Origin of the sequence: Vibrio sp. 10N.261.51.F12, from assembly GCF_041471725.1 — a bacterium.
Classification (GTDB): Bacteria; Pseudomonadota; Gammaproteobacteria; order Enterobacterales; family Vibrionaceae; genus Vibrio.
This window is the reverse complement of the sequence record NZ_JBFROV010000008.1, coordinates 1-57,306: the sequence shown is the minus strand read 5'-3', so window position 1 is coordinate 57,306 and position 57,306 is coordinate 1. Positions and strand designations below refer to the sequence as shown.

The window sequence follows — 57,306 nt, the reverse complement described above, 5'->3', positions numbered from 1 at the left end:
GAATACGTAACCGCCAGTTTTTCCGGCCTCTTTGGGTTATTAGATACCGGCCGCATCGATACCATTTCAAACCAAATAACCATTACCGATGAGCGAAAAGCCAAATTCCTATTTGCAGACCCGTATGTCGTTGATGGTGCTCAGATTACGGTTCGTAAAGGTAATGATAGCATTCAAGGTATTGACGATTTAGCAGGCAAAACGGTTGCCGTTAACCTAGGCTCAAACTTTGAACAATTGCTTCGTAGCTACGATAAAGATGAAAAAATCAACATCAAAACCTACGACACTGGAATCGAACATGATGTTGCTCTCGGTCGCGCTGACGCATTTGTCATGGACCGCCTATCTGCACTCGAGTTAATTAAAAAAACAGGTCTCCCTCTACAATTAGCAGGCGAACCGTTTGAAACCATCGAAAACGCTTGGCCTTTCGTCAATAACGAAAAAGGATTAGCGCTTCAACAAGATGTGAACACAGCATTGGCGGCAATGCGCGCTGATGGCACATTAGCTTCAATCTCTGAAAAGTGGTTTGGTGCCGATATCACTAAAAAGTAAGTGATCACTATTAATGCGCCCACTACTCTTATCAGTAGTGGGCGTTTATTTTTTTAAGTTTTGGATACGTTATGGGATTTGATTTTCAATACATGCTAGACCTATTGCCGATACTATTTAAGTACCTCGGTACCACGATGGAAATGGCAATATGGGGCTTGTTTTTTTCACTGATTCTGTCAGTCATACTGGCCAATATCCGTGTATTTAAAATCCCGGTGCTCGATCAACTTAGTCAGTTATACATCAGCTTTTTTCGCGGCACACCACTCTTAGTACAACTATTCCTGCTTTACTATGGGCTCCCTCAGGTGTTCCCATGGATGGTGGGCCTCAATGCGTTTAGCGCCGCCGTTATTGGCCTCACATTACATTTTGCCGCTTATATGGCCGAGAGTATTCGCGCTGCCATTATTGGTATTGATCGCAGTCAGATGGAAGCAAGCTTGTCGGTCGGTATGACGAAAAGCCAAGCGATGCGTCGTATCATCTTGCCACAAGCGACTCGAGTCGCGCTGCCGTCGTTGATGAACTACTTCATCGATATGATCAAATCCACATCGCTCGCGTTCACGTTAGGGGTAGCGGAGATCATGGCAAAAGCACAAATGGAGGCCTCATCAAGTTTTCGATTTTTCGAAGCCTTCTTAGCGGTCGCACTCATCTATTGGGGCGTAGTGTTAGTACTCACTCGTGTTCAAGTATGGGCGGAGAAAAGACTCAATAAGGCATATCAACGATGATTAAACTTAACAATATACATAAAAGCTTTGGTGACACAGAGGTGTTGAAAGGCATCGATATCGACATCAAACAAGGTGAGATTATTGTGGTCATTGGTTCCAGTGGCACAGGCAAGTCAACGCTATTACGCTGCGTTAACTTTCTTGAAGAAGCTGACCAAGGCATTATTACCATCGATGACGTAACGGTTAATTGTCAGAATCATACCAAAGCCGAAGTGCTCGCACTTAGACGCAAAACAGGCTTTGTTTTCCAAAACTACGCTTTGTTTGCACACATGACAGCGAAACAAAATATTGCTGAAGGTCTAATTACAGTCAAAGGCTGGAAAAAAGACAAGGCACTGCAACGCGCCCAACAAATCTTGGATGATATTGGTCTTGGTGATAAGGGCGAGCAATACCCCGCCTCCCTCTCTGGTGGTCAACAACAGCGAGTCGGTATTGGTCGAGCGATGGCACTGCAGCCAGAATTATTGCTGTTCGATGAGCCTACCTCGGCATTGGATCCAGAATGGGTTAACGAAGTATTAAGTTTAATGAAAAAACTCGCCACTCAACATCAAACCATGTTAGTGGTCACTCACGAGATGCAATTTGCCCGCGAAGTCGCTGATAAAGTGATCTTTATGGCCGATGGTCACATCATAGAACAAGGCTCACCAGAGCAAATTTTTAACGATCCACAGGATATACAGTTAAAAAAATTCTTAAATCAGGTCGGGATCGAATAAGGATCCTTGCGCTCTGGCTCACAAAACGTATAATCCGCCGACCGGAATTGAAATTGAACTGATTATTGACTCTTTGAGTCACAGTGATTACAATTCCGCCTCTTTGTTGAGAGGCGTCGGATTTCCTCTTTATTTATAGAGAAGGGTATTTCTCCCACGCCGGGTTCAACGAGAACCTAAAACTACTGATCAGTAAAGGTAATAACCATGTCTAAACGCACTTTTCAACCTTCAGTTCTAAAGCGCAAGCGTACCCACGGTTTCCGTGCACGCATGGCGACTAAGAACGGTCGTAAAACAATTAATGCACGTCGTGCAAAAGGCCGTGCGCGTCTATCAAAATAATTGACTATTTTGACTAAGAAGCACGCCTTTATTCGGGAGTTACGTTTGTTAACTCCCGAGCATTATCAAAACGTATTTAAGCAAGCTCATCGAGCCGGCTCCCCTCATTTCACCATCATTGCTCGTAAAAACTCTCTTTCACACCCTCGTCTCGGTCTTGCGGTTCCTAAAAAGCAGATAAAAACAGCTGTCGCTAGAAACCACTTTAAACGACTTGCTCGTGAAAGCTTTCGTAACAAACAACATGAGCTTCCAAATAAAGATTTTGTTGTAATTGCTAAGAAGAGTGCTCAAACTCTAAGCAATGATGAAATGTTCCAACTTCTCGATAAACTATGGCATCGCCTGTCTCGCCCTTCACGTGGTTAGCTATCGGACTTGTCTATCTTTATAGATGGACCATTAGTCCCCTAATCGGACCTCGCTGTCGGTTTACTCCAACGTGTTCCCGTTACGCCATAGAAGCTCTACAAGCTCACGGTTTTGTAAAAGGGTGTTGGTTATCTGGCAAACGTCTATTAAGATGTCATCCTTTGAATGAAGGGGGATACGACCCCATTCCACCAGCCCAAAAACAAGACAGAGATAAATAACGATGGATTCTCAACGTAATATTCTGTTAATCGGCTTGGCGTTAGTTTCTTTTTTGCTATTTAACCAATGGCAATCATACAAGAACCCAGCACCAGTTCCGACACAGCAGACTCAAGGTACTAACCTACCTGCACCGTCTTTCGCTGACGAGCATGATCCAGCACCTGGTCATACTGCAGCTGCAGAGAAAATCATCACAGTGAAAACTGATGTGCTAACACTTGGCATCAATACGATCGGTGGCGATGTAGTAACCGCAAATCTTAATGAATATGCGATTGAGCAAGATTCTGCCGATTCGTTTGAACTACTAAAAGATGACCAAGGTCATCAATTTATCGCACAAAGCGGTCTTGTTGGGCCTCAAGGTATCGATTTAAGTAGTACCGATCGTCCGGCGTATAATGTTTCAACAGAAAATCTTACGCTACAAGATGGCCAAGACGAACTTCGTATCCCTATGACGTTTACTGCCAATGGTATTAACTATGTTAAGACCTTCGTCCTTAAGCGCGGTAGCTACGCTGTTGATGTTGAATACGACGTTGATAACCAATCTGGTCAAAACGCCACATTTGGTATGTACGCTCACCTGAGACAAAATGTTCAGGACAAGGGCGGCAGCATCACAATGCCAACTTATAATGGCGGCGCGTACTCCACTCAGGATACTCGCTACAAAAAATACAGCTTTGATGACATGCAAGATCGTAACTTGTCTCTAAACCTGACCGACGGTCAAGGTTGGGCAGCAATGATCCAGCATTACTTCGCAGCAGCGTGGATCCCACGTGAAGCACCGGGCACTAACCTCTATACTCGTGTGATTGGCAACCTAGGCGATATTGGTGTTCGTATGCCAAATCAAACTATCGGAAATGGCCAAACTGCAACGCTTAAAGCAACGCTTTGGGCGGGTCCAAAACTACAAGACCAAATGGCAGCAACCGCGCCAAACCTTGACCTTGTAGTGGATTACGGTTGGTTATGGTTTATCGCAAAACCGCTTCATACATTACTTTCGTTTATTCAAGGTATTGTCGTGAACTGGGGTCTAGCGATCATCTGCTTAACCTTCATTGTTCGTGGTGCAATGTATCCACTAACGAAAGCACAATACACATCAATGGCAAAAATGCGCATGCTACAGCCTAAGCTGCAAGCAATGCGTGAGCGTATTGGCGACGACCGTCAACGTATGAGCCAAGAAATGATGGAGCTCTATAAGAAAGAGAAAGTTAACCCACTTGGTGGTTGTCTTCCGATTATCTTACAGATGCCGATCTTCATTTCATTGTATTGGGCACTAATGGAATCTGTTGAGCTACGTCACTCGCCATTTTTTGGCTGGATTACTGACCTTTCAGCTCAAGACCCGTACTACATCCTTCCTCTACTGATGGGTGCAAGTATGTTCATGATTCAAAAAATGAGCCCAACAACGGTTACTGACCCAATGCAGCAGAAGATCATGACCTTTATGCCGGTTATGTTTACCTTCTTCTTCCTTTGGTTCCCATCCGGTCTTGTTCTTTACTGGTTGGTATCAAACGTTGTTACGCTTATCCAGCAAACACTGATTTATCGTGCTCTGGAAAAGAAAGGATTACACACTAAGTAATCTGAACGAAGCAATTCAAATAAAAGGCGACCTTAAGGGTCGCCTTTTTTCGTCTCCATGATTACAATTTGGCTAACGTATTGCGATTAAGGCAAAACCAATGACAACAGACACTATCGTGGCACAAGCCACTGCACCCGGCCGTGGTGGCGTCGGTATAATCCGCGTATCAGGCCCCAATGCCTCTCAAGTCGCTCTTGAGGTTACGGGCCGAGCATTAAAGCCACGTTACGCTGAATACCTGGCATTCAAGTCTGACGATGGCACCGAGCTCGATCAAGGTATCGCGCTTTACTTCCCCAATCCGCACTCGTTTACTGGCGAAGACGTACTTGAGCTACAAGGCCACGGTGGCCCAGTCGTCATGGATATGTTGATTAAGCGAATCTTGTTAATACCCGGCGTTCGACCAGCAAGACCCGGTGAGTTTTCTGAACGCGCCTTTATGAACGACAAGATGGATCTGACACAAGCAGAGGCCATTGCTGATCTCATTGATGCCAGCTCTGAAGAAGCCGCGAAATCAGCCTTGCAATCGCTTCAGGGCGAGTTTTCTAAACGTATTAATGTGCTGGTGGATTCACTCATCCACCTCCGTATTTATGTTGAGGCTGCGATTGATTTTCCAGAAGAAGAAATCGACTTTCTCGCCGATGGTAAAGTATCGAAAGCGCTACAAGCTATTATCGATAACCTAGAAGCGGTACGCAAAGAAGCAAACCAAGGTGCCATCATGCGAGAAGGCATGAAAGTGGTGATCGCCGGTCGTCCAAATGCCGGCAAATCAAGCCTGCTCAATGCCTTGTCAGGTAAGCAATCTGCGATTGTCACCGACATCGCCGGCACAACAAGAGATGTGCTTAGAGAGCATATTCATATCGATGGAATGCCCCTGCATATCATTGATACTGCAGGCTTACGCGAAGCCTCAGATGAGGTAGAAAAGATTGGTATTGAACGAGCATGGGAAGAAATAACCCAGGCCGATCGCGTGCTCTTTATGGTTGATGGCACGACGACGGATGCCACCGACCCAAAAGAAATTTGGCCTGACTTTATCGACCGACTCCCTGCGTCTATTGGTATTACCGTCATTCGCAATAAAGTCGATGAAACCAATGAAGCGCTCGGCATTTGCCACGTCAATGCCCCTACCCTTATTCGTCTTTCTGCACGAACGGGTGAAGGGGTTAACGCTTTACGAGACCACTTAAAGTCTATCATGGGCTTTTCTGGCGCAAACGAGGGTGGCTTTATGGCTCGCCGTCGCCATCTTGATGCATTGGAACGCGCCGCAGAACATTTGGATATTGGTCAACAACAACTTGAAGGCTATATGGCTGGCGAAATTTTAGCGGAAGAGCTCAGAATCACCCAACAACACCTTAATGAGATTACTGGTGAGTTCAATTCAGATGACCTGCTCGGTCGTATTTTCTCATCATTTTGTATTGGTAAATAAGGACATCAAATGATCCACATCATCACAGGCAGTACACTTGGCGGCGCAGAGTATGTCGGCGATCACCTAAGCGACCTACTCCAAGAAAAAGGGCTACAAACCACGATCCATAATCAGCCACAAATAGCAGAAATAGAAGCCAATGATATTTGGCTCATCATCACTTCGACGCATGGAGCAGGAGATTACCCGGATAATATTCAGCCCTTTATTGCCGGATTACAAAATACGCCACCACGCATGTCATCAGTAAAATACGCGGTCATTGCTATTGGAGACTCCAGTTACGATACTTTCTGCGCCGCTGGTAAACATGCGTTTGAGCTACTCGAAGACATTGGCGCAACACCGATCACCGATTGCTTAGAAATCGATATCCTAAGCGATCAAGTTCCTGAAGACACTGCCGAAGCCTGGCTCAACCAAAACCTCAATAAATTCCAATAAAAAGAAGCGGCCTTGGCCGCTTTTTCTCTAATTGTGTATAACTTCCCTTCTTTATTTATCCATTTTCTCAGCAAATAACAAAAAATTTCTGTGGATAAAACATGATCTTTCCAGTGTAAAACCTATATTTATCCAAATAGTAACTTTATCGCCAGGATCGACCTGTGCATAAGTAGCCATTTTGATCCCAGCTAATACAGAACCAGATCAACGAAAGATCACAAGAATCGATCTTAAAAAGATCCATGGTTTTGTTGATCATTTTCCACTTATCCACAGAAATGGTCGATCCTAATAATAGATCTAATAAAAGATCATATATATAGATCCTTATTTAATAGTACTTATTCCTTTGATCCGAAAATTGTGAAAAGCGATGTTCTCGCCACAAGAAAAGCGGTAGAATACGTCTCCTTTTGGAAAGTCTACTTTGTCGATTGAATACTGAGGTCGGTTCATGCTTTATCACGAAACATTTGATGTCATCATTGTCGGTGGCGGACATGCAGGAACGGAAGCCGCACTCGCATCTGCCCGCACAGGGCAAAAAACTCTTTTACTGACTCACAATATCGATACCTTGGGGCAGATGTCATGTAACCCCGCAATTGGCGGTATTGGTAAGGGACACTTAGTCAAAGAGGTCGATGCTATGGGTGGTTTGATGGCAAATGCTATCGATCATTCAGGTATTCAATTTCGAACCTTAAACGCTTCAAAGGGCCCAGCGGTTAGAGCTACAAGGGCTCAAGCGGATCGCGCTCTTTACAAAGCTTATGTTCGTAGCGCTCTCGAAAACACACCGAATTTGACGTTGTTTCAACAGTCGGTGGATGACTTAATTGTCGAAAATGATCAAATACGTGGCGTTGTGACTGAAATGGGTTTGAAGTTTCATTCTCAAGCGGTCGTATTAACCGTTGGTACATTCCTCGGCGGTAAGATCCACATTGGAATGGAAAGCTCATCTGGTGGCCGTATGGGGGATCAACCTTCCATCGCGCTCGCGGATCGATTGCGTGATTTGCCGTTCAGAGTCGATCGCCTTAAAACCGGCACTCCTCCTCGAATTGATGCTCGTAGCGTTGACTTATCTGCGCTAGAAACTCAACACGGTGATAACCCAACACCTGTATTTTCATTTGTTGGTAAGCGTGAACAGCATCCGACTCAAATACCATGTTTTATTACGCATACCAATGAAAAAACACATGATGTTATTCGAGCTAACCTTGACCGCAGCCCTATGTATGCTGGTGTGATTGAAGGTATTGGACCGCGTTACTGTCCTTCGATTGAAGATAAAGTCATGCGTTTTGCTGATAAAAATAGTCATCAAATCTTCATCGAGCCTGAAGGACTGACGACGCATGAATTATACCCAAATGGCATTTCTACAAGTTTGCCGTTTGATGTACAAATCCAGATTGTGCGTTCAATGAAAGGTTTTGAAAATGCTCATATTGTGCGCCCTGGCTATGCCATTGAGTATGATTTCTTTGATCCTAGAGATTTAAAGCAAACCTACGAAACCAAATTTATCCAAGGTTTGTTCTTTGCAGGACAAATTAATGGCACAACCGGTTATGAAGAAGCGGCCGCACAAGGTTTAATGGCCGGCCTCAATGCCAGTTTATTTAGCCAAGGCAAAGAAGGTTGGAGCCCTCGTCGTGACCAAGCCTATATGGGCGTATTGATTGATGATTTATCAACAATGGGCACGAAAGAACCCTACCGTATGTTTACGTCTCGTGCGGAATATCGTTTGTTGTTGCGTGAAGACAATGCCGATATGCGCCTCACGGAGCAAGCAAGAAATCTAGGCCTTGTCGACGACAATCGTTGGCAGCGTTTTAATGAAAAAATGGAAAACCTCACCACAGAACGTCAGCGCTTGAAAGAAACTTGGGTTAACCCAAAATCTGAAGGTATTGATGCGTTAAATAACTTGTTGAAGTCGCCAATATCTCGAGAAGCAAGCGGTGAAGATCTGTTGAGAAGACCTGAGATCACCTATTCGTTGCTGACATCGCTTGACGCGTTCTCACCAGCCATTGAAGATCAACAAGCCGCAGAGCAAGTTGAGATCCAAGTGAAGTACGAGGGGTATATTCAAAGGCAGCAAGATGAGATCACCAAAGCTATGCGCCATGAAAATACCGTGATTCCAGATAACATTGATTACAGCGATGTGAGTGGTTTATCTAACGAAGTGGTGGCGAAACTGACAGAAGCTAAACCTGAAACGGTTGGCATTGCTTCACGCATTTCAGGTATTACTCCGGCGGCAATCTCAATTATTCTTGTTTACCTCAAGAAGCAAGGCTTACTTAAAAAAGGCGAAGCGGCGTGAGCGCATTACTAACTAAATTAGAACAATTAATATCAGAAACATCTTTGCAAGTTTCTGATATTCAAAAAAAACAACTTGTCGCTTATGTTGAACTACTGCATAAATGGAATAAGGCATATAACCTAACCTCGGTTCGTCAACCTGAAGATATGTTAGTGAAACATATCTTAGATAGTATCGTGGTTGGTGAGCATATTGTAGGTGAGCGCTTTATTGATGTCGGTACGGGACCTGGACTGCCAGGTGTCCCTCTTGCCATCATGCACCCTAACAAAACGTTTGTTTTACTTGATAGTTTGGGGAAACGGATTCGTTTCATCAAACAGGTCGTTCATGAGTTAGGTATCAAAAACGTCACCGCTGTACAGTCTCGCGTAGAAGAGTTTGACCCTGAAGGTGGGTTCGACGGCGTGTTAAGTCGAGCGTTTGCTTCTATGACCGATATGGTTAATTGGTGTGAACATTTGCCCAAAGAGACGTCAGGACGCTTCTATGCGCTTAAAGGTCAGGTACATGAACAAGAAGTTTCTGACCTACCTGAGTGGTGTTCTGTGACCGATATCAAACCTTTGCAAGTTCCTGAGTTAGAAGGTGACCGTCATCTTGTAATCTTGTCCAAACAGGGATGATGGAGAAGTTGTCGTGGGAAAAATTGTCGCTATCGCTAACCAAAAAGGTGGCGTAGGAAAAACAACTACATGTATTAATCTGGCGGCATCAATGGCTGCCACTAAGCGCAAAGTGTTGGTGATCGACTTAGATCCTCAAGGCAATGCTACAATGGCGAGTGGCGTAGACAAGTACCAAATCGAAACAACTGCTTACGATTTGTTAGTTGATGAGCTTCCTTTTGAACAAGTAGTCTGTAAGCACACATCCGGCCAGTACGACTTGATTGCGGCTAATGGTGACGTTACCGCGGCTGAAATCAAATTGATGGAAGTATTTGCTAGAGAAGTGCGTCTAAAACATGCACTTGCACCAATCCGCGATAACTATGATTTCATCTTTATCGATTGTCCTCCCTCTCTCAACCTACTTACAATTAACGCGATGGCAGCGGCAGATTCAGTTCTGGTACCGATGCAATGTGAGTATTTTGCGTTAGAGGGCCTAACCGCACTAATGGATACCATTAGTAAGTTAGCAGCCGTGGTGAATGAAAACCTCAAAATTGAAGGTTTACTGAGAACCATGTATGACCCACGCAATCGATTATCGAATGAGGTGTCCGATCAATTAAAAAAACACTTCGGTGATAAAGTGTACCGGACTGTCATCCCTAGGAATGTTCGACTCGCAGAAGCCCCTAGTCATGGTAAGCCAGCAATGTATTACGATAAGTATTCGGCTGGAGCTAAGGCTTACCTCGCCCTGGCGGGCGAGATGCTGAGACGTGAAGAAACACTGGTATAACACTCTTAAGGGAATTTGATTGAATGTCTAAACGTGGTTTAGGAAAAGGACTCGATGCGCTGCTGTCAACGAGCTCTATGGCAAGAGAAAAACAGCAAGTCGCCAGTCAAAGCCAATCACTTTCTTCTGATGGTGATCTAACGGATTTACCCATTAATAGTCTGAAGCCAGGTGTTTATCAGCCTCGCAAAGACATGGCGCCTGAAGCACTCGAAGAGCTTGCAGCATCGATTCAATCTCAAGGTATTATTCAGCCTATCGTGGTGCGTCAGGTCGATCACGAACAGTATGAGATTATTGCCGGTGAACGGCGCTGGCGGGCAGCCAGACAAGCAGGACTAAAGCGCGTGCCTTGCATTATTAAAAATGTGCAAGACAAAGCCGCGATAGCCATGGCGTTGATTGAGAATATTCAACGTGAAGACTTAAATGCCATTGAAGAAGCTCAAGCACTAGAGCGCCTTCAAGATGAGTTTGAACTGACGCATCAACAAGTCGCAGAGGTTATCGGTAAATCTCGTACTGCCGTAACGAATTTATTGCGACTTAATCAACTCGAACAGCCGGTTAAAGCGCTAGTAGAGAATAAACACATTGATATGGGACACGCGAGGGCGCTATTGGCTCTTGAAGGTGAAGTGCAATGTGAAGCTGCGGATACGGTCGCAAAGAAGAATCTGACAGTGCGTCAGACAGAAGCTTTAGTTAAAAAATGCTTAAAACCGAACGTTTCAGATGATAAACAGTCAGAAGATAGTGCAGCACAAGAAATATCGCTGCGTTTGAGTGAAAAGCTTGGAGCAAAGGTACTTTTGACTAGAAATGCAAGTGGAAAAGCGAAAGTAACGATAAGTCTTGATGAGCCTCACAAATTAGAGCAACTTATTGCCAAGCTTGAAAGCTAAATGAGATAATTGATATACATCAAATATCTTACCGTTATTTTTTATGAAAGAAATTTGATATCGATCAATTGTATGACAATTGATTTTATGCGAAAGTTATTTGTATTACAATTGGTTTTTTGTGCGAAAGTTATGCTTTTGTGAATAAAGTGCGTTTTTTTGATGCGCTTTGATTGCAAATACTTTGTTGGAACGTATAATTTTTGCGAATCTCGCGGCGCAATATCTATTGCGTGTTGCGAATATAATAAAGGTAAAGAATACATGGTAGCAGTGCTAGCTAAACCAGGACGAGAGCTCGCAAAGCGATTGTTGCTGATTCAAGTGTGCGCGGTTACGTTTGTAGCTGTTGGAATGACAGTTGCCGTAAATGCTGAGTGGGGAATTTCAGCGCTGATTGGAGGTGGCATTTTTGTTATCGCCAATGCAACATTTGCGTTTTGTGCATTTCTGTTTAGTGGGGCTCGTGCTGCTCAAAAGGTAGCCGCGTCGTTCTATGCAGGAGCTGCATTGAAAATCCTCATTACGGCGGCTCTATTTTCAATCGCTTACATGTATATTCAGGTGGAAGTACTTCCCTTGAATTTCACATTTTTACTGGCTCTCTTAATTAACCTTATGGCACCAGTAATTGTCGTTAACAACAAAAAATAGGATGAGTTATGGCTGCGCCAGGTGAAGCGCTAACATCGGCCGGATACATATCTCACCACTTAACTAACCTTTCGTTAGGAAGTTTAGGCTTAGTGGAGGAGACGAGTTTCTGGAACGTACATATCGATAGCCTGTTTTTTTCTGTGTTGACTGGACTGATATTCTTAGGAGTATTTCGCTCAGTTGCTAAGAAAGCAACAGCTGGTGTGCCGGGCAAGCTGCAGTGTTTTGTTGAAATGGTCGTTGAATTCGTTGACGAAAACGTCAAAGAAACGTTTCATGGACGCAATGCGCTTATAGCACCTTTAGCACTAACTATCTTCTGTTGGGTATTTTTAATGAACGTCATGGATTTAGTTCCAATTGACTTCTTACCATACACAGCAGAGCAGATGGGCATCCCTTATATGAAAGTGGTTCCTTCTGCAGATGTCAATATCACCATGGCTATGGCGTTAGGTGTTTTTGCTCTGATGATTTATTACAGCATCAAAGTAAAAGGACCAGTAACGTTCATCAAGGAATTGACGCTACACCCATTTAACAATCCAATCATGATTCCATTTAACATGCTTATCGAGGTTGTGTCTTTGCTTTCGAAGCCACTATCACTAGGTATGCGTTTGTTTGGTAACATGTTTGCGGGTGAGGTTGTCTTCATTCTTTGTGCTGCAATGCTACCGTGGTATTTACAATGGATGGGCTCATTACCATGGGCAATATTCCATATTCTAGTTATTCTGATCCAAGCTTTCGTGTTCATGATGTTAACAATTGTTTATCTATCAATGGCTCACGAAGACAGTGATCACTAATTATTTAATTAACGCTTTTTATTTGGCCAACTTTAAGCCAACAACTATAAATTGGAGATAGTAATGGAAACTTTACTGAGCTTTTCTGCAATCGCCGTAGGTATCATGATCGGTATGGCAGCATTTGGTACGGCGATCGGCTTCGGTCTTTTGGGTGGTAAATTCCTTGAGGGCGCAGCTCGTCAACCTGAAATGGCTCCGATGCTTCAAGTTAAGATGTTTATCATCGCTGGTCTACTTGATGCGGTTCCTATGATCGGTGTGGTTATCGCACTGCTATTCACATTCGCGAACCCATTCGTTGGTCAGCTAGGTTAATCAGCCTTTCTCAGACAGGTTTTGGACTTGTCACCTGATTAATTTTAGCTCGTCAATGAAACTTTAGAGGGGTAGCTGTTGTGAATATGAACGCAACTCTGCTAGGTCAAGCAATCTCATTCGCCATGTTTGTTTGGTTCTGCATGAAATATGTATGGCCACCAATTATGAATGCGATTGAAGAGCGTCAGAAAAAAATTGCTGACGGTCTTATGGCAGCTGAAAGAGCTGCAAAGGACTTGGATCTAGCTCAAGCCAACGCTTCTGACCAAATGAAAGAAGCGAAGCGCACTGCAACTGAGATCATTGAGCAGGCAAATAAGCGTAAAGCACAAATTGTTGATGAAGCTCGTGAAGAAGCTCTGACTGAACGTCAGAACATCTTGACGCAAGCGGATGCAGAAATTGAAGCTGAACGTAACCGTGCCCGCGATGAGCTGCGCAAACAAGTTGCAACTCTGGCTGTAGCTGGTGCTGAGAAAATCCTTGAGCGCAGTATCGATAAAGATGCGCAAAAAGATATTCTTGATAACATTACTGCAAAACTTTAGAGCGAGGGGCGAACATGTCTGAACTGACAACAATTGCACGCCCCTATGCTAAAGCAGCCTTTGACTTTGCGGTGGAAAAGAATGCACTAGACCAATGGGTCGATATGCTAACTTTCGCCGCTGAAATCGCGAGTAATGAAAATATTGCAGACCTGCTGTCAGGTTCTGTGACTGCGAATAAAATTGCAGATATTTTTATCACTGTTGGCGGTGAACAGTTTGATGAATTTGGCCAAAACTTAGTAAAAGTGATGGCTGAAAATGGTCGATTAGCAGTATTGCCTGCTGTGTTAGTTGAGTTTGTTGTGCTGAAAAAACAGCACGAAAAACTCATCGATGTAGATGTTGTGTCTGCAAGCGAGCTAACCAACGAGCAAACCGCAGAGATCAGCAGCAAACTTGAAACACGCTTTGAGCGTAAAGTTAAGCTGAATTGCAGTGTAGATGAGACCCTACTTGGTGGGGTTATTATTCGAGCCGGAGATCTTGTAATTGATAACTCAGCACGCGGTCGTTTGAACCGCCTGAGTGATGCAATGCAGTCTTGATGGGGATGGAGCATGCAACTTAATTCCACAGAAATTAGCGACCTAATCAAGCAACGTATCGAATCGTTCGACGTTGTAAGTGAAGCTCGTAATGAAGGTACTATCGTTTCGGTAAGCGATGGTATCATTCGCATCCACGGCCTAGCGGACGTGATGCAAGGCGAAATGATTGAACTACCGGGTGGCTGTTACGCACTTGCACTTAACCTCGAGCGTGACTCGGTTGGTGCGGTAGTAATGGGACCATATGCCAACCTTAGAGAAGGCATGAAAGTAACCGGAACTGGTCGTATTCTTGAAGTACCAGTTGGTCCTGAAATGCTTGGTCGTGTTGTTAACACACTAGGTGAGCCGATTGACGGTAAAGGTCCAATTGAAGCGAAGCTTACTTCACCAGTAGAAGTGATTGCACCTGGCGTAATTGACCGTAAATCGGTCGATCAACCAGTACAAACCGGCTATAAGTCTGTTGACTCAATGATCCCAATCGGTCGTGGTCAACGTGAACTTATCATCGGTGACCGTCAGATTGGTAAAACAGCCTTGGCGATCGACTCAATCATTAACCAGAAAGATTCTGGTATCTTCTCTATCTATGTAGCGATTGGCCAAAAGGCATCAACAATTGCAAACGTAGTACGCAAACTGGAAGAGCATGGCGCGCTAGCAAACACAGTTGTGGTTGTTGCGTCGGCATCTGAATCTGCTGCACTTCAATACCTGGCTCCATACTCAGGTTGTGCAATGGGTGAGTACTTCCGTGACCGTGGTGAAGATGCACTGATTGTTTATGATGACTTATCTAAGCAAGCCGTCGCTTACCGTCAGATCTCTCTACTATTGAAACGTCCACCTGGCCGTGAGGCTTTCCCTGGTGATGTATTCTACCTTCACTCTCGTCTTCTAGAGCGTGCAGCTCGTGTAAGCGAAGAGTACGTAGAGCGTTTCACAAACGGTGAAGTAAAAGGTAAGACTGGTTCTTTGACCGCTCTTCCTATTATCGAAACCCAAGCTGGTGATGTATCTGCATTCGTACCGACAAACGTAATCTCGATTACTGATGGTCAGATCTTCCTACAAACTGAAGCATTCAACTCGGGCGTACGCCCTGCCGTTGACCCTGGTATTTCAGTTTCTCGTGTAGGTGGTGCAGCTCAGACTAAGATTATCAAGAAGCTATCGGGTGGTATTCGTACTGCACTAGCGGCTTATCGTGAGCTAGCGGCGTTTGCTCAGTTCTCATCTGATCTAGATGAAGCAACTAAGCGTCAGCTAAACCACGGTCAAAAAGTTACTGAGCTAATGAAGCAGAAGCAATACGCTCCTATGTCAGTATTTGACCAAGCGCTAGTGATCTTTGCGGCGGAACGTGGTTACTTGGAAGATGTAGAAATCAATAAGATTCTAGACTTCGAAGCTGCGTTACTATCGTACGCTCAAATCCAGTATGCTGATCTTATTACAGAGATCAACACAACGGGTGCTTACAATAAAGAAATCGAAGCGCAGCTGAAAACGCTGACGGACGATTTCAAAGCAACCCAGACTTGGTAATTAGTGGGTGACCTTTTGGTCACCGCTTATGGAGAGTAACGATGGCCGGCGCAAAAGAGATACGTAATAAAATCGGTAGTGTGAAGAGCACTCAGAAAATTACGAAAGCGATGGAAATGGTAGCAGCTTCAAAAATGCGTCGTTCGCAAGAACTGCGCGAAGCTTCTCGTCCATACGCTGAAACTATGCGTAAAGTGATCGGTCATTTGGCAAACGCAAATCTAGAGTACCAACATCCGTACCTAGAAGAGCGTGAAGCCAAGCGTGTTGGTTACGTCATTATTTCTACCGACCGTGGTTTGTGTGGCGGTTTGAACATTAACTTGTTCAAAAAAACCGTCCTTGAACTTAAGGATTGGAAAGAGAAAGGTGCTGAGATTGAGCTGGCAGTAATAGGCTCAAAAGCAACAGCATTTTTCAATAACAGCGGCGCAAAAGTAGCGGCACAGGTCTCTGGTCTGGGCGATAGCCCAAGCTTAGAAGAGCTAATCGGTACGGTTGGCGTTATGCTGAAGAAATATGACGACGGCGAATTAGATCGCCTGTATGTAGTGTATAACCACTTTGTTAACACTATGGTACAGGAACCAACGATCGATCAATTGCTACCTTTGCCTAAATCAGACAGCGAAGAAATGCAGCGTGAACATTCTTGGGGCTACATTTATGAGCCAGAGCCTAAACCATTACTAGATGCACTATTGCTTCGTTATATCGAATCTCAAGTGTATCAAGGTGTGGTAGAGAACCTTGCCAGTGAGCAAGCGGCTCGAATGATTGCAATGAAAGCTGCAACAGACAATGCGAGCAACCTGATTGATGACTTAGAGCTTGTGTACAACAAGGCGCGTCAAGCGGCGATTACACAAGAGCTGTCAGAAATCGTTTCAGGTGCATCTGCGGTTTAGCTTAGGTAAAACGAAATAGATAGAGGATTAACGATGGCTACAGGTAAGATCGTACAGATCATCGGTGCGGTAGTCGACGTAGAGTTCCCACAGAGCGATGTTCCTAATATATATGACGCTCTGAACGTAAATGAATCAAAAGAACGTCTTGTTCTTGAAGTTCAGCAACAGCTAGGCGGTGGCGTAGTTCGTTGTATCGTAATGGGTAGCTCTGATGGTTTACGTCGTGGTTTGACAGTTGAGAATTCTGGCGCTCCAATCTCAGTTCCAGTCGGTACTAAGACCCTAGGTCGTATCATGAACGTCCTTGGTGACGCGATTGATGAGTGTGGCGAGATCGGTGCAGAAGAAAGTTATGCAATTCACCGTAGTGCACCAAGCTATGAAGAGCAATCTAGCGAAACTTCGCTTCTCGAAACGGGTGTAAAAGTCATCGACTTGATCTGCCCATTCGCGAAGGGTGGTAAAGTTGGTTTGTTTGGTGGTGCTGGTGTAGGTAAGACCGTCAACATGATGGAACTTATCAACAACATCGCACTACAACACTCAGGCTTATCAGTATTTGCTGGTGTAGGTGAGCGTACTCGTGAAGGTAACGATTTCTACTTTGAGATGCAGGAAGCAGGCGTTGTAAACGTTAAAAACCCTGAAGAATCTAAAGTAGCAATGGTTTACGGCCAAATGAACGAGCCACCAGGAAACCGTTTACGTGTTGCCCTGACTGGTTTGACAATGGCTGAGCGATTCCGTGATGAAGGTCGTGATGTACTACTGTTTATCGATAACATTTATCGTTATACCCTTGCGGGAACAGAAGTATCGGCACTTCTAGGTCGTATGCCATCAGCGGTAGGTTATCAGCCAACTCTTGCAGAAGAGATGGGTGTATTACAAGAGCGTATTGCATCAACGAAATCAGGCTCGATCACTTCGATTCAAGCGGTATACGTACCAGCGGATGACTTGACGGATCCATCACCAGCAACAACGTTTGCTCACTTGGATGCGACAGTTACGCTAAACCGTAGTATTGCTGCAATGGGTTTGTACCCTGCAATCGACCCACTTGATTCTTCATCTCGTCAACTTGACCCACTTGTTGTTGGTCAAGAGCACTATGATGTGGCTCGTGGTGTTCAGCAAACGCTTCAGCGTTATAAAGAGCTGAAAGATATCATTGCGATTCTTGGTATGGACGAGCTTTCTGAAGAAGATAAGCAACTTGTATCTCGTGCTCGTAAGATTGAACGTTTCCTAACTCAGCCTTATCACGTAGCTGAAGTATTTACTGGCGACCCTGGCATCTATGTACCTCTTACAGAGACGTTGCGTGGATTCAAGGGCTTACTAGCTGGTGACTACGATGACATTCCAGAGCAAGCGTTTATGTACTGCGGTACTATCGACGATGCTATCGAGAATGCTAAGAAGCTATAAGGCTAAATAGGAGGCGATATGGCAGCAATAACCTTTCACCTAGATGTAGTCAGCGCTGAGAAAAAGCTTTTCTCAGGTCGTGTTGAGACATTTCAGGTGTCCGGTAGCGAAGGTGAGCTTGGTATTTTCCATGGTCATACGCCGCTGCTGACCGCTATTCAGCCTGGTATGGTGCGTATCGTTAAACAGCACGGCCACGAAGAGTTCATTTATGTCTCGGGTGGTATTGTTGAAGTTCAGCCTGGTACAGCGACTGTACTGGCTGATACTGCAATTCGTGCTGAAGAGCTAGACGCAGCAAAGGCAGAAGAAGCCAAACGCAAAGCTGAAGAGAGTATTTCTAATCAGCATGGCGACATGGACTTCGCACAAGCGGCCAGTGAATTGGCTAAGGCCATTGCTCAGCTTCGAGTGATCGAACTGACAAAAAGACGTCGCTAATTTCGATTAGCCACGATGAGAAAGGCGACCGATTGGTCGCCTTTTTGCTTTATATGCAACGGCCTTGTATGCAGCCGCTATATATGCACTTTCTAATATACGTTGTTGTTTTGCGTATTCAACTACGTTATATGACTAGTTTTAATACTTAAAGCAAAAATGTATCGCAACAAAATTAACATTCAGCTCAATCATCGTTAGAATGGAATCAGCTTAAATTAACGTCAGATGGTCAATAATAATGAAATTTAGTGCAGTTGTGCTCGCGGCGGGTAAAGGTACCCGCATGTATTCAAACAAACCCAAAGTATTACATACCCTTGCAGGAAAACCGATGGTGAAACATGTCATCGATACCTGTCAGAATCTGGGATCACAAAATGTCCATTTAGTTTACGGGCATGGCGGCGAACTTATGCAAAGTACGCTTCGTGAAGAGTCGGTAAACTGGGTACTACAAGCCGATCAACTTGGTACAGGTCACGCGGTTGATCAAGCCTCTCCGCACTTTGAAGACGATGAAAAAGTCCTTGTCTTGTATGGTGATGTGCCGTTGATCTCAGATCAAACCGTTGAGAACCTGCTTGATGCACAGCCAACAGGCGGCATTGCCTTGCTCACGGTCGTACTTGATAACCCGATGGGCTACGGACGTATTGTGCGTAAAAATGGCCCTGTCGTCGCCATTGTTGAGCAAAAAGACGCAACAGAAGAACAGAAACTGATTAAAGAGATCAACACCGGTGTCATGGTCGCAACGGGTGGGGATTTGAAGCGCTGGTTATCGGGCTTAAGCAATGAAAACGCTCAGGGTGAGTATTACCTAACTGACGTCATTGCCGCTGCGCACGAAGAAGGGCGTGCCGTTGAAGCGGTACACCCTGCTAACCCGATTGAAGTCGAAGGCGTGAATGACAGGGCACAACTGGCTCGACTAGAGCGTGCATTCCAATCCATGCAAGCGCAAACTTTACTGGAACAAGGCGTGATGCTGCGCGACCCGAGTCGCTTTGACCTGCGCGGTCAGCTTCAATGTGGTATGGATGTGGAGATTGACGTGAATGTGATTATCGAGGGCTCGGTTTCCCTCGGTGATAACGTTGTAATCGGTGCGGGTTGTGTCTTAAAAGACTGTGAAATTGACGATAATACGATTGTCCGCCCATACAGTGTGATTGAAGGAGCGACCGTTGGTGAAGCATGTACCGTCGGTCCGTTTAGTCGCCTTCGTCCGGGTGCTGATTTACGTAATGATGCTCACGTTGGTAACTTTGTTGAGGTGAAGAATACCTGTCTAGGTGAGGGCTCTAAAGCCAATCATCTGACGTACCTTGGTGATGCCGAAATCGGCCAACGTGTAAATGTTGGTGCTGGCGTGATTACCTGTAACTACGATGGGGCAAATAAGTTTAAGACCATTATTGGCGATGACGTATTTGTGGGCTCTGATGCTCAATTGATTGCGCCTGTTACCATCGCAGAGGGTGCGACAGTCGGTGCTGGAGCAACGGTGACGAAAGACGTAGAAAAAGGTGAGTTAGTCATCACTCGCGCAAAAGAGCGTAGAATTGCTAATTGGCTGCGTCCAGTTAAGAAGAAATAGCGTTTCTTAATCGTAAAAAATGGCCTCATTATGAGGCCATTTTTTTTACTTATCCGTTAACCGAACAAGGCTTGATGAGCGTTAGTGACTAGGGATCGCAATGCGTTTTTCTAACCAGCGCACGGATTGAGATACCAGTAAGATCAACACTAGGTATTCGAGTACAAGGAAGGTATAAATTTCCAAAGGTAAGTACTCATTTACCACCAGCTCATTGGCACGGCGGGTGAGGTCACTGAGTCCGATAACACTGACGAGTGACGACATCTTCAATATATAGACAAACTGATTACCTAGCGGAGGCAGTATTTGCCGAAGAGCTTGTGGCAATATCACCAAGCGCATTTTCTGCCAATAATTAAGACCAAGAGACTCTGAAGCCTCATGTTGACCTCGACTAATCGCTTGAATCCCGCCACGAAAAACCTCTGCCATAAAGGCACTCTCTGCAATCGTAAGGGCGATGACGCCAGCCCAGAAATGATTGAGTGAGATATCCATCAGTGTCGGCAAACCATAATAAACCCATAGTAGTAACACCAGTACTGGAATGGAACGTACCACTTCTACATACACTCGATTAATGGATTTTAACCAAGTGTTATTGGACAAGGCGGGAAAGGCCACCAGTAGACCAATCGTCATCGCGAAGAGCATACTGAGTAAGGAAACATAAATCGTATCCTTAAAACCGGCCAGTAAGAATTTTATGTTTATCTGACCCTGTTCGGTGGTCGGGTTCAATACATACCAACCCCATTCGTAATCGGAACAGCCTGACAGCAACGGTAAGCACAGCACCATAACAAGTATTCGATAGCTCACAATCGTCCTTAAAATATCCTGAAAAATCCATCTGTTACTGCTATGTTATCAAGGATGAAGCATTTGTGTTTAATAAATTTAGGGATGATTTAATGAAGAAGTGGATACTGGGTGTTGTTATTGCCGTTTTATCTATCGGTCAGGTTTCAGCGCAAACCAGCCGGTTACAAGCTATTTTGGACACGGGTGTATTGCGCGTGGGTACCACGGGTGATTGGAACCCCATGACAATGAAGGATCCAGCAACTAACTCATACAAAGGGTTTGATATTGATGTGACTACTGAACTTGCTAAGGATCTCGGCGTGAAGGTGGAGTACGTTGCGACAGATTGGAAAACATTGGTGAACGGGATCACCGCGAATAAATATGATATTACCGGTAGTGCGTCGCTAAACATGTCTCGAGCTAAAGTCGCGGGTTATAGCCAGCCGTATTTTTATTTGGCATTCGTGCCGGTTGTTCAGAAAAAAGATGTTGAGAAATATTCAGACTGGGCTGATTTTAATAAACCTGATGTCAAAGTCGCAGCAACGCTCGGTACGGTACAAGAAAAAATGGTAAAGGATTTCTTCCCTAACGCAGAGCACATTGTTATTGAAGCGCCTGCCCGTGATTTCCAAGAACTTCTCTCTCGCCGAGCGGACGTGTCCGTCACATCCAATGTCGAAGCGGCGACACTTGTGACTAAATTTAAGCAGCTGGCTATTGTTCCGGTAAAAGAGCCACGTAAACCCACCCCTATTTCGATGTTATTGCCGCAAACCGATCAGGTGTGGATAAACTATGTTAACCATTGGGTTGAGTTGAAAAAGACACAAGGATTTTTTGACGAAACTGCAGAAAAGTGGGGCCTGAAAAGTCTTTAGGAAACAAGAGTAAAAAGGGCGATATTATCGCCCTTTTTTTATTTACTCATCATTCACGACGCGTGAGTTATCAGGAATTGTTAGCTCATTAGTTAGGGCTGGCGTTGCTATGAGGTACCCTAGCCACATTAGCGCTAGGCAACCTAAGATGACATAGCCAACGGCCGTTTGTGCCACGATAGCAAAAGTCGCAACAAGAGCACTCGCTAGGCTGCTAATACCGATCTGAATACTGTTTTGCAGACCAGCGGCTGTTGCCGAGCAATGGGGGGCGCTTGACAGTGCTCGGTTAACAACGATTGGATACAGGGCACCATTGGCAACAGCAAGTAAGCAAAATGGCGCTAGGATTGGCCAAACAGTGGTGAGTTGCCACTGACAAGCGACAAAAACAAGTAAGATAGCAACGGTTTCTAGGCCAAGTAACTGCTTTAATACTGTTTCATCACCAAGCTTCGCCACCAGCTTTTTGCCCATATAACCACCCACCATAAAGGCGATTGTTTGTGGGATAAAGCTTAAGCCAATCTCTTTACCTGAGTAGCCTAATTGACTCATTATCTCAGGCATCCCTGTTAGGTATGCAAAGAATGCCGCAGATGCAACCGCATACATTAAGACGTTACCCACGTAGTCTCTTGATCCTATTAAGCTTTTAAGATCCGCTGATACAGATGTCGATTTTTTCTTTGTTGAGGTGTGATCTTTTATTGATAGTGTCACAGCAGCAAGTAGTGCGCCTGTAATCGCCAGTACAACAAAAATACTGTGCCAACCCCAAAGCTCGGTTAACAGTACGCCCAGCTGCGGTGCTAGCGCAGGAGACAACGCGACGAGTGGCATGATGGTCGCGAATATTTGTTGGCTGGTTTTTTTATCAAATTTATCGATAACCATCGATTGCCAAATCACGGCTGGCGCACATACGCCTACGGCTTGCAGCATTCTTAGTGACAATAGTTGCCACACCTCTTGACTCCAAGCAAGGCCGATAGAGGCGATGGAGAAAATCGCTAAACCAGCAAACAAGGTTTTTCTGTGACCAAAGCGATCGCTGGCCAATCCCCAAACGAATTGCCCTAATCCCATACCGACTAAGAATACGGTCAAAGACAAGGCGATTTGTTCTGGGCCTGTTGAAAAGTCCTGCTCAATTAATTTAAACGCAGGTAGATACATATCAGTGGCAATAAAGCCCAACATAGACAGGATCGACAGGTAGATAAGTTGCAGCTTAGAGATTTTCATGACTATTCCTTTGAAATATTTTCACAGGAATGAGCTGTATACAGCCCATACTGTTTATGTGCTGTATTCTATTTTTGGAATAATTAAAAATAAAACGCTATATTTTGTGGTTATGAATCAAAATTTTTGAAAGGTAAGTTGTGTACTCTCGCCCCTCACTCGAAATGTTAGATATGATCGCTCGGCTTGGAAGCTTTAGTGCGGCGGCTGTCGCCCTTCATAAAGTCCCTTCAGCGATCAGCTACAGTGTACGCCAGATAGAGCAAGAGATTGGCACTCCGCTGTTTAGACGGCTTCCTCGTCGCGTTGAATTGACGCCAGCAGGAGAGGTGTTTATCGCCGAAGCAAGGCGGTTGTTACGGCAAATGGATGAGTTGACCCATCATACCCGTCGCGCAGCTTCTGGCTGGCAAAAGCGGTTAAAGCTGACCTTGGACAACATTGTGAAAGTCGACAAGCTCTCTGAGCTGATCGAAGACTTTTACGCAGAATTTGAGTCAGCTGAACTGCAGATCAATATGGAGGTTTACAATGGCTCATGGGAGGCGATATCAGAGCAAAGAGCCGATATTGTTATTGGGGCGACTTCTGCGATTCCTGTTGGTGGGGAGTATGGCGTGCGACCGATGGGAGACCTGACATGGGCATTGGTGATGGCACCAAATCATCCGTGTGCGATGGCAACCCATTTAGATGAAGAGTTTGCCAGTCAGTTTCCTGCTATTTGCCTTGATGATACCTCGCGAGTTTTACCCAAGCGTCATACGCGGCATAGCGATCGCCAGCGTCGCTTATTGTTGCCTAACTGGTATTCGGCGATTGAGTGCCTTAAAAATGGAGTGGGTATCGGTTACATGCCTCGCCACATCGCGGTACCGCTGATCAACGAAGGCTTGCTGGTGGAACGCGTAATAACGGGTGATTCGATAGATAGCCAATGTTGTTTGGTTTGGCGTAAAGATGAGAGTAATAAACTGATCCAATGGATGTTAGATTATCTTGGCTCATCATCGCAATTGCACTCAGACTGGCTTAGGTATTGATAGATTCATATTCTAGTTGCCCTTGATTAAAAATACCGCTACTTTGTTAGTTATTAATATGGTGTTCTGTAAGTTGGTGGTGTGAGATGTCAACGTTGGTCGATAGGAAATGGCAGCTTTTACCGATTGTCGCGCTCTCTGTTGTGATGGTAGGGGGCTTATATGGGTTCAGTATAACCTTAGAGCGTTTAGTTTATGAGTCAGTAAGCCGAAGTACGGAATCATTGCTGACGGATGTGATCTATGAGATCCATGAAGACAATCCCAGTTTTACCAGTAGTGGTCAAATTGATGACTATATTGGTGATCTGACCCAAGCGGATACGGATACTCGTATACAAGTGATCAATCATGATGGTGTAGTGGTTGGGGATACGGCTTTGTCTGACCGAGCGCTTGTTGATCTTGATAGTCACGCCAACCGTCCTGAATTTCTTCAGGCATGGAAGTTAGGGGCTGGAGAGGATGTTCGATTCAGCTCTGTACTGTCGGTTGACCTTCTTTATTCGTCTCGAAAAGTGAACATCGACCAGCAAGACTATGTTGTGGTGCTATCCGTGCCGATGCATCATCTAAAAAGTATGACATTTCAACTGATGAGTATCTTAGTTGGATTGGCGCTACTCAGTATTGCTATTCTTATTGGCACGTCGCTACTAAGCCACCGCCAAATTATACTCAGTGTGACAGCCGAGAAAAATAAACAAGATGAACGGATTCGTCAGCGCACGCTTGAGATAGAGTTGATGCATCGATTAGCCAATATGCTGGCGGCTTGTAATAACCTAGTTGAAGCTCAGCGGGTGGTAGAAGATATCGTGCCGCGTATTCTAGGTAAGGTTAATGGCAGTATCTCGTTGATGCGCTCATCAAGAAACCAGCTTGTGAATCAACTCGATTGGGGGGAGTCGTGGCCCGGCAGCAAAAGTTTTTCTCCAGATGAATGCTGGTCACTACGTAAAGGGCGCAGTCATTTATCGATTGAAGAGTTTCACCACCTTTCCTGCGAACACATGTCATCGATTGATAATAATCAGACGCTGTGCATCCCATTAACGGCACATGGTAATACGATTGGCATCATGCATTTGTACTTTGGTCAGGGTGACATTGGCGTTGATGAGCTGACGACACAACTCGCGTATAGTGTGGCAGAGCACCTTGGCTTGGCCTTGGCAAACCTAAGCTTGCAAGAAAAATTGCGTTCGCAAGCCCTGAGCGATCCACTGACTGGCTTGTATAACCGACGTTTCTTCGAACAAAAGCTAACGGAACATACCAACAATTCTGCTACTAGCAGTGAGTCTTTGTCTCTATTGATGTTAGATCTCGACCACTTTAAGCGTTTTAACGACAACTTCGGTCATGATGCCGGTGATTATGTACTTAAAGAGATCAGTTCTCTACTGAAAAGAACCGTAGCTGATGATGAAATAGCCTGTCGACTCGGTGGTGAAGAGTTAGCGGTGATACTGCCGCATTGCGATATGAATGATGCAACGCAATATGCCGATAATATCGTTACCCTTATTCGAACGATGCACCTAGAGCATAAAGGATTATCACTTGGGCAATTGAGTGTCTCTATTGGTGTTGCGACCTACCCTGAGCCCGCTTCTGATATCGAGGCATTGATTAAAATGGCTGACAAAGCGTTGTACTTAGCTAAAGACCAAGGTAGAGATAGGGTGGTGAATTATCAGCAGTACAATGAGTTTAAGTCTCCAGAGCTCGGATTGGTTGAGAATCAGTGATTCTATACTAGCCCGATAAAACCATAAAAAAACGCCTCGATAGACGAGGCGTTTTTGTGTATTCCCAATGCTAATAACGGGTCTTATTTGCCTTTAAGAAAGGAAAAATTGATACGATGAGTTATCGGTTTCATCTTTGCATTGATAGCCCAACTCCCTGAGGTGCTGTGAGAACTCCGCAAGATCGCTATCTTGCAACTCAAAACCACACAGTACTCGACCATAGTCCGCACCGTGGTTGCGATAGTTAAACAGGCTGATGTTCCAATGGGTGCCCAGTGTGCTCAGAAACTTCAGCAACGCACCAGGATATTCTGGGAACTCAAAGCTATACAATCGCTCTTTAAGTGGCTTAGAAGGCTTACCACCAATCATATAACGCACATGCAGCTTCGCCATCTCATCATCAGACAAGTCGACGACTGGATATCCTCCAGTGTCTAAATCTTTAATGATGCCTGCCAGTTCTTCCTGACCCCCAGCAAGACGCACACCGACAAAGATATTTGCCAGTTTGTCGTCATTGTAGCGGTAGTTAAACTCTGTCACCGCTCGGCCACCGATGATGTTACAAAACTCAAAGAAGGCACCTTGTCGCTCTGGTATGGTGACGGCAAGTAACCCTTCACGTTTCTCACCAAGCTCACAACGTTCTGATACATAACGCAAACCATGGAAGTTGGTGTTAGCTCCGGATAAAACCGTGCCGAGCTTTTTATCTTTGAGTGCATGTTGCTCAGCAAATTTTTTCAGGCCTGCTAATGCAAGGGCACCCGAAGGCTCAGCGATGGCACGGGTATCTTCGAAAATATCCTTCACCGCAGAGCAAATCTCATCACTGGATACCGTGATATGGCCATCAATGTACTGTTGGCATAAGCGGAAGGTTTCCTGACCAATAATTTTAACCGCGACACCGTCAGCAAACATGCTCACTCGATCCAAGGCTACGGGCTCACCAGCATCAAGCGCGGCTTTAAGGCAGGCTGAATCCTCTGGTTCGACAGCAATAATCTTTATCTCTGGCATGAGTTGCTTGACGAGTACGGCAACGCCAGCGGCCAAACCGCCGCCTCCTACAGGAACAAAGATATAATCAAGGTGGCCATTTTGTTGTAGCATTTCCATGCCAATCGTTCCTTGCCCAGCAATCACCAGTGGGTGATCAAAAGGAGGAACAAAGGTATAACCATACTCTGCCGACAGGCGTTCAGCTTCTGCTTTTGCTTCATCAAAGTTGTTACCATGAAGGACCACTTTTCCGCCAAAGCTTCTTACCGCATCGACTTTAATATCGGGTGTGGTCTTGGGCATCACAATCGTGGTGCTGATGCCCAATTTTGTACCAGATAACGCCATGCCTTGTGCGTGATTGCCCGCAGAAGCCGCGATCACCCCAGCATTTTTTTGAGCCTCAGTCAGGTTGGCAACCATATTGTAAGCGCCACGTAGCTTGAATGAGTGTACCGGCTGGCGATCCTCTCGCTTGATCTGCACGTGGTTATTAATACGCGCTGAGAGTCGAGGCATGTCTTGAAGCGGAGTAACGGTCGCGACTTCATAGACAGGAGCCCGCAGTACTTGTCGCAGGTATTCTGCGCCAGTGCTAGGGTAATGGTTGGCTTCACTCATGTCTTATCCCTCGAGCTTAGACTTGTCTCTTACCGCGCCTTTATCTGCACTGGTAGCCATACTTGCGTAGGCTTTTAGTGCGAGAGAAACGACACGTTCACGATTCGCTGGCTTCCAGCCGAGCTTATCTTGAGCGGCACGACGAGCACTCAGCTCTTCGTCAGAAATATCCAGAGTGATCGAACGTTCTGGAATATTAATATTAATGATATCGCCATCGTTGACGAGACCAATAGTGCCACCGCTTGCGGCTTCTGGTGACGCATGACCAATAGAAAGACCCGATGTGCCTCCTGAGAAGCGTCCATCCGTTAGCAAAGCACACTCTTTGCCTAGTCCCATTGATTTTAGGTAGGTCGTTGGATACAACATTTCTTGCATGCCAGGGCCACCCTTCGGTCCCTCATAGCGAATGATGACGACATCACCGGCTTTGACTTTACCGCCTAAAATACCGTCTACCGCATCTTCCTGGCTTTCAAATACCACGGCAGGACCGCGGAAGACTAAGCTTCCTTCATCCACGCCGGCTGTTTTGACGATACAACCATCTAAAGCAATATTGCCGCTCAACACTGCCAGCCCACCTTCTTGGCTGAAAGCATTTTCTTTGGTGCGGATACAGCCTTCTTTACGATCATCATCAAGACGATCCCAGCGACAATCTTGAGAAAAGGCTTTGGTGGTGCGAATACCGGCAGGACCGGCACGGAAGAATTTAAGCACCGCTTCATCTTCGGTTTGCATGATGTCGTATTGTGCCAGTTGTTCTTTCATTGAAAGACCAAGTACGGTACGAGTATCGCTGTTCAATAACCCTGCACGATCGAGTTCGCCAAGAATGGCCATCACGCCACCCGCACGGTGAACATCTTCCATGTGGTACTTCGGTGTGGATGGGGCCACCTTACAAAGATGAGGCACACGACGAGACATCTCATCGATATCATCCATATCGAACGCAATCTCACCTTCTTGAGCAGAAGCAAGCAGGTGCAATACCGTATTACTTGAACCGCCCATAGCAATATCCAAGGCCATCGCGTTTTCAAATGCAGCGCGATTCGCAATATTACGTGGCAATGCCGAGGCATCATCTTGCTCATAGTAGCGTTTCGTCAATTCGACGACGCGTTTACCGGCATTGATAAACAACTGCTCACGATCGGCGTGAGTCGCGAGCATGGAGCCGTTACCCGGTTGAGAAAGGCCTAATGCTTCCGTTAGACAGTTCATCGAGTTGGCTGTAAACATGCCAGAGCATGATCCACATGTTGGACACGCAGAACGCTCTACTTGCTCACTTTGCTCATCAGAAATAGTTGGATCGGCACCTTGGATCATGGCATCAACCAGGTCCAGCTTAATGATCTGATCAGAAAGCTTGGTTTTACCCGCTTCCATTGGGCCACCGGAAACAAAGATCACAGGGATGTTAAGGCGCATAGCCGCCATCATCATTCCTGGGGTGATCTTGTCGCAGTTAGAGATACAAACCATCGCATCTGCACAGTGCGCATTCACCATGTATTCCACAGAATCTGCAATAAGTTCACGTGATGGCAGTGAATACAACATACCACCATGGCCCATCGCGATGCCGTCATCGACAGCGATCGTGTTGAATTCTTTGGCGATTCCGCCTGCTTTCTCAATTTCGCCGGCGACCAGTTGGCCCATGTCTTTTAGGTGAACGTGGCCAGGAACAAATTGAGTAAATGAGTTCACGACGGCAATGATTGGTTTGCCAAAATCTTCGTCTTTTACACCAGTGGCACGCCAAAGTGCGCGGGCACCCGCCATGTTGCGTCCATGTGTTGTGGTCGCGGATCTATAAATAGGCATTGTACTCGTTCCTTATTTTTCAGCTGCGTTGCTGGTGTCGGCATCTTGAGGGTAAACGTAGTCAAGCCAACCCCATTTATCTTCAGTTGTGCCATTGAATAGGCCAAAGTAAGCGTCTTGCATGACTTTTGTGATTGGACCGCGTTTGCCTTCGCCAACCTCAATCTTATCGACAGAGCGGACGGGCACAATTTCAGCCGCCGTTCCGGTCATGAAAATCTCATCAGCAAGATACAGCGCTTCACGAGCGATGTTGGTTTCGCGAACGTCATAGCCCATGTCTTTGGCCATGGTCATAATACTGTCGCGTGTAATACCCGGTAGGATCGCACTGGTGGCTGGTGGTGTCATGATGATGCCATCTTTGATGACGAAGATGTTCTCGCCAGCACCTTCAGATAGGTAACCATCGACACTGAGAGCGATGCCTTCATCATAACCATGGCGACGAGCTTCACCACCAACAAGTAAAGAAGACAGGTAGTTACCACCAGCTTTTGCTGCGGTTGGGATAGTATTTGGCGCGGCGCGATTCCAGCTTGAGATCATAGCATCTACGCCATTGGCTAGGGCTTCTTCACCTAAGTAAGAACCCCAAGGGAAAGCTGCGATAATCAATTCCATCACTGAGTCTTCAGGAGGGCAGACACCTAAACCGACATTACCAACAAACCCGAGTGGGCGAATATAGGCTGATTCTAGTTTATTCTGACGCACGGTCTCGCGCGTTGCTTCCATGATTTCTTCTTCCGTATAAGGAATTGGGAAGCGGTAAATTTTTGCTGAATTCTTAAGGCGCTTTGCATGCTCTGGGTGACGGAAAATAACCGGACCTTTCGGTGTGTTGTAACAACGCACTCCTTCAAAAACTGACGTACCATAGTGCATCGCATGAGTCAGGACGTGAACGTTTGCCTCAGCCCATGGAACCATTTCACCATTAAACCAAATAAAATCTGCTGTACTTGTAGCCATTTAGCGTTCTTCCTTATGCACTTTGTTCTTGTAGGTTGTGATTGGTCAGCTGGTTAGTTTTGAGCTCAGTGACGTCAACAGTACGAATATCCCAGAGTTTTTCAATCTGATTAATCAGCGTAGAAATAGGACGATCACTATCAACGATAATTTCTACACTGGCAATCTTGCTTTCATGATTTTGTGTTGCAGCGACTTGCTTGATGATAAACCCGCGGTGGCGAATGACGCGCAGTACTCGTTCAAGTAGGACGCTTTTATCATCGGCTTTAATGTCTAGTAGGTATCGGTTCATTAGGTGTTCTCCAACATCTCGCTGTTTGAGGCACCTGGTGGTACCAATGGCCATACATTCTCTTCTTCATCGATGAGGACATGAAGAAGGTATGCGGTCTTGCTTGCTAGCATTTCTTTCAATGCCGGCTCGACTTCTTCTTTTCGAGTAATGGTTTTGCCTGGAATATCGAACGCTTTAGCCAGCATCACGAAATCAGGGTTGTCATCTAGGATGGTTTCACTGTGTCGACCATCAAAAAAGAGTGACTGCCATTGTCTTACCATACCCAAGCGGTGGTTATTCAAGAGCACCATTTTTACAGGGATTTGGCGACGCTTAAGCGTGCCTAGCTCTTGGACATTCATCATGAATGAGCCATCACCTGAGATTAGGATAGATTGATCGTCAGGTCGACCTACTGCTGCGCCCATAGCTGCTGGCAGTCCAAAGCCCATGGTGCCCAGCCCGGCAGAAGTAATGAAGTTCTCCGGCATTCTTGGCTGAATGTGCTGTGCAGCCCACATCTGGTGTTGGCCTACGTCGGTCGAGACAATCGAAGACTCTGGCATCATGTCGGATAATTGCTTCAGAAGTAGTGGAGCAAAAATCAGGTCGCCTGGGTGGTCATAGCGCCATTTAAATCCGCTGCGTAGGCTTTCACTATGGTGAACCCATGGTGCCAGGTCTTTCGACAGCTCAAGCTGAGGTAAAATAACATTGATATCGCCACGCAATGCGGCATGGGCTGTTCTCAGTTTATTAAACTCAGCAGCATCGATATCGATGTGAATGACCTTAGCATGTGGTGCAAATGTATCCAGCTTACCTGTCACTCGATCATCAAACCGCGCGCCGACGACGATAAGCAAGTCGCTTTTTTGTACGACTAGGTTTGCCGCTTTGGTGCCGTGCATACCGAGCATGCCTAGATAATGTGGATCGTGTCGCTCAACCGTACCCAACCCTTTAAGTGTGCTCACACATGGCATCGGGTTTAGGCGCAAAAACTCACGAACCGACTCTGTGGCATCCGCTAACTGTACCCCACCGCCTACGTACAATACTGGACGAGAACTTTGGTTGAGGATTTGTTGTGCCAGTTGCATTTGTTCCGGGCTTGCGACGGGAATAGCTGGAGGTGTGAAAGCGGGCAGCACATCAACAGGCGTTTGAGCAAGTTGAACATCTTTCGCTATATCAACAATAACCGGGCCAGGTCGTCCTGTTTTTGCCACCTCAAATGCTTCAGCAAGTGTAGGAGCAAGGTCATGGATGTCGGTCACTAGATAGCTATGCTTGGTACAAGAAAGTGACATACCAATCACATCCATTTCTTGGAAAGCATCGGTACCAATATGAGAGCTGGCAACTTGGCCTGTTATGGCGACGAGAGGGACGGAGTCAAGGAAAGCATCGGCAAGGCCGGTAACGAGGTTAGTGGCGCCTGGGCCTGAAGTGGCCATACATACAGCGACATCCTTAGTCGCTCTAGCCATTCCGATGGCTGCCATGGCTGCGCCTTGCTCGTGTCGGCAAAGAATGTGTTCTACACCGCCATCATAAAGCGCATCGTAGATGGGCATTATTGCCCCACCGGGATAACCAAACACAGTCTTAATACCTTGTTGCGCTAGCGCTGCAACAACTAATTCAGCTCCTGTCATTGCTTCCTCCTTGTAGACCGCATAATGAGTAGCGGTTTTTTATCGTTCGACTGCACATAGTGTGCCCCCATATTCTTCCGTTTTTATCATCTTTACGAGACTGGACTCGCTTTCGTGATCGTCATCAAATTTTTGTTTTACAACTTGTAAAAAAACCCCCGGACTTTTCAGTGCGGGGGTTTTTAGAATCTTGCGGCTATTTTCCGCCCATATTCCCCCGTGTGTTCCTAATCAGGACCACAATAATCAGGGTAATCAGAGTGTGAGCGTAAGCACTAAAAGTCATTTCTAATATCTAATCGTTTGCTTTATGTTGAACGAAAATGTCTGCGTCCTTAGTGGTATCACATATTTCTGTTACCTGACAAGCAAAACCTCATTCTTTTTTCACATTTAATCAGCATCAAATCAGGCTATATAACATGTTCTATTTATAAAACTCTGCTTTTTGATGGGTTTAACTGACTAATTTAGGTGAAAAAAGGAAATTCATGGGATTATCGATTATTTACAGCCGTGCCAGTGTTGGGGTGGAAGCACCGTTAGTAACGGTAGAGGTGCATATCAGTAATGGTATGCCAGGTTTTACCTTGGTTGGGTTGCCTGAGACAACAGTAAAAGAATCTAAAGACAGGGTTCGTAGCGCCATTATTAATTCTCGTTTTGAATTCCCTGCAAAACGGATCACCGTTAATTTAGCGCCGGCTGATCTGCCTAAAGAAGGGGGGCGTTTTGATCTGCCGATTGCATTGGGTATTTTGGCTGCTTCGGATCAATTGCCCAAGACCTTGTTGCAACAGCATGAGTTTATTGGTGAGTTGGCATTGTCGGGCTCGTTGCGGTCCGTTAAAGGCGTGTTACCTGCAGCATTGGCCTCGGATAAATCAGCTCGCCAACTTATCGTACCGGAAGGGAATGCCAATCAAGCGGCTTTGGTTGGTAAAGACAAGCATAAATCGGCGTCCGGGTTACTAGAGGTGTGCGCTCATTTAATGGGACAACAAGCCTTGACGCTGGCCACTTCGCCGCCACTCAAGACGCTGGCGGAGGATGTACGCGATCTACAAGACATTATTGGGCAGCAGCAAGGTAAACGGGCGCTGGAGATTGCGGCGGCAGGAAATCACAACCTATTGTTTCTTGGACCGCCAGGGACAGGTAAAACGATGCTTGCTTCTCGACTGCGTGATTTATTGCCGATGATGAGTGATGAAGAAGCGATCGAGACGGCCTCTGTTGGCTCTCTTACTCAGCAAGAAATCAATGAGGATAATTGGAAGCAAAGGCCTTTCCGATCGCCACACCACTCTAGTTCAATGGCCGCGCTGGTGGGCGGGGGAACCATACCAAGACCAGGAGAAATATCTTTAGCACACAATGGGTTGTTGTTTCTTGATGAAATGCCAGAGTTTGAGCGTAAGGTGCTGGATTCCTTGCGAGAGCCTTTGGAATCGGGTGAAATTGTTATTTCCCGAGCGCAGGGGAAGACTCGCTTTCCCGCTCGATTTCAGTTAGTGGGGGCATTGAACCCTAGCCCAACTGGCTACTACGATGAGAATCAAGCTAGGGTGGCACCGCAAGCAATACTTCGTTATTTAGGGCGATTATCCGGCCCCTTATTGGATCGTTTTGATATGTCGATTGAGATCCCCTTATTGCCCAAGGGTGTGTTGGCGGAGGGGGGCGATCGGGGAGAATCAACCACACAAGTCAAAGCACGAGTGATTGAAGCCAGAACTAAGATGGTGACTCGCTCTGGCAAAGCCAATGCCTTATTACAAAGCCGAGAGATTGAACGCTACTGTCATCTTGCCAAGTCAGACGCTGAGTTTTTGGAAAATGCATTACACCGTTTAGGGTTGTCTATTCGCGCCTATCATCGAATCATTAAAGTCGCTCGAACCATCGCTGACCTATCGAATGAACCGGATATTCAACGGGCTCATTTAGCCGAAGCGTTGGGGTATCGAGCGATGGACCGACTATTAAAACAACTGACGGCACAAGCGGTATAAAATAGACATCGTCTTTTTTGTTTATTAATTTAAAAATTAACACGTTAAAAAGAGAAGTTCATGCCAACGGAGGTGATCCAATCTGATGAATCATAAAAGGCGATCGAGGAGTCTGTCGCATTGTAGCCAGACAATGAAATGAGCGAAAGGGTATCGATATTCCACAATGATAAATACTCGTATGCGAAAAACCCGCTGTACTTTTCATCGATTCGCCTTGATTGCTCGAAGATAGTGTTTTGGCCTTTATATTCGTGATTCATGTAGCTTAATGTGGCAGCAAAACTATGCTGATCATAAATAAACAGTGTGGTGAGCTCGGTCCCAACACCTTGATTCCTTAAGGATGAACCTTGACTGTCATCATTGAGGTAAATCAACGATGGAAACAGTGTCCACTGCTCCGTGGCTGATAGGGTATAAGAGCCCTTTGCATAGTAAAGGTCGCTGTTCCGATTGAAGTCTTTTGCGTACACATTTGTAAGGTTATAGGCGGATCGTTCTTCATCGATAACTCGAGTGCCATAGGCCATATCTAGAGTGAAAGGGGTGCCGGCAATATTTTCATACTGAAAGCGAAATGCATCGCCAGTGGCCTCTGCCGCTTTTAATTGGCTCGACTCCACATAAGGGTTACTCCAGATGGGTTCTCCGATAACGGTTGGGAGATAAGAAAACGTCATGACACTAGTGTCTGGCAATTGTTGCCGATATCCGCCTTCGAGGATGAACGTGCCCACCGCGATGTCATTCCGTGAGCTACCAATAAACCATTCTTTGTCTAATTGAGTGCCGTAGGTATACCGTAATGTCCCTAAAGGAAGCCAGAATTCATCATGAGCCTCGGTCGTTGACGTTATTGCCGGGTCATTACTGGCAACAAGGTTCGACTTCTCACCGATGATTGCGTTGCTCAAAGAAAGTTCACCGCTAAAGCCTGAGGTATCTCGCAGTGCAGCATAAGTTGGAATAGTTAGGGTTGAGGATATGAAGGCGATAATCATCCAGTGTGAGCGAGGCATATATGGGATCTGGTCGGTTCAAAGGGGGCTAAGATTACGCCGTTCGTTGGTATTTACCATTGATTTTAGTCACATTTATAAAATAAAAAATGGCTTAGATTGTTAATTCTAAACCATTGATTTATCTTGTTTATAGTGTGGTAGTGAATGATTGGTCGGGTGATTAGAACTCCCAGTTCACACCCACGGCCGTGATCCAGTTTTGTTCTTCATAAAAGGCAATATTAGAGGTGCTATTGGTGAAGCCACTGAATGCAACCAACGAGACATTGTCCGAATAGAAGATGCCCGGATACTCATAAGCAAGGAAGGCTTTCCACTCATCATCGCTACGGGTCACGTCGTAAATCGGGTTGGCGGCATCGAAGTCACGTTTGAGGTAGCCGACGGTTAGTGCCAACTTGTGGTTCCCAAGAGACATAAAAGACGAAATCTCAGCCCCATAGGTGTTGTGCTTCATTGCACTACCCTCTGCATCTTGCTGCGTGTAAATAAGAGCAGGATAGAGCAAGACTTCGCGACTGATAGGTAGCATCATTTTAAACTTACCATAGAGGATATCAGCATTGCGGTTGAGCATCTGAGCTTGTTCATCCGTTAGGCCTACACTCGCATCTTGCCCCGACTTTTCTTCGTCAAGTTCACGCTTACCATAGGCTAAATCGAGGCTGAATAAAGACCCTGCAATATTGTCGATCTGCATACGGTATGCAGTGCCCTTCTCATTGGTGGTACTTCGGGTGCCATCCATATATGGGTCTTTCCATACCTCGCCTTCCAGTATGGTTGGTAAAATAGCAAAACTGATTTTAGTACGGTCTTTGAAAAGATATTTATAACCCGCTTCGAGTGCAACGGTACCGACCGCGATATCGGCTCGAGAGGTACCTAAGAAAACCTGATGGTTTGACGCTGAGCCAAATGTATATTGCACGTTACCTAACGGGAGAACGAGGGCACCACTGTCTTCTTGTTGGCCGCCGGTATATACACGGTAATCGTCATCGGTATTCGTGAGGTTGGATGTTTTACTGCTGTAAGCCGCGTTGATGGCAATCTCACCACTGAAGCCATTGCTCTCGCCTAACTTGGCAACAGCGGTTGTTGATACGAGACTGACTGCAACCGCTAAGACACTCCATGTCGGTTTCATATTGGTTCCTTCTTCGATTCTGAATATCGTTAATAACAAATGTAATTATATGTTTACCTTATGTTATTGGTTTAGCATAAGCTTGTTTTATGTGGGTAACAAGACAATTTAAAAAGCATTGATGTGTATGGCGGATAAATGGATAGGCTGTCGTTAATAGGCATGTTTATGGGTAGGCTAAGCCCGTATCAGAAAGGAAAATGTAGAACGATAAGATAAAAAAGACAAAGCCGAGCATATTGGCTCGGCTTTGTCTTTACATTGAATAGCTGGAGATCGTGGTTACTTCTTCAATAAGAAATTTACCAGCTCAAAATATTCGTCTAGTGATTGTATACCACCTGCTTCAACCAGGTATTTGTTATTGACGATAACGGCAGGAACGCCAGAAAGTCCACTGTCTTTGAATTGCTTATCAAAGCGGCGCACCATTGAATCGACAGCAAAGCCCTTGAATGCCGAATCAAACTTCTTCGCGTCTATGCCTTCATCAATAAAGATTTGACGTAACTCTTCGTCGTTACGAGGAGGCTTGTTCATGTTGTGGATGCGGTTAAACATGACAGGAACCATCTTATCCTCAACTTTCAAGGCAATCATCGTCGCATAAGCCTTGCTCATCGACATGCCCATGTTACCACCCATAAATGACACGTGGTTCTTTTGGAATTTAGCATCGGCTGGGATTTTAGTTTTTAATTGCTCAATGATTGGCTCAAAACTATTACAGTGAGGGCAATAAAAAGAGAAAAATTCAGTAACGGTTGGTTTGATTGATTGCTTTGTTTCTAGCACTTTATAGTGAGTGCCTTCTTCAAACTGAGCGGCACTAACGCCAAGAGTGACGAGCAGCGTGGCGAATAGTGCGATAAATCTTTTCATTGTTGTCTCCATGTAGAATTCATTCCGTAACGATATTCATTAGTGTGTCACCACTGTGGCTGTAATGAAAGCGGCGTTTCATTTAATGCTGCCATTTGCTCTTTAAAGCCCAGTACTTGTCCTTCCCAGTATTTAGGGTCGTTAAACCATGGGAAAGCCAGAGGGAAAGCAGGATCATGCCAGCGTTTAGCCAACCAAGCCATGTAATACACCATACGTAGACCGCGTAAAGGCTCAATTAGTTTCAATTGACTCGAAGGGAAATCATTAAACTCTTGATAGCCTTCTAAAATCACATCTAGTTGCATCATTTTTTCTTGTCTATCACCGCTTAGCAGCATCCATAAGTCTTGAACTGCAGGTCCATTTCGAGCGTCATCTAAATCGACAAACATGGGGCCGTCACGCCAAAGAATATTACCGGGGTGACAATCACCATGTAAGCGAATCATCTGACTGGGTTCCCAGTGTGTTTCTATTTGAGCGATCAGCATGTCGAGGTCACTAAAGAAGGCGTTCTCAAGATGTGATGGGATGAACGTTGAAGATTGCAGCAGCTTTCTGGGTTGATATAAATACTCTTCTAGCCCAATGGTCGGTCGATGCTCAAACGGTTTTGCTGCGCCAACATTATGTATGCGACCCAGAAAGCGTCCGACCCATTCTAATTGTTCGAGGTTATCCACCTCGAACTGTCGACCACCTTCACTGGCAAATAGCGTGAACCAATAGCCGTTATACTCATGAATGGATTGATTATTGATGACCAGTGGCGCAGAAATGGGTACATCATGTTCCACAAGTTCATGTGCAAACTCATGTTCTTCTTGGATTTGTGCCAATGTCCAACGTTGTGGGCGATAGAATTTTACGACGAATCGTTTTTTATCTTCGTCGGTAAATTGGTAGACCCGGTTTTCATAACTGTTAAGGGGAAGGAGCCCGGATTCTGCGCGAACGCCGATACTTTCTAGTGCATACCACATAAAGTCTGGTGTTAACGCATCGAAGTTAAACATTTGCTCTGTCATGCTGAAACTAAAAAGGCTCATTACTGAGCCTTTTCCTATTATAAATCGCGAAGGGAGAGGTTAAAGCTTCACAAATCGGCTCTCTACTTCAACGGAAAAGTCATTGCTGTCACTTAGTATAAACTGAATCGTGACGACGGGTGAGTCGAGTTGGTCAGGATCGACACCTAAACTCATTGGTAGGCTTAACACTTCTCCAGGATCAACGATGACAGTTTGTTTTCCGTACCACGTTGCGGAATCTAAACCAGCTACCGTTAGCGTGTATTTTTGCTCTTGCTGCGTCTTGTTGATGACCTTAAGGGTATAAGTGTTTTCTACTAACCCGTCGCTGTTGATGCGTGACAGCGCACTTCGGTCTTTTATAACACTCAGTCCTACAGGCTCAACCGCAGAAATTTGTGCGAAGAACAGCCCAATCATCACGAGTAAAATAGCCCCATAGCCGAGTAGTTTTGGTCGCATTACTTTTGTGTGTTGACCTGATAATCGGTGCTCTGTGGTGTAGTTGATCAAGCCTTTCTCATAGCCCATTCGGTCCATGGTTTTATCACAGGCATCGATACAAGCGCCACAGTTAATACATTCGTATTGCAGGCCATCACGGATATCGATACCGGTTGGGCAGACCTGAACACATAAGTCACAATCAATACAGTCTCCAAGTCCGAGCGCTTTAGGGTCGGCTTTGCGAGAACGAGGCCCGCGTTGTTCACCACGCTTCGAGTCATAGCCGACAATAAAGGTGTCTTTATCAAACATGGCGGATTGAAAGCGAGCATAAGGGCACATGTGAATACATACGATGGAGCGCATCCATCCAGCATTAGCGTAGGTGCACCCTGCAAAAAATAGAACCCAAAAAACCGGCCAGAAACTCGCATCGAAGCTAAAGAAACCGATCACTAAGTCACCAATCGGGACAAAATAACCCGTAAACGTGAGGCCGGTGGCGAGCGCAATCGCGAGCCATGCAATGTGCTTAAGCGTTTTCCTTGCGAATAAATTCGCCGTGAGCTTGTTGGAGTCTTGTTTTCGCCTTTTATTTGCGCTGCCTTCTAGCTTTTCTTCAAACCAGATATACATAAAGGTCCAGACGGTCTGTGGGCATAGATAGCCACACCAAACTCGACCTAAAAAGGTGGTAATAAAAAACAATCCGAAGGCGGCGACCATAAATAACAAGGCAAGTAAGGTCAGGTCTTGTGGATAAAGGGTTGTGCCAAAAAAGTTGAATTGCTGATTGCCAATATCAAGTAAGATTGCCTGCCTTTCACCGTATGGTATCCAAGGAATAACCGCAAAAAGTAGCAATAAAAACCAACCGCCATAGCGCCTAAGCTTTTGGAATGTTCCTTTGCTTTCACGTACATAAATACTATTGCTGGGATTAAACCGGTCTCCGGTCCCTTTGTGTGTTTTAGGATTGAACGTTTTTGGTGTGACGTCCTTAATATCAATCTTATCCTGACTCATGTGAAGCGGTCCTTTTTGGGCTGACGGCATGTTTATACATGCTCTACTTTTCCGACACTGCGAGGTATTCCTAATCAATCGTCGACGCGTGTATTGTCATTCATGGCTGATCGGGCATAACTATCTATGTAAATAGAAAACCTATGTAAATAGAAAACGCGCCGATTATAACCTCGATAACAAACTCTTTTCTTTAAGGCTATCAACCTTTAACAAGAAAAATGATATTTCACGTGTTATGGCACCGTACGTAATAGGATAACGCAGCGTTGTGTTTCTCAAATGAGGAAGCGTTATTTTAAGGCGTGAAGCACAAAGCAAAGAAATTGCTTCGATGATATTGACGTGATGTAAATGAAGATAGCACGGTTGAGGCGTGCTATCTCTGGCTTTTTAGTCAGCGTATTTGCCGCTACTTGATGATACCGCGCGCTTTCAATAACGCAGTCTTGAAGTCATCTTCTTGGTCTTTCGCAAGGCCTGGGATCATGTCCTCTTTTTGGCTGTTACGCATCTTCAGATGGTAGATCAACACATCATCAGTGAGATCATTAAGATTACCGTTGTAGCCAGCTTCTGCAGCAAGCTTAACGATAAACTCTAGCAGGTTTAGGTCTGGTTCTTTCTGCCATTCTGGGTGAATAAGTTCGATCAGTTCGTTAACGCGATGACACTTCATAGCTTTCTCCACAATTTTTATAGTGATTTTTGCATCAAAATATCAAAGTTTACGTTGATAACCAATATGGGAAAGCAATAGACATAAAAAAAGCGCAGGGTGTCTGCGCTTTTTTATTATGCTGCTTTAATTACTTTTGCTGGTGTCGGTGCCATAAAAGCACTTTTTTCAACAAGCGTCATTGAAGGAGCGGCTTGTTTTGCGACAGGCGCAGAGGCAAAGCCACTACGACGACGCGACGCACCACGATTTGAGTGCGAAAACCTGACAGGAGTAGGGCGCATTGCTATACCTAACAGTCAGACAATTCCATTGCCAATCTAATGGCCTGATTATCTATGAGACATTGCATCACAATGTGCTCTTTTTTGGCATTTGCCAGTCCAAATAAATAATCAGGAATAACGATATGCATGCATATCACGTATAGAATATCACCAACTACGGATAGGTTCGACAATCTTATCTAAATAATTGTTGCTTTTTTGAACACGTGAAGTGATGGGGGTTATTTTGTCAGGAGTATTTGTTTTATCGGGCTATATGGGATAAAACTGGTAACCAGTGAATGGAGGTGCGTATGTCTTTTTTTAAGAAAACCTTAGCAAGTTTTGGTATTGGTGCTGCGCGAGTGGACTCGGTACTGCATCAAGAATTTTTATACCCAGGTCAGACTGCAAAAGTTACTGTGCATGTTTACGGCGGAAAAACAGCTCAAACGGTTGATAACATTAATATGCGACTGTGTTGCCGTTATATTGATGAGGTTGCTCGTGGCAACCACGACAATCAAAATCAGCCAGGTAGCCCGAAAAAGCGCGTAGCAAAAACCTATGCCTTGGAAACATGGAAATTGCCTTATGCTTTTACCATTGAGCCCGGTGAGACACGTGACTTTGAGGTTGAGCTCATGGTGCCTTGGAATACGCCGGTCACGCTTGGTGACTCCAAAGTCTGGCTAGAAACTGGGCTTGATATTGCTTTAGCGGCAGACCCAACAGACAAAGATTTACTGACGGTGAGGCCTGATCCGCTGCTTGATGGCATTTTTTCGGCTTTAGAACATGAAGGCTTACGCATTAGACAGGTTGAATGTGAGGCAGCCAAAGGCTTTGCTATGCCATTTGTTCAAGAGTTTGAGTTTGTCCCAACCACTGGTCCTTATCATGGGCGTTGGCGTGAGCTTGAGATTGTGGCATACCGAGATGAAGACGTGCTTAAGCTATGGTTTGAAATTGACAGAAATAGAGACGGTATTGGCGGCATGCTGTCCAGCTTAATAGGGGTGGGGCAACTAAAGCGAGAGCTCTCACTGCCAAGCTCGATGAGTGCAGAAGAGGCCGGTAAGAAGGTTCTCGATTACTTGGACCAAACTTCCTAGTTACAATCACGATTGCTTTTTCAGCTTACATTTGTAAGCTGAATGTGGCATGCTGCTGCCATTGCCATATTGTGAGTACAAATTATGTCTTCAGTGTCACTGTATAGTTTGCAAGAAGAGCGTGCCAACAGCCTGACCCATGCACTGGGTGTGATATTATCAGTGATTGGCTTGGTCTTATTGATATTGAAAGCGAATCAAGCAAACTCCGATGTGCTCACATTAATCAGTATGAGTGTTTATGGTGGCAGTATGGTCACCTTGTTCTTGGCCTCTACGCTGTATCATTCGATTGATAGTCCTAACCAAAAACATCGCTTAAAGACGTTTGATCATTGCGCTATTTACTTATTGATTGCCGGCAGTTACACGCCTTTTATGTTGGTATGTCTGCGAACCCCGCTTGCGGTATCTCTTATGGTGGTTATCTGGATGATTGCCGTGGTCGGGATTGTCATGAAGCTCTTTTTTGCTCATAAGATTGAACGGCTGTCTTTGTTTATCTATTTAGGAATGGGGTGGTTGTCGGTTATTCCGCTGTATCAACTCTCCCAAAGCCTCGATTTTTCGGGACTGATGTTGTTAGCTTTGGGTGGTGTCGTGTATACCTTAGGTGCCGTATTTTATGCTTGCGATCGAATTCCATTCAACCACGCGATTTGGCACGTTTTTGTGCTTGCTGGCGCTGCCTGTCACTTCTTTGCTATTTATCTGTACGTCGAACCTATTTAATACTCACCATCCGATGCTGAGACTACCGCTGAGCTAGAGCGGTCAAATTTAATGGCGAAGCCTCAAGCTAGAGTACTACTGAGCTGGCCTTTAGAAGTGCACAGTCAATGTTTAGACACGTGCAGTTAAATAGCGACATATAAGGTATTGAGTATTGAGTGCTAACGACGCCAAAAGGCAGGGAAAAAGAGCACCAATAACGTCAATATCTCTAAGCGTCCCATTAACATACCCAAGCTTAGTAGCCATTTCGCGGCATCTGGAAGTGGCGCAAAGTTACCCGTCGGACCAATGATATCGCCCATACCCGGGCCCACATTTGCAACCGCAGTAATGGCGCCAGAGATGCTTGTCACCGGGTCGAGCCCCATCGCACTCAGTCCTGCAGCAAGAACCATAATGGTTGCAAAAAACATCAACACAAAAGCCACTACAGAACGGACAATATCGTCATTGACCTGTCTATGGTTATAGCGCTGTACAAACACACCAGAAGGGTGGATCAGCTTCATCATCTGCTTGTTGAGTAAGGTAATGGCAATTTGGAAGCGAAAGATTTTGATGCCACCTGACGTAGAACCAGAACATGCACCGGCCATCATCATGAAAGCAAACACCACGCTTGGTAACGCTCCCCATGCGGTAAAGTCTTCTAATCCAAACCCGGTTGTTGTTACGACAGAGACGATGTTAAACATGGCGACACGGAATGCGTCACTGATGGCGTAACCATCTTTTAGGGTTAGCCATAAGGCAACCAAGGTACTTGATGTTAGGAATAAATACGTAAAGCCGCGAACCTGGGCGTCATTAATGAGGACGCGCACGCTGCGCTTAGATAGGGCAGCAACAAACAGCAAGAAAGGTAACCCGCCAAGGAACATAAATACGGTGCCTACCCAATGTGCGCCGTTGGTAAAGTGGTTCATGGAGCCATCAGAGGTTGAATAGCCACCCGTTGATAAGGTCGTGAAGGCATGATTGATGGCATCAAAAAATGACATGCCTGTGGCTAAATAGCCAATAAGGCACAGTATTGTCAGCACCAAGTACACTAAGACAATGTTCTTTGCGACGGTCTTGGCTCTAGGGCTACTTTTATCCGACCAATCTGATGATTCAGTTTGGAAGAGGCGCATTCCCCCGACATTGAGCACTGGTAATATGGCCACGGCCATGACGATGAAACCAATGCCGCCGAGCCATTGTAAAATCGAGCGCCAAAGTAGGATGCTCGGCGCCATATTATCTAACCCACTTAACACGGTTGACCCGGTTGTGGTTATTCCTGACATGGTTTCAAAATAGGCGTCGGTAAAGCTGATGTGATTGATGAACACAAAGGGCAGCGCCGCAAATGCACTGGCGATGATCCACACTAAGCTGGTGATGAGGAACATATCACGCACGCTGAGGTGGAAGGTTTTAGTTCGGCCAATCGATAAACAGATAAAGGCTGCTAAGTGCGTGATGATGACCGCTAAACCAAAATCTAAGAACCCTGCGGTACCAGTGAAGAAGGCAACTAAGGTAGGCACGTACATAAACAGGGCTAGCTTTGAAAGTACTAACCCAATAACAAACAAGACCGGACGAGCATTAACCATAAGAGTGCCTTATAAGAAGAATGCACTAGGTTGGAATAGCGCTTCTACGTCAGGGACGTATTTCTTATCGACCAAGAACATCACCACATGGTCATCTTGTTCAATGACGGTGCGGTCATGAGCAATTAAGACCTCTTCACCACGAACAATCGCACCTATCGTTGTACCTGGGGGTAACTTGATTTCACCGACCGCTTTGCCGACGACTTTCGAGGTTGTCTCATCACCACGAGCGACCGCTTCGATCGCTTCCGCGGCCCCACGTCTGAGCGAGGATACGTTAACAATATCGGCACGTCTTACGTGAGTGAGTAGTGCTGAGATGGTGGCTTGTTGTGGCGAAATCGCGACGTCAATGGTGCCGCCCTGTACTAAGTCGACATAAGCACCACGCTGGATGAGTACCATGACTTTTTTTGCGCCCATTTTTTTCGCCAGCATGGCGGACATGATGTTGGTTTCATCTTCATTAGTCAGTGCGATAAAGACATCAACCTGGTCGATGTTTTCCTCTGCTAATAACTCTTGATCAGCCGCATCGCCACAAAACACAATTGTGTTTTCAAGTTGCTCTGAGAGTTTTTCGGCTCTTTGGTAGCTGCGTTCGATGAGTTTGACGCTGTAATTCTGTTCTAAGCGCTTTGATAGGCTTGAACCAATATTACCGCCCCCCACAATCATAATACGTCGATACGGTTTTTCGAGGCGCTGCAGTTCACTCATTACGGAACGAATATGGTTACTCGCCGCGACAAAAAACACCTCATCATCCGCTTCGATAATGGTGGTACCTTGCGGGCGGATTGGGCGACCTTGCCTAAATATCGCCGCTACGCGCGTATCGATATGTGGCATGTGTTCTCGTAAGGTCGACAGGGCGTTTCCTACAAGTGGCCCACCGTAATATGCTTTGACGGCGACGAGGCTGACTTTTTCATCGGCGAAGCTGACAACTTGAAGCGCGCCAGGATATTGAATCAAACGCTCAATGTAGCTGGTAACCAGTTCTTCTGGTGCAATAAGGTGATCAACCGGTACTGCTCCAGAATTAAACAAGGTTTCTTTTTCCATTAGGTATTCACGCGAACGAATTCGAGCGACACGGTTTGGGGTGTTAAAGAGCGAGAACGCCACCTGACAGGCGGCCATGTTGGTTTCGTCCATGTTGGTGACCGCAACCAGCATATCGGCATCCTGAGCGCCTGCTTCTCGCAATACGTCAGGGTGGCTCGCATAGCCATTTATGACACGTAAATCATACTTATCTTGTAGTTCACGCAGACGGTCACTGTTTTTATCAACAATGGTAATATCATTGTTTTCACCCACCAGATTTTCTGCGAGTGTGCCACCGACCTGCCCTGCACCAAGAATGATGATTTTCATAACGTTTCGCTCTTCTTATTATGTCGACTCAACGACTTGGTAGAATAACTATCAATACGTTAGCATTCTACGATTTTTTTAATACCGCGTAATAGAAGCCGTCCATATCTTCTTCACCAGGTAAAATTTGACGACCAGGATTACTGATATCTGAGCCAATTAATTCGGCGTTGGTCGTGCGAGCCAAGAAGGCTTTTACTTGCTCGACGTTTTCTTGTGGTGTGATCGAGCAGGTGGCGTAGACCATGGTGCCACCTGTCTTTAATTGTTGCCACATTGCATCAAATATCTCACGCTGTAATTCAGCCAGTGCCGCAATATCATCAGCACGACGCAGCCATTTAATATCTGGGTGACGACGGATGACACCCGTTGCCGAGCAAGGAGCATCAAGCAAAATACGGTCAAACTGTTCACCCTGCCACCACTCTTGCGGTGTTCTTGCATCGCCACACACCACCGTCGCTTGTAGCTGTAAGCGTTCTAGGTTGTCGTGGACACGTTTGAGGCGATTTTCATCACAATCAATCGCCACCACATTACTACCCGTAGTGCGCTCAAGGATATGAGCCGTTTTGCCGCCAGGCGCTGCGCAGCAATCCAAAATTAGTTCGCCATCTTGAGGCTTTAGGTAATTCAATGACAGCTGAGCCGCGGCATCTTGTACCGATACCCAGCCTTTATCAAAGCCAGGTAAACTGGTGACGTCACAAGGCGCGGCCAATCTTAATGCATCTTGCGCTTCGGAGTGAGGGGTGCAATCAATGCCTTCATTTTTGAGCAGCTCAAGATACTCATCTCTTGAATGGTGTTGATGATTTACGCGTAACCACATTGGTGCCTTGGTATTGTTGGCTTCTAAAATGTCAGCCCATTGATCTGGGTAGCTTGCTTGCAGTAGCTTTAATAACCAACTTGGATGCCCATATTTACCAGCATTATGGCTCATGGATATCTCATCCAGTTTCTCTTGATTGCGTTGGTAATTACGCAGTACAGCATTAATGAGGCCGCGCAGTTTAGGACCTTTCAGCGTTTTTGTCGCCTCTACCGTTTCGCCAACCGCCGCGTGAGCGGGAATGCGCATATTGCCAATTTGATAAATACCAACCAAGATCAGGTGGTGGAAAACTCGCTGTTTACCTTTCAGCGGCTTGTCCATCAACTCTGAGGCAATAGACTCTAAACGAGGTAGGATTCGCAGGGCACCAAAACAAATTTCTTGCAGTAAGGCCTGATCACGAGGTTTAACTTGCTGCTGACCAGCAGGAAGTGCATTAGAGAGGGATTGACCTTTATCAACCACTTGAAACAGGATATTGGCCGCAACAGCACGAACGTTCATGATAGTTCCCAAAATTGATTGCTACGTAATGGTATGGCTACGTAGGTTAATAGTGTCTTAAATAAAGTAGGGCCCGCACTTATGAAAGTACTGGCCCTATTGATCGAGGGGAAGTGTTAGCTAAGGATGGTGCCCACTTCGAACCAGTTCGCTTTTGAGTTCAGAACATCACTGACAGGCATGGCTTTTTTTCCCGGCACCTGAATCTGATCAAGTACGACAATGCCTTGTCCGGTTGCGATGTAAATTCCTGTTTTATCGGATTTAAGAATAGTACCCGGTGCTTTATCTGTCTCGCCGCTTTCAGCAATAGCACGCCAAACCTTGACGTTATTTTCTTGTACTGAGAAGTAACTCATTGGCCAAGGGTTAAAAGCACGAATGCAGCGCTCAATAAAGATGGCGTCTTGAGTCCAATCGATTTTTGCTTCTTCTTTGCTCAGCTTACTCGCGTAATTGGCTTCGTCATCATTTTGTTTGACAGGCGTGGCCGATCCATCTGCGATGGTGTTCAAGCACTCTAACAAGGCGCCCGGACCTAAGTCCGCAAGCTTTTCGTACATAGAGGCGCTGGTATCATCGGGCTCAATTGGCGTCGTTGCAATGGAGAGCATATCGCCAGTATCGAGTCCGATATCCATTTGCATAATGGTCACGCCTGTTTCTTTGTCGCCAGCCCAAATCGAGCGCTGGATGGGCGCTGCACCACGCCAGCGAGGCAGGATGGAGCCATGCACATTAATGCAACCTAGCTTTGGAGTATCAAGAACCACCTGCGGTAGCAGCAAACCGTAAGCGACCACAACCATGATGTCAGCATTTAAATCGGCGAGTGCTTGTTTTGCCTCTTCAGATTTAAAATTTTCAGGCTGATAAACCGGAATGTTATGCTCGCTTGCGATATTTTTTACTGGGCTAGCGGTCAGTTTTTTACCACGACCAGCAGGTCGGTCTGGTTGGGTATAGACAGCAATTACCTCGTGCTCCGAAGACAATAACGCCGCCAAGTGACGGGCGGCGAAGTCTGGAGTACCGGCAAACACAATACGTAATGATTGGCTCACAGAAACCTCACTTTAGTGGTTATTGTTTCGCGTTGAAGCGCTGAATTTTTTCTAGCTTATCTTTGATGCGCTTACGCTTGAGAGGGGAAAGATAATCAACAAAAAGTTTTCCCTCTAGGTGGTCAAGCTCATGTTGAACACAAATCGCCAGTAGGTCATCAGCCTCAAAAGAGAACGTCTCGCCTTCGCGATTTAGCGCAGTGACACTGACTTCTGCTGCGCGAGCGACGAGCGCGCGTGCACCAGGTACAGACAAACAGCCTTCTTCAATACCATCTTCACCACGTTTTTCCGTGATCTCTGGATTGATGAGCACCATAGGTTGGTCGCGGCTATCGGAAATATCGATGACGACGATACGTTGATGAAAATCAACTTGTGTCGCGGCTAGGCCAATCCCTTCTTCGTCGTACATGGTTTCAATCATGTCATCGACAAACTTTTGAATCGCCGGAGTAACCTCAGATACTGGCTTTGCTACCGTTCTTAGGCGCTCATCCGGGAAAGTTAATACTTGTAATACAGACATATACACTCAAAATATTGAACTGTGCCGAATAGGCACGGACTTCGTTGGTTCAATTCTAGACATTTTCGGACCTAAATGACAGCATCCCATGAAACAAAGCAAGGGAATGCTGGAGATGAGGCAACGAATATTTAGGTTGGTGCGGGGTCTGGCTCTATTCAGTTTGACTTTGTTTTTTGCTTTCCCAGGTCAGTCTAATGAGTTGAGGCTTAAATCAAATGTGCCATCAACGTATGTCGTGGTAAAAGGAGACACCCTTTGGGGTATTTCGACGCTGTACCTTCGTTCGCCGTGGCGATGGCCAGAGTTATGGGGCTACAACCAGCATGTGACTAATCCGCATTTAATCTATCCTGGCGACAAACTTAATCTTACTTGGGTTGATGGTCGGCCAAGACTCAGTATAAAAAGTGTTAAAACGTTGTCGCCGGTTGTTCGTATTGATAACAAGCGTCCGATTGCTGGTGCAGACCGCTTAACGGTGATGCGTTATTTAGAAAAAGAAGGCTTGGTAAACAGTAAGGTCCTTGAGTCATTTCCTGTGGTCGTTGGCTCTAATCGAGGGCTAGATTACGTGACGGATCGTGATGAGTTGTACATCCAATACCAAGGCCGTGAGCGAACATGGGGTATTTACCGAGTAGGTAAAGCGTATTCCAATCATCTAGGTGCTGATATGAAGGAGGTGCGCTTACTTGCGGAGGCACACACAATCGGACACAACAATGGGGTGACGACGCTTCAAATATCGAGCTTAAAACGAGAATTGAAAAAGGGGGATGTTGTCATCCCACTTAGCGCGCACCAAGACCTATCGCTGGCATCCAATTTTTCACCACGACCAGGCCCCTCTATCGACACTGTTAAGCTATTGGGGGCCATGAACTCACTTAACTATGCGGTCCAAGGTCAGACTGTTGTTTTAAATATCGGTACAATGGCAGGGGTTGAACAAGGCAGTATTTTTCTTATTAAGCGCAACAGTGAGGACTTTCGTTTCTCGGCTGGAGAGAAAAGTATCGAAAAAAAAGACAATAGAGCGTCTCTGTCATTTCCCAAGGTTGAGATTGGTCAACTGATGGTGATTCGCCCCTATGAGCATTTTAGTATTGCTGTCATCACGACATCAACTGAACCCGTTTCAATGCAGGCGATTATCGAAGCACCCAATATGTCACATTCGGTAGACTGGTTCCCCAACACTGACGATGCCATTGATGGGTGATAGCGAATTAAGAGCATGGCTAACGTTGGCTTTATGTCCGGGTGTTGGGTCGATTACCTTTCATAAATTGTGTGCAATTGCTTCCCCTAGCGCATTGGTTCAATTCGATGCGCAGCGACTCCGATCTATTGGTTTAAAAGAAAACCAGATTCGGTTCATTCACTATGATGCCTGCAAGAGTGTGGAGGCATGTCTTGAGTGGCGTTGCGAATCGAGTCATCATATTATTCTATCCACAGACGCTCATTATCCTGCGCTGCTTCGCGAAACGAAAGGATACCCTCCGATGTTATTTGTTAGTGGGCACTTACCTGCATTAAGTCACCCACAGATAGCGATGGTAGGTAGCCGCAATGCAACGCGAGAAGGACAGGAAACCGCCGCACAATACGGGCAAGCATTCTCTGAACAAGGTTTTGTCGTAACGAGTGGCTTAGCGCTGGGTATTGATGGTCATGCTCATCAAGGCGCGTTGAGTGTTGGTGGTAGTACCATTGCCGTATTGGGTTCGGGTTTAGGTAATATCTACCCTCATCGCCATAAAGGACTCGCCAGTCGTATTCGAGAGAAAGGTGCTCTCGTTAGTGAGCACCCTCCGTTCATTAAGCCTAGGCCAGAGTTCTTCCCACGACGAAACCGGATTATCAGCGGTCTTTCTGCTGGGGTGTTAGTGGTTGAGGCAACGGAAAAAAGTGGGTCCTTGATTACGGCCCGATACGCTGCTGAGCAAGGTCGTGATGTTTTTGCTATTCCAGGTTCGATTCGTCATCCCTTTCACAGTGGTTGTCACTCTTTGATAAGAAGTGGTGCATTTCTCGTACAAACACCTAAAGACGTGGTGGATGAAATAGAATCTTTAGTGAACTGGTCTAAAGATCATCAACCGACACTTTTTGACCAAGTTATTGATAAAGAAGAATTGCCATATCCTAATCTGTTGGCTAACGTAGGAATAGACGCAACACCTGTTGATATTTTGGCTCAAAAGACCCATATTCCTGTGCATGAGGTCATGCAACAGCTCCTTGAGCTTGAACTGCTTGGCCATATTGTTGCCGTTACCGGTGGTTATATTCTCAAAGGGAGAGGCAAGCTATGATGATGGACATACTGATGTACCTGTTTGAAACCTATATCCATAGCGATGCGGAACTGCAGGTAGACCAAGACGAGCTAGAAGATGAATTGCTTCGGGCAGGCTTCCAGCAAAAAGATATCTACAAGGCGCTGCAATGGTTAGAAGATCTAGCGGAGCTTCAAGACACAGATAAGCACTCTGCTATTGCTATGAGTGCAGCAACATCGACGCGGGTTTATACCGCCAAAGAAATGTCTCGTATCGATGTCAAAAGTCGCGGATTTCTCATGTTCTTAGAGCAAGTTGGTGTTCTGACAACTGAGACTCGTGAGATGGTGATTGATCGCGTCATGGGCTTAGAAACGAACGAGTTCGAGTTGGACGACCTAAAATGGATTATTTTGATGGTACTATTTAATGTACCGGGTAATGAAAATGAGTACACGCTTATGGAAGAGCTGATCTATACCACTGAACAGGGCGTTGTTCACTAAAGAACACGTTGATATCGTCAATAAAAGAGAGTGTATGAGCGGTAAAATTGATCACCAGTTGTTTTCGGCTCATGAGCATGCGCTTAATAGCGAGTCGTGTCCTCAATGCCAGCAAGGAACATTGCAGCTAAAAAATGGTAAGCACGGTCCTTTTTTTGGCTGTAGCGATTACCCAGGTTGTGATTACATCAAGCCTTTGCATCAAAATGACGGTCATGTCATTAAAACACTCGGTGTTGCGTGCCCTGATTGTGGGAGTGAACTGCTGCTTCGACAAGGACGGTACGGGATGTTTATTGGCTGTAGTGGCTACCCAGAGTGTCACTTTATTCAATCACCGAACAAGCAAGAAGAGAATAAACCGCAAAAAGATGCAGAAGTGGCGTGCCCCGAGTGCGCTAAAGGGCAACTGATCGAGCGAAAATCTCGCTTCGGCAAGGTCTTTTATGCGTGCGATGCCTACCCTAAATGCAAGTTTGCCATCAATCACCCTCCTATCACCGGTGATTGTGAATTCTGTGGCTACCCCTTGCTGACCGAAAAGAAGCGAGCATCCGGCACGGTATTTGAGTGCGCCTCACGTGCATGTCACAAGGTTCAGAGCGAAAAAACGGCCCTATAATGAGCCATTTATCTTGGTTGTACCATTTTATTAAACACTTAACTTTCTAGGCTAAAGTGCTTGTGCTGCTGGCATTAAAGCAGGAAACGCATTGTGGTCTAAGATGTCGGCAAGCTTAAGAAGTTGAGCCTTCAGTTCAGCGTTGTTCGACGCGGACACATTGATATGGCCCATTTTTCTGCCAGTACGTTTTTCTTTGCCATACCAATGCACATGGCAGCCAGCGAGTTGATATACCGCTTCCGGAACGCAATCTTGGCCTAGTATATTCACCATCGATGTTGCTCTGGTGAGCTGAGTGGATCCGAGTGGCATATCACACACTGCCCGTAAATGGTTCTCAAATTGGCAAGTATCGGCACCTTGTTGTGTCCAGTGTCCTGAGTTGTGCACACGAGGTGCAATCTCATTGACCAGCAATTCACCATCAACATCAAAGAACTCAAGTGCTAGTACACCAACGTAATCCAAAGAATTAGCAACGGCAGTAAACATTTCAGCGGCTTGTTGTTGTACTGCTCTTTCATCAATGGCAGTAGACAGTGTTAACACACCATCGGTATGTACGTTTTCGGCCAGGGGATAAATAGCAATGTCGCCTTGCTTGTTACGAGCACCTACCAGAGAAACCTCACGCTGGAAGAGAACAAATTCTTCTGCGACAATCGCTTGGTTGTCGGACTGCTCGATACACTCTTGCATTTCCGCCCAGATCGCATCCACATTCTCAAGTGATTTTAAACGCCACTGGCCTTTGCCGTCGTAGCCACCAAGTGCACTTTTTAGCACCATAGGCAGGCCGACGGTCGTTATCGCAGCGTCAAAATCAGCTCGTGATCGAATGACGGCGTAGGTGGCATTTTTTACTTTGGCGCTATCGAGCAATACTTTTTCAATACGTCGGTCGCCGCCAGCTTTAATCGCTTGTGTGGAAGGACGAAATTTGCCACTTTTTTCGCATACATCGAGAACATCAAGAGGAATATGTTCGAACTCCGCGGTAATGACATCAGCAAGATCGATAGCTTGCTGTAAACCATTGCCCAGAACCTCTAAGGTGAGAGGGTGAACGATATTCTCACTGTTCACATCAAACGCTGATATTTTGATATTGAGCGGTGCGCCAGCCAAAGACATCATGCGCGCCAGCTGACCAGCACCTAAGACCAATACGTGCTTCATTATTAACCCTCTGATGGATCTGGGTTTGCGAGCACAGTGTCCGTTTGTGTCTGTCGGAATGCTTCGACTTTTTCCATGACGCTATTATCGTGAATACCGATAATCTGAGCGGCAAGAATCCCCGCATTTGCTGCGCCAGCTTCACCGATCGCAAGGGTGCCTACTGCGATCCCTTTTGGCATTTGAACGATTGAAAGTAGAGAATCCATTCCTTTAAGTGCACGACTTTGAACGGGAACACCTAACACAGGAACGCTAGTGAAAGCCGCAGCCATACCAGGAAGATGCGCCGCACCGCCAGCACCGGCGATAATCACAGAAATACCACGTTCTTTTGCTGACGTCGCGTAGTCCGCAAGTAGTTGTGGTGTGCGGTGAGCTGAAACGACTTTTGTTTCATATTCAACACCAAATTGGTCTAGCATGTCAGCGGCCAGTTGCATTGTTGGCCAGTCTGATTTTGAACCCATGATAATACCGACTTTCATTCGACGCTCCTTCAAAGCATGTTCAAATGGATTAAATTGCGCGCATTATACGAGTATTTTTTTCCAAGGAAAACGTTTGCGTGAGTGAAAGTTGGGTTTTTTTCTGGATTCTAAAGAGTGTTTTGCGCATAGTGCCGTTGAATTGTAAAAAAAATGTATAGATTTAAAGGGAAGGAAGACGCAGTGAATAATGTTCTCTCTATGGTCGATATGCTGAAATCGGGTGAGGTTATTGCTTACCCAACAGAAGGTGTGTTTGGTGTGGGTTGTGATCCTGACAATATTCAGGCGATTGAGAAATTGTTGGCAGTAAAAGAGCGACCGGTAGAAAAGGGCTTGATTCTAATTGCCAGTAATTATGAACAACTGCGTCCTTATATTGATGAAAATCAACTCACTAAAGCTCAACTTGCTCATGTTACGGCGACTTGGCCTGGGCCTTATACGTGGATTATGCCGGCAAGTAAAAGGGTATCCCCATGGCTCAGCGGTCAGTTTGATACGATTGCTGTTAGGGTAACTGACCATGTTTTAGTCCAAGCGTTATGCTTGGCATTCGATAAACCGATTACTTCTACCAGTGCTAATTTGTCGGGTATGCCATCTTGCATGACGGTTCAGCAGGTTCATGAGCAACTTGGAGGCCGACTTGCGGGTATTCTTGATGGAGAGGTTGGTGGGCGCTCAAAGCCAAGTGAGATTCGTGATGCCCGCACCCAACAGCTTATTAGACAGGGTTAAAGAGGACCACTATTGATGTCAAAAGTAGATAAATATCAAGTTAAAGCCTTCTTAATGCAGCTACAAGACACAATCAGCGAACGATTAGCCGCAGAAGATGGAGTGGCTCAGTTTATTGAAGATGAGTGGCAACGAGAGTTGGGTGGTGGTGGACGCAGCCGTGTCCTGAAAGATGGCGCTGTATTTGAGCAAGGTGGTGTGAACTTCTCACATGTGTTTGGCGATAAAATGCCAGCGTCTGCGACTGCGCATCGTCCAGAGTTGGCCGGTCGGAAGTTTGAAGCTATGGGGGTTTCTTTAGTATTGCACCCCAAAAATCCACATGTCCCGACCTCGCACGCAAACGTGCGCTTTTTCATCGCAGAAAAAGAGGGTGAAGAGCCGATATGGTGGTTTGGCGGTGGTTTTGACTTAACGCCATTTTACCCGGTTGAAGAGGACTGCCAGCATTGGCACAACGTGGCGAAAACATTGTGTGCCCCTTTTGGTGAGGCGGTCTATGCGGAACATAAAAAATGGTGTGATGAATACTTTTTCTTGCCTCATAGAAACGAAACTCGCGGTGTAGGCGGGCTCTTTTTTGACGACCTTAATCAATGGGGGTTTGAACGGTCTTTTCAGTATATGCAAGCCGTTGGAAATGGCTTCTTAGAGGCATACTTACCTATTGTCGCGAAGCGAAAAGACGTGGCGTTCGGTTCGCGTGAGCGAGAGTTTCAGCTGTATCGTCGTGGGCGTTACGTCGAGTTTAATCTTGTTTACGATAGAGGCACTCTATTTGGACTACAAAGCGGCGGGCGTACTGAGTCTATTTTAATGTCTATGCCGCCACTCGCTCGCTGGGAATATGCTTATGAGCCGGAAGCGAATACACCGGAAGCGGCACTCTATTCTGACTACTTAAAGCCGCGTGATTGGTAGCTTGGCGAATGCATGCTGAAGTGATAGTGTCTTTCTCATCACTTTAGTATGCAACAGGCAGGGACATGAGCAAACTAGATCAGTACGTTGTTTTCGGGAATCCAATCTCCCAAAGTAAATCACCTTTTATTCATACATTGTTTGCTAGGCAGACTGGACAAAGTATGGAATATGGCCGTCAAGAGCCTAAAAAAGGAGAGTTTTTGTCTGCGGTCGAAGTGTTTTTCAATTCTGGTGGTCGAGGGTGCAACATCACGGCACCTTTTAAAGAAGAAGCATATCAGTTCGCAGGCCGCCTGACAGAACGAGCGCAACTAGCTGGTGCTGTTAATACCCTAAAGAAACTCGATGATGGCGAGATCATCGGTGATAACACGGATGGTGAAGGTTTGGTCCAGGACTTACTTCAACATCAGGTCATCTTAAAAGATGCCTCAATTCTTGTCATTGGTGCCGGTGGCGCTGCTCGTGGGGTATTAAAGCCTCTTCTGGATCAAAACCCTTCTTCTATTACCTTAACAAACCGAACGTTTGAAAAAGCTCAAGAATTAGCGAGTATTTTTACTGGCGTCAATGCTGCTCCAATCGATGAGATACTCACAAGCTACGATGTGGTCATTAACTCAACATCAGCAAGCCTATATAAACAGCGACCAGACATCAGCAACGCTATCTTTAAACCTCAAACGATCAGTTATGATATGGCTTATGGCCAAGGTCTTACTACGTTCAATCAGTGGGCAAAGGATTCGGGGGCATTTCTGACTTATGATGGACTCGGTATGCTAGTTGGCCAAGCCGCTGAGAGCTTTATGCTGTGGCGTGGACTGAGGCCGGGAGCGAAGCAAATCTTACGTGAATTGAGGAAAAACCTTGAGGGAGAGTAAATGAATCAGTCGATCCTATTTTCAGATGACATAACCTGGAATCAAGAACAGTTGATGCTAACATTTCATGCGCATCAATCAGGGATGATGATATGTTGCTCTATTAGCCATGAACGGTTGAGTCAACTTTCTTCCATAGCGGTCAATAATAAAACAGACGCCTTTAACGCTTACCGTATTGCCCAGTTCGATATAGAAGATCTAGCAGAAGCCCTCATCGAAGATGAGGACTTTGATTTAGAGGGTAGCATCACGATACGTTAACGAATGATCTCAACCGTATTTATGTAATCATTTTTGTTTTGCACGTAATTGTCGGATGACTTTTGTAGGAAAGCTTGTTCTTTTTCTGTGAGCAAGCGGATTTTCTTAACTGGGCTACCCATATAGAGATAACCACTTTCTAGTGTTTTATTTGGAGGAACTAAACTTCCCGCCCCAATCATCACATCCGATTCAATAATGCTGCCGTCTAAGATAATGCTTCCCATGCCGACTAATACTCGGTCGTGTATAGAGCAACCATGTAACATAACCTGATGGCCAATAGTGACATCATTACCAATGAGCAGTGGATAGCCATCAGGGTTATCGGTATTTTTATGTGTTACGTGTAAAACGCTATTGTCTTGAATGTTGGTTCTGTCACCGATAACGATCTTGTTCACATCACCGCGCGCTGAAACAAACGGCCAAATGCTCACGTCTTTACCTAAATGTACGTTACCAATAATGGTACTTGTGGCGTCTATATAGACAGAAGAGTCGAATTGAGGACAAATGCCTTTAAAACTGCGAACTGAAGTCATAATTAGCTCTTACTTTATAAATATTCATATCATTTTGTCGAGTTTAAGCGGTTTTATAGCCATTAAGAATAAAAAACAACCAAGCAAACAAAAAAACAAAAAAAACTCGTCTTTAGGGGTTGCCAATGTGATTCGGATCTCTATAATGCGACCCCACTGAGACGGGAAAGGTTGTTAGAAACCAAGACCGAATCAGCAAGGTTATTCAGCTCAATGAGCTAAGCAAAATTAGTTTTAAAAAGTGTTTGACACTGAAAATTAACTCGCTAAAATAGCCGTCCGTTTCGAGTAAAGCTCGAAACAAGCTCTTTAACAATATAGACCTATATCAATCTGTGTGGACACTTGTTGATGATAATCATTACGTTTGCTTCTGCTGCAAAGTAGAAACGAACACTTCTTCGGAAGTAAAATG

General features: G+C 45.6%; 59 protein-coding genes (1 of these 59 only partly in view). 37 read left to right on the top strand and 22 right to left on the bottom strand.

Annotated features, from left to right (window positions below):
• The 23 genes from AB4405_RS04670 to glmU form a co-directional block, all read left to right on the top strand.
• A protein-coding gene (locus AB4405_RS04670; protein ID WP_102470006.1) for an amino acid ABC transporter substrate-binding protein crosses the window boundary here: on the top strand, positions 1-561 show its 3' portion. It extends 201 nt beyond the left edge of the window; the window shows 561 of its 762 coding nt (coding positions 202-762); its start codon lies off the left edge, out of view; its stop codon occupies positions 559-561.
• Between the two features lie 71 nt (positions 562-632).
• Entirely contained in the window at positions 633-1,304 is a 672-nt protein-coding gene (locus AB4405_RS04665; RefSeq protein WP_102470007.1) for an amino acid ABC transporter permease, read from the top strand.
• Entirely contained in the window at positions 1,301-2,038 is a 738-nt protein-coding gene (locus AB4405_RS04660) for an amino acid ABC transporter ATP-binding protein (protein ID WP_102470008.1), read from the top strand. The genes AB4405_RS04665 and AB4405_RS04660 overlap by 4 nt, the downstream gene beginning before the upstream one ends.
• 207 nt (positions 2,039-2,245) lie before the next feature.
• Complete coding sequence (gene rpmH / locus AB4405_RS04655; protein WP_102470009.1) at positions 2,246-2,383, top strand: 50S ribosomal protein L34; 138 nt, start codon at positions 2,246-2,248, stop codon at positions 2,381-2,383.
• A gap of 45 nt (positions 2,384-2,428) precedes the next feature.
• Positions 2,429-2,752, top strand: coding sequence for a ribonuclease P protein component (gene rnpA, locus AB4405_RS04650; protein ID WP_241903179.1), 324 nt, complete (start codon positions 2,429-2,431; stop codon positions 2,750-2,752).
• Positions 2,719-2,976: a membrane protein insertion efficiency factor YidD gene (yidD, locus tag AB4405_RS04645; RefSeq protein WP_102470010.1), complete on the top strand. Its 258-nt coding sequence runs from the start codon at positions 2,719-2,721 to the stop codon at positions 2,974-2,976. The genes rnpA and yidD overlap by 34 nt, the downstream gene beginning before the upstream one ends.
• Positions 2,977-2,978: 2 nt before the next feature.
• Positions 2,979-4,598, top strand: coding sequence for a membrane protein insertase YidC (gene yidC / locus AB4405_RS04640; protein WP_372059829.1), 1,620 nt, complete (start codon positions 2,979-2,981; stop codon positions 4,596-4,598).
• Between the two features lie 100 nt (positions 4,599-4,698).
• Complete coding sequence (mnmE, locus tag AB4405_RS04635; protein ID WP_102470012.1) at positions 4,699-6,060, top strand: tRNA uridine-5-carboxymethylaminomethyl(34) synthesis GTPase MnmE; 1,362 nt, start codon at positions 4,699-4,701, stop codon at positions 6,058-6,060.
• Positions 6,061-6,069: 9 nt separating this feature from the next.
• Positions 6,070-6,507 carry an FMN-binding protein MioC gene (gene mioC / locus AB4405_RS04630; RefSeq protein WP_372059828.1) on the top strand — a complete coding sequence of 146 codons (438 nt, stop codon included), beginning with the start codon at positions 6,070-6,072 and terminating at the stop codon, positions 6,505-6,507.
• Positions 6,508-6,964: 457 nt separating this feature from the next.
• Positions 6,965-8,860 (top strand): tRNA uridine-5-carboxymethylaminomethyl(34) synthesis enzyme MnmG, encoded by a 1,896-nt coding sequence (mnmG, locus tag AB4405_RS04625; protein WP_372059827.1) that lies wholly within the window; start codon positions 6,965-6,967, stop codon positions 8,858-8,860.
• Positions 8,857-9,489 (top strand): 16S rRNA (guanine(527)-N(7))-methyltransferase RsmG, encoded by a 633-nt coding sequence (gene rsmG / locus AB4405_RS04620; protein WP_102470015.1) that lies wholly within the window; start codon positions 8,857-8,859, stop codon positions 9,487-9,489. The genes mnmG and rsmG overlap by 4 nt, the downstream gene beginning before the upstream one ends.
• A 13-nt stretch (positions 9,490-9,502) precedes the next feature.
• Positions 9,503-10,276, top strand: a complete 774-nt coding sequence (locus tag AB4405_RS04615; protein ID WP_102470016.1) for a ParA family protein — start codon at positions 9,503-9,505, stop codon at positions 10,274-10,276.
• Between the two features lie 23 nt (positions 10,277-10,299).
• Positions 10,300-11,181, top strand: coding sequence for a ParB/RepB/Spo0J family partition protein (locus AB4405_RS04610; RefSeq protein ID WP_102470017.1), 882 nt, complete (start codon positions 10,300-10,302; stop codon positions 11,179-11,181).
• Positions 11,182-11,445: 264 nt separating this feature from the next.
• Positions 11,446-11,835: a F0F1 ATP synthase subunit I gene (locus AB4405_RS04605; protein WP_102470062.1), complete on the top strand. Its 390-nt coding sequence runs from the start codon at positions 11,446-11,448 to the stop codon at positions 11,833-11,835.
• A gap of 8 nt (positions 11,836-11,843) precedes the next feature.
• On the top strand, positions 11,844-12,650 hold the full coding sequence (gene atpB / locus AB4405_RS04600; RefSeq protein WP_102470018.1) for a F0F1 ATP synthase subunit A: 807 nt from the start codon (positions 11,844-11,846) through the stop codon (positions 12,648-12,650).
• A 63-nt stretch (positions 12,651-12,713) separates the two neighbouring features.
• On the top strand, positions 12,714-12,968 hold the full coding sequence (gene atpE / locus AB4405_RS04595) for a F0F1 ATP synthase subunit C (RefSeq protein ID WP_102470019.1): 255 nt from the start codon (positions 12,714-12,716) through the stop codon (positions 12,966-12,968).
• A gap of 80 nt (positions 12,969-13,048) precedes the next feature.
• Positions 13,049-13,519 carry a F0F1 ATP synthase subunit B gene (atpF, locus tag AB4405_RS04590; RefSeq protein ID WP_102470020.1) on the top strand — a complete coding sequence of 157 codons (471 nt, stop codon included), beginning with the start codon at positions 13,049-13,051 and terminating at the stop codon, positions 13,517-13,519.
• Positions 13,520-13,533: 14 nt separating this feature from the next.
• Positions 13,534-14,067: a F0F1 ATP synthase subunit delta gene (gene atpH / locus AB4405_RS04585; protein ID WP_102470021.1), complete on the top strand. Its 534-nt coding sequence runs from the start codon at positions 13,534-13,536 to the stop codon at positions 14,065-14,067.
• Between the two features lie 12 nt (positions 14,068-14,079).
• Positions 14,080-15,621, top strand: a complete 1,542-nt coding sequence (gene atpA, locus AB4405_RS04580) for a F0F1 ATP synthase subunit alpha (protein ID WP_102470022.1) — start codon at positions 14,080-14,082, stop codon at positions 15,619-15,621.
• 41 nt (positions 15,622-15,662) lie between these two features.
• Positions 15,663-16,529 carry a F0F1 ATP synthase subunit gamma gene (atpG, locus tag AB4405_RS04575; protein WP_102470023.1) on the top strand — a complete coding sequence of 289 codons (867 nt, stop codon included), beginning with the start codon at positions 15,663-15,665 and terminating at the stop codon, positions 16,527-16,529.
• 33 nt (positions 16,530-16,562) lie between these two features.
• Positions 16,563-17,966, top strand: a complete 1,404-nt coding sequence (gene atpD / locus AB4405_RS04570) for a F0F1 ATP synthase subunit beta (RefSeq protein WP_102470024.1) — start codon at positions 16,563-16,565, stop codon at positions 17,964-17,966.
• An 18-nt stretch (positions 17,967-17,984) separates the two neighbouring features.
• The gene (locus tag AB4405_RS04565) at positions 17,985-18,407 is read left to right on the top strand and encodes a F0F1 ATP synthase subunit epsilon (protein WP_102470025.1); all 423 of its coding nucleotides are present in this window, start codon (positions 17,985-17,987) and stop codon (positions 18,405-18,407) included.
• 241 nt (positions 18,408-18,648) lie between these two features.
• Entirely contained in the window at positions 18,649-20,010 is a 1,362-nt protein-coding gene (gene glmU, locus AB4405_RS04560; RefSeq protein ID WP_372059826.1) for a bifunctional UDP-N-acetylglucosamine diphosphorylase/glucosamine-1-phosphate N-acetyltransferase GlmU, read from the top strand.
• Positions 20,011-20,091: 81 nt separating this feature from the next.
• On the opposite strand, the gene AB4405_RS04555 is transcribed toward glmU, so the two are convergent.
• Positions 20,092-20,835: an amino acid ABC transporter permease gene (locus tag AB4405_RS04555; RefSeq protein ID WP_102470027.1), complete on the bottom strand. Its 744-nt coding sequence runs from the start codon at positions 20,833-20,835 to the stop codon at positions 20,092-20,094.
• Positions 20,836-20,927: 92 nt separating this feature from the next.
• Between AB4405_RS04555 and AB4405_RS04550 the strand changes: the two genes are divergently transcribed.
• The gene (locus tag AB4405_RS04550) at positions 20,928-21,704 is read left to right on the top strand and encodes a transporter substrate-binding domain-containing protein (protein WP_102470028.1); all 777 of its coding nucleotides are present in this window, start codon (positions 20,928-20,930) and stop codon (positions 21,702-21,704) included.
• A gap of 42 nt (positions 21,705-21,746) precedes the next feature.
• On the opposite strand, the gene punC is transcribed toward AB4405_RS04550, so the two are convergent.
• Complete coding sequence (gene punC, locus AB4405_RS04545) at positions 21,747-22,952, bottom strand: purine nucleoside transporter PunC (RefSeq protein ID WP_102470029.1); 1,206 nt, start codon at positions 22,950-22,952, stop codon at positions 21,747-21,749.
• A 140-nt stretch (positions 22,953-23,092) separates the two neighbouring features.
• On the opposite strand from punC, the gene punR reads away from it, so the two are divergent.
• Both punR and AB4405_RS04535 read left to right on the top strand, forming a co-directional pair.
• On the top strand, positions 23,093-23,995 hold the full coding sequence (gene punR / locus AB4405_RS04540; protein WP_372059825.1) for a DNA-binding transcriptional activator PunR: 903 nt from the start codon (positions 23,093-23,095) through the stop codon (positions 23,993-23,995).
• An 86-nt stretch (positions 23,996-24,081) separates the two neighbouring features.
• The gene (locus AB4405_RS04535) at positions 24,082-25,749 is read left to right on the top strand and encodes a diguanylate cyclase (RefSeq protein WP_372059824.1); all 1,668 of its coding nucleotides are present in this window, start codon (positions 24,082-24,084) and stop codon (positions 25,747-25,749) included.
• A gap of 93 nt (positions 25,750-25,842) precedes the next feature.
• Here the strand turns inward: AB4405_RS04535 and ilvA are convergent, their stop codons facing one another.
• Genes ilvA through ilvG form a run of 5 tightly spaced genes read right to left on the bottom strand, consistent with a single transcriptional unit; the run spans position 25,843 to position 32,142 of the window.
• A complete protein-coding gene (gene ilvA, locus AB4405_RS04530) occupies positions 25,843-27,381 on the bottom strand; it encodes a threonine ammonia-lyase, biosynthetic (RefSeq protein WP_372059823.1) in 1,539 nt (512 codons plus the stop codon).
• Positions 27,382-27,384: 3 nt separating this feature from the next.
• Positions 27,385-29,226: a dihydroxy-acid dehydratase gene (ilvD, locus tag AB4405_RS04525; protein ID WP_372059822.1), complete on the bottom strand. Its 1,842-nt coding sequence runs from the start codon at positions 29,224-29,226 to the stop codon at positions 27,385-27,387.
• Positions 29,227-29,238: 12 nt separating this feature from the next.
• Positions 29,239-30,201: a branched-chain amino acid transaminase gene (locus AB4405_RS04520; protein ID WP_102470034.1), complete on the bottom strand. Its 963-nt coding sequence runs from the start codon at positions 30,199-30,201 to the stop codon at positions 29,239-29,241.
• Between the two features lie 13 nt (positions 30,202-30,214).
• On the bottom strand, positions 30,215-30,496 hold the full coding sequence (gene ilvM / locus AB4405_RS04515; RefSeq protein WP_102470035.1) for an acetolactate synthase 2 small subunit: 282 nt from the start codon (positions 30,494-30,496) through the stop codon (positions 30,215-30,217).
• Positions 30,496-32,142, bottom strand: a complete 1,647-nt coding sequence (gene ilvG, locus AB4405_RS04510) for an acetolactate synthase 2 catalytic subunit (RefSeq protein ID WP_372059821.1) — start codon at positions 32,140-32,142, stop codon at positions 30,496-30,498. Before ilvG ends, ilvM begins: the two co-directional genes overlap by 1 nt.
• Before the next feature lie 491 nt (positions 32,143-32,633).
• Between ilvG and AB4405_RS04505 the strand changes: the two genes are divergently transcribed.
• Positions 32,634-34,157, top strand: coding sequence for a YifB family Mg chelatase-like AAA ATPase (locus tag AB4405_RS04505; RefSeq protein WP_372059820.1), 1,524 nt, complete (start codon positions 32,634-32,636; stop codon positions 34,155-34,157).
• 44 nt (positions 34,158-34,201) lie between these two features.
• Here AB4405_RS04505 and AB4405_RS04500 read toward each other — a convergent pair whose 3' ends face one another.
• From AB4405_RS04500 to AB4405_RS04470, 7 genes are all read right to left on the bottom strand, one after another.
• Positions 34,202-35,179 carry a DUF2860 family protein gene (locus AB4405_RS04500; RefSeq protein WP_372059819.1) on the bottom strand — a complete coding sequence of 326 codons (978 nt, stop codon included), beginning with the start codon at positions 35,177-35,179 and terminating at the stop codon, positions 34,202-34,204.
• A 163-nt stretch (positions 35,180-35,342) separates the two neighbouring features.
• A complete protein-coding gene (locus tag AB4405_RS04495; RefSeq protein WP_372059818.1) occupies positions 35,343-36,332 on the bottom strand; it encodes a DUF2860 domain-containing protein in 990 nt (329 codons plus the stop codon).
• A gap of 282 nt (positions 36,333-36,614) precedes the next feature.
• The gene (locus AB4405_RS04490; RefSeq protein ID WP_372059816.1) at positions 36,615-37,214 is read right to left on the bottom strand and encodes a thiol:disulfide interchange protein DsbA/DsbL; all 600 of its coding nucleotides are present in this window, start codon (positions 37,212-37,214) and stop codon (positions 36,615-36,617) included.
• 47 nt (positions 37,215-37,261) lie between these two features.
• The gene (locus AB4405_RS04485) at positions 37,262-38,245 is read right to left on the bottom strand and encodes a serine/threonine protein kinase (RefSeq protein WP_372059842.1); all 984 of its coding nucleotides are present in this window, start codon (positions 38,243-38,245) and stop codon (positions 37,262-37,264) included.
• A gap of 60 nt (positions 38,246-38,305) precedes the next feature.
• A complete protein-coding gene (gene ccoG / locus AB4405_RS04480; protein ID WP_372059815.1) occupies positions 38,306-39,721 on the bottom strand; it encodes a cytochrome c oxidase accessory protein CcoG in 1,416 nt (471 codons plus the stop codon).
• A gap of 412 nt (positions 39,722-40,133) precedes the next feature.
• Positions 40,134-40,400 (bottom strand): YihD family protein, encoded by a 267-nt coding sequence (locus AB4405_RS04475; RefSeq protein ID WP_372059814.1) that lies wholly within the window; start codon positions 40,398-40,400, stop codon positions 40,134-40,136.
• A gap of 116 nt (positions 40,401-40,516) precedes the next feature.
• Positions 40,517-40,684: a hypothetical protein gene (locus AB4405_RS04470; protein WP_198593085.1), complete on the bottom strand. Its 168-nt coding sequence runs from the start codon at positions 40,682-40,684 to the stop codon at positions 40,517-40,519.
• 296 nt (positions 40,685-40,980) lie between these two features.
• Between AB4405_RS04470 and AB4405_RS04465 the strand changes: the two genes are divergently transcribed.
• Entirely contained in the window at positions 40,981-41,781 is an 801-nt protein-coding gene (locus AB4405_RS04465) for a sporulation protein (RefSeq protein WP_372059813.1), read from the top strand.
• Positions 41,782-41,865: 84 nt separating this feature from the next.
• The gene (locus AB4405_RS04460) at positions 41,866-42,513 is read left to right on the top strand and encodes a hemolysin III family protein (RefSeq protein WP_372059811.1); all 648 of its coding nucleotides are present in this window, start codon (positions 41,866-41,868) and stop codon (positions 42,511-42,513) included.
• A gap of 161 nt (positions 42,514-42,674) precedes the next feature.
• Here AB4405_RS04460 and AB4405_RS04455 read toward each other — a convergent pair whose 3' ends face one another.
• The 5 genes from AB4405_RS04455 to def form a co-directional block, all read right to left on the bottom strand.
• The gene (locus AB4405_RS04455; RefSeq protein WP_372059809.1) at positions 42,675-44,120 is read right to left on the bottom strand and encodes a TrkH family potassium uptake protein; all 1,446 of its coding nucleotides are present in this window, start codon (positions 44,118-44,120) and stop codon (positions 42,675-42,677) included.
• A gap of 9 nt (positions 44,121-44,129) precedes the next feature.
• The gene (trkA, locus tag AB4405_RS04450) at positions 44,130-45,506 is read right to left on the bottom strand and encodes a Trk system potassium transporter TrkA (protein WP_102470046.1); all 1,377 of its coding nucleotides are present in this window, start codon (positions 45,504-45,506) and stop codon (positions 44,130-44,132) included.
• 67 nt (positions 45,507-45,573) lie between these two features.
• Entirely contained in the window at positions 45,574-46,851 is a 1,278-nt protein-coding gene (gene rsmB / locus AB4405_RS04445) for a 16S rRNA (cytosine(967)-C(5))-methyltransferase RsmB (protein ID WP_372059807.1), read from the bottom strand.
• Positions 46,852-46,967: 116 nt separating this feature from the next.
• Entirely contained in the window at positions 46,968-47,915 is a 948-nt protein-coding gene (fmt, locus tag AB4405_RS04440; protein ID WP_102470048.1) for a methionyl-tRNA formyltransferase, read from the bottom strand.
• Between the two features lie 19 nt (positions 47,916-47,934).
• Positions 47,935-48,444, bottom strand: a complete 510-nt coding sequence (def, locus tag AB4405_RS04435; RefSeq protein ID WP_372059806.1) for a peptide deformylase — start codon at positions 48,442-48,444, stop codon at positions 47,935-47,937.
• 88 nt (positions 48,445-48,532) lie between these two features.
• On the opposite strand from def, the gene AB4405_RS04430 reads away from it, so the two are divergent.
• The 4 genes from AB4405_RS04430 to AB4405_RS04415 are packed head-to-tail and all read left to right on the top strand — an operon-like array spanning position 48,533 to position 51,863.
• Positions 48,533-49,669, top strand: coding sequence for a LysM peptidoglycan-binding domain-containing protein (locus AB4405_RS04430; protein WP_372059804.1), 1,137 nt, complete (start codon positions 48,533-48,535; stop codon positions 49,667-49,669).
• Entirely contained in the window at positions 49,662-50,768 is a 1,107-nt protein-coding gene (gene dprA / locus AB4405_RS04425; protein WP_372059802.1) for a DNA-processing protein DprA, read from the top strand. The genes AB4405_RS04430 and dprA overlap by 8 nt, the downstream gene beginning before the upstream one ends.
• Positions 50,765-51,241, top strand: a complete 477-nt coding sequence (locus AB4405_RS04420; protein WP_102470052.1) for a DUF494 family protein — start codon at positions 50,765-50,767, stop codon at positions 51,239-51,241. Before dprA ends, AB4405_RS04420 begins: the two co-directional genes overlap by 4 nt.
• A 34-nt stretch (positions 51,242-51,275) precedes the next feature.
• Positions 51,276-51,863, top strand: a complete 588-nt coding sequence (locus AB4405_RS04415; protein ID WP_372059801.1) for a topoisomerase DNA-binding C4 zinc finger domain-containing protein — start codon at positions 51,276-51,278, stop codon at positions 51,861-51,863.
• A 51-nt stretch (positions 51,864-51,914) separates the two neighbouring features.
• On the opposite strand, the gene AB4405_RS04410 is transcribed toward AB4405_RS04415, so the two are convergent.
• Entirely contained in the window at positions 51,915-53,045 is a 1,131-nt protein-coding gene (locus AB4405_RS04410; protein ID WP_372059799.1) for a 5-(carboxyamino)imidazole ribonucleotide synthase, read from the bottom strand.
• Positions 53,046-53,047: 2 nt separating this feature from the next.
• Positions 53,048-53,533: a 5-(carboxyamino)imidazole ribonucleotide mutase gene (purE, locus tag AB4405_RS04405; RefSeq protein WP_102470055.1), complete on the bottom strand. Its 486-nt coding sequence runs from the start codon at positions 53,531-53,533 to the stop codon at positions 53,048-53,050.
• Between the two features lie 201 nt (positions 53,534-53,734).
• Here purE and AB4405_RS04400 point away from each other — a divergent pair, with 201 nt between their 5' ends.
• The 4 genes from AB4405_RS04400 (at position 53,735) to AB4405_RS04385 (ending at position 56,346) form a co-directional block, all read left to right on the top strand.
• Positions 53,735-54,274, top strand: a complete 540-nt coding sequence (locus AB4405_RS04400) for an L-threonylcarbamoyladenylate synthase (RefSeq protein WP_372059841.1) — start codon at positions 53,735-53,737, stop codon at positions 54,272-54,274.
• 15 nt (positions 54,275-54,289) lie between these two features.
• Complete coding sequence (gene hemF, locus AB4405_RS04395) at positions 54,290-55,195, top strand: oxygen-dependent coproporphyrinogen oxidase (RefSeq protein ID WP_372059797.1); 906 nt, start codon at positions 54,290-54,292, stop codon at positions 55,193-55,195.
• Between the two features lie 65 nt (positions 55,196-55,260).
• Positions 55,261-56,082, top strand: coding sequence for a shikimate dehydrogenase (gene aroE, locus AB4405_RS04390; RefSeq protein ID WP_372059795.1), 822 nt, complete (start codon positions 55,261-55,263; stop codon positions 56,080-56,082).
• Positions 56,083-56,346: a DUF1488 domain-containing protein gene (locus AB4405_RS04385; RefSeq protein WP_372059793.1), complete on the top strand. Its 264-nt coding sequence runs from the start codon at positions 56,083-56,085 to the stop codon at positions 56,344-56,346. It abuts the gene before it with no gap.
• Here AB4405_RS04385 and AB4405_RS04380 read toward each other — a convergent pair.
• Positions 56,343-56,891 (bottom strand): gamma carbonic anhydrase family protein, encoded by a 549-nt coding sequence (locus AB4405_RS04380; RefSeq protein WP_372059792.1) that lies wholly within the window; start codon positions 56,889-56,891, stop codon positions 56,343-56,345. The genes AB4405_RS04385 and AB4405_RS04380 overlap by 4 nt on opposite strands.
• Between the last annotated feature and the right edge of the window lie 415 nt (positions 56,892-57,306).

What these genes read in the sequence shown, in the direction of transcription:
- AB4405_RS04665 (WP_102470007.1), top strand. Translation starts at nt 633, where the DNA reads ATGGGATTTGATTTTCAATACATGCTAGACCTATTGCCGATACTATTT.
- AB4405_RS04660 (WP_102470008.1), top strand. Translation starts at nt 1,301, where the DNA reads ATGATTAAACTTAACAATATACATAAAAGCTTTGGTGACACAGAGGTG.
- rpmH (WP_102470009.1), top strand. Translation starts at nt 2,246, where the DNA reads ATGTCTAAACGCACTTTTCAACCTTCAGTTCTAAAGCGCAAGCGTACC.
- yidD (WP_102470010.1), top strand. Translation starts at nt 2,719, where the DNA reads ATGGCATCGCCTGTCTCGCCCTTCACGTGGTTAGCTATCGGACTTGTC.
- yidC (WP_372059829.1), top strand. Translation starts at nt 2,979, where the DNA reads ATGGATTCTCAACGTAATATTCTGTTAATCGGCTTGGCGTTAGTTTCT.
- mnmE (WP_102470012.1), top strand. Translation starts at nt 4,699, where the DNA reads ATGACAACAGACACTATCGTGGCACAAGCCACTGCACCCGGCCGTGGT.
- mioC (WP_372059828.1), top strand. Translation starts at nt 6,070, where the DNA reads ATGATCCACATCATCACAGGCAGTACACTTGGCGGCGCAGAGTATGTC.
- mnmG (WP_372059827.1), top strand. Translation starts at nt 6,965, where the DNA reads ATGCTTTATCACGAAACATTTGATGTCATCATTGTCGGTGGCGGACAT.
- AB4405_RS04610 (WP_102470017.1), top strand. Translation starts at nt 10,300, where the DNA reads ATGTCTAAACGTGGTTTAGGAAAAGGACTCGATGCGCTGCTGTCAACG.
- AB4405_RS04605 (WP_102470062.1), top strand. Translation starts at nt 11,446, where the DNA reads ATGGTAGCAGTGCTAGCTAAACCAGGACGAGAGCTCGCAAAGCGATTG.
- atpB (WP_102470018.1), top strand. Translation starts at nt 11,844, where the DNA reads ATGGCTGCGCCAGGTGAAGCGCTAACATCGGCCGGATACATATCTCAC.
- atpE (WP_102470019.1), top strand. Translation starts at nt 12,714, where the DNA reads ATGGAAACTTTACTGAGCTTTTCTGCAATCGCCGTAGGTATCATGATC.
- atpH (WP_102470021.1), top strand. Translation starts at nt 13,534, where the DNA reads ATGTCTGAACTGACAACAATTGCACGCCCCTATGCTAAAGCAGCCTTT.
- atpA (WP_102470022.1), top strand. Translation starts at nt 14,080, where the DNA reads ATGCAACTTAATTCCACAGAAATTAGCGACCTAATCAAGCAACGTATC.
- atpG (WP_102470023.1), top strand. Translation starts at nt 15,663, where the DNA reads ATGGCCGGCGCAAAAGAGATACGTAATAAAATCGGTAGTGTGAAGAGC.
- atpD (WP_102470024.1), top strand. Translation starts at nt 16,563, where the DNA reads ATGGCTACAGGTAAGATCGTACAGATCATCGGTGCGGTAGTCGACGTA.
- AB4405_RS04565 (WP_102470025.1), top strand. Translation starts at nt 17,985, where the DNA reads ATGGCAGCAATAACCTTTCACCTAGATGTAGTCAGCGCTGAGAAAAAG.
- glmU (WP_372059826.1), top strand. Translation starts at nt 18,649, where the DNA reads ATGAAATTTAGTGCAGTTGTGCTCGCGGCGGGTAAAGGTACCCGCATG.
- AB4405_RS04550 (WP_102470028.1), top strand. Translation starts at nt 20,928, where the DNA reads ATGAAGAAGTGGATACTGGGTGTTGTTATTGCCGTTTTATCTATCGGT.
- punC (WP_102470029.1), bottom strand. Translation starts at nt 22,952, where the DNA reads ATGAAAATCTCTAAGCTGCAACTTATCTACCTGTCGATCCTGTCTATG.
- AB4405_RS04535 (WP_372059824.1), top strand. Translation starts at nt 24,082, where the DNA reads ATGTCAACGTTGGTCGATAGGAAATGGCAGCTTTTACCGATTGTCGCG.
- ilvA (WP_372059823.1), bottom strand. Translation starts at nt 27,381, where the DNA reads ATGAGTGAAGCCAACCATTACCCTAGCACTGGCGCAGAATACCTGCGA.
- ilvD (WP_372059822.1), bottom strand. Translation starts at nt 29,226, where the DNA reads ATGCCTATTTATAGATCCGCGACCACAACACATGGACGCAACATGGCG.
- AB4405_RS04520 (WP_102470034.1), bottom strand. Translation starts at nt 30,201, where the DNA reads ATGGCTACAAGTACAGCAGATTTTATTTGGTTTAATGGTGAAATGGTT.
- ilvM (WP_102470035.1), bottom strand. Translation starts at nt 30,496, where the DNA reads ATGAACCGATACCTACTAGACATTAAAGCCGATGATAAAAGCGTCCTA.
- ilvG (WP_372059821.1), bottom strand. Translation starts at nt 32,142, where the DNA reads ATGACAGGAGCTGAATTAGTTGTTGCAGCGCTAGCGCAACAAGGTATT.
- AB4405_RS04505 (WP_372059820.1), top strand. Translation starts at nt 32,634, where the DNA reads ATGGGATTATCGATTATTTACAGCCGTGCCAGTGTTGGGGTGGAAGCA.
- AB4405_RS04500 (WP_372059819.1), bottom strand. Translation starts at nt 35,179, where the DNA reads ATGCCTCGCTCACACTGGATGATTATCGCCTTCATATCCTCAACCCTA.
- AB4405_RS04495 (WP_372059818.1), bottom strand. Translation starts at nt 36,332, where the DNA reads ATGAAACCGACATGGAGTGTCTTAGCGGTTGCAGTCAGTCTCGTATCA.
- AB4405_RS04490 (WP_372059816.1), bottom strand. Translation starts at nt 37,214, where the DNA reads ATGAAAAGATTTATCGCACTATTCGCCACGCTGCTCGTCACTCTTGGC.
- AB4405_RS04485 (WP_372059842.1), bottom strand. Translation starts at nt 38,245, where the DNA reads ATGACAGAGCAAATGTTTAACTTCGATGCGTTAACACCAGACTTTATG.
- ccoG (WP_372059815.1), bottom strand. Translation starts at nt 39,721, where the DNA reads ATGAGTCAGGATAAGATTGATATTAAGGACGTCACACCAAAAACGTTC.
- AB4405_RS04475 (WP_372059814.1), bottom strand. Translation starts at nt 40,400, where the DNA reads ATGAAGTGTCATCGCGTTAACGAACTGATCGAACTTATTCACCCAGAA.
- AB4405_RS04470 (WP_198593085.1), bottom strand. Translation starts at nt 40,684, where the DNA reads ATGCGCCCTACTCCTGTCAGGTTTTCGCACTCAAATCGTGGTGCGTCG.
- AB4405_RS04465 (WP_372059813.1), top strand. Translation starts at nt 40,981, where the DNA reads ATGTCTTTTTTTAAGAAAACCTTAGCAAGTTTTGGTATTGGTGCTGCG.
- AB4405_RS04460 (WP_372059811.1), top strand. Translation starts at nt 41,866, where the DNA reads ATGTCTTCAGTGTCACTGTATAGTTTGCAAGAAGAGCGTGCCAACAGC.
- AB4405_RS04455 (WP_372059809.1), bottom strand. Translation starts at nt 44,120, where the DNA reads ATGGTTAATGCTCGTCCGGTCTTGTTTGTTATTGGGTTAGTACTTTCA.
- trkA (WP_102470046.1), bottom strand. Translation starts at nt 45,506, where the DNA reads ATGAAAATCATCATTCTTGGTGCAGGGCAGGTCGGTGGCACACTCGCA.
- rsmB (WP_372059807.1), bottom strand. Translation starts at nt 46,851, where the DNA reads ATGAACGTTCGTGCTGTTGCGGCCAATATCCTGTTTCAAGTGGTTGAT.
- def (WP_372059806.1), bottom strand. Translation starts at nt 48,444, where the DNA reads ATGTCTGTATTACAAGTATTAACTTTCCCGGATGAGCGCCTAAGAACG.
- AB4405_RS04430 (WP_372059804.1), top strand. Translation starts at nt 48,533, where the DNA reads ATGAAACAAAGCAAGGGAATGCTGGAGATGAGGCAACGAATATTTAGG.
- dprA (WP_372059802.1), top strand. Translation starts at nt 49,662, where the DNA reads ATGGGTGATAGCGAATTAAGAGCATGGCTAACGTTGGCTTTATGTCCG.
- AB4405_RS04420 (WP_102470052.1), top strand. Translation starts at nt 50,765, where the DNA reads ATGATGATGGACATACTGATGTACCTGTTTGAAACCTATATCCATAGC.
- AB4405_RS04415 (WP_372059801.1), top strand. Translation starts at nt 51,276, where the DNA reads ATGAGCGGTAAAATTGATCACCAGTTGTTTTCGGCTCATGAGCATGCG.
- AB4405_RS04410 (WP_372059799.1), bottom strand. Translation starts at nt 53,045, where the DNA reads ATGAAGCACGTATTGGTCTTAGGTGCTGGTCAGCTGGCGCGCATGATG.
- purE (WP_102470055.1), bottom strand. Translation starts at nt 53,533, where the DNA reads ATGAAAGTCGGTATTATCATGGGTTCAAAATCAGACTGGCCAACAATG.
- AB4405_RS04400 (WP_372059841.1), top strand. Translation starts at nt 53,735, where the DNA reads ATGGTCGATATGCTGAAATCGGGTGAGGTTATTGCTTACCCAACAGAA.
- hemF (WP_372059797.1), top strand. Translation starts at nt 54,290, where the DNA reads ATGTCAAAAGTAGATAAATATCAAGTTAAAGCCTTCTTAATGCAGCTA.
- aroE (WP_372059795.1), top strand. Translation starts at nt 55,261, where the DNA reads ATGAGCAAACTAGATCAGTACGTTGTTTTCGGGAATCCAATCTCCCAA.
- AB4405_RS04385 (WP_372059793.1), top strand. Translation starts at nt 56,083, where the DNA reads ATGAATCAGTCGATCCTATTTTCAGATGACATAACCTGGAATCAAGAA.
- AB4405_RS04380 (WP_372059792.1), bottom strand. Translation starts at nt 56,891, where the DNA reads ATGACTTCAGTTCGCAGTTTTAAAGGCATTTGTCCTCAATTCGACTCT.